This window comes from Plantibacter sp. CFBP 8775, from assembly GCF_014839505.1.
Taxonomy (GTDB): domain Bacteria; phylum Actinomycetota; class Actinomycetes; order Actinomycetales; family Microbacteriaceae; genus Plantibacter; species Plantibacter auratus.
Window position 1 is genome coordinate 113,134 of record NZ_JACYNV010000002.1, and the last position, 57,671, is coordinate 170,804.

The 57,671-nt window shown below is 70.4% G+C and carries 51 protein-coding genes and 1 pseudogene (2 of these 52 only partly in view); 12 read left to right on the forward strand and 40 right to left on the reverse strand.

The features are described from left to right. The 19 genes and pseudogenes from IFR14_RS13155 to IFR14_RS13245 all read right to left on the reverse strand — a co-directional run. Positions 1-428, reverse strand: partial view of a DEAD/DEAH box helicase gene (locus IFR14_RS13155; RefSeq protein WP_159879123.1) — the start only. The gene continues 1,756 nt to the left of window position 1, outside the view; the window shows 428 of its 2,184 coding nt (coding positions 1-428); its start codon is at positions 426-428; its stop codon lies off the left edge, out of view. 165 nt (positions 429-593) lie between these two features. Then, positions 594-986 carry a DUF779 domain-containing protein gene (locus tag IFR14_RS13160; protein WP_079707135.1) on the reverse strand — a complete coding sequence of 131 codons (393 nt, stop codon included), beginning with the start codon at positions 984-986 and terminating at the stop codon, positions 594-596. A 141-nt stretch (positions 987-1,127) separates the two neighbouring features. After that, positions 1,128-2,651, reverse strand: coding sequence for an acetaldehyde dehydrogenase ExaC (gene exaC, locus IFR14_RS13165; RefSeq protein ID WP_137243262.1), 1,524 nt, complete (start codon positions 2,649-2,651; stop codon positions 1,128-1,130). A 114-nt stretch (positions 2,652-2,765) separates the two neighbouring features. Beyond that, positions 2,766-3,956 carry a GAF domain-containing protein gene (locus tag IFR14_RS13170; RefSeq protein ID WP_161578599.1) on the reverse strand — a complete coding sequence of 397 codons (1,191 nt, stop codon included), beginning with the start codon at positions 3,954-3,956 and terminating at the stop codon, positions 2,766-2,768. A 165-nt stretch (positions 3,957-4,121) separates the two neighbouring features. After that, positions 4,122-6,416 carry a heavy metal translocating P-type ATPase gene (locus IFR14_RS13175; protein ID WP_191941372.1) on the reverse strand — a complete coding sequence of 765 codons (2,295 nt, stop codon included), beginning with the start codon at positions 6,414-6,416 and terminating at the stop codon, positions 4,122-4,124. Continuing rightward, positions 6,416-6,640, reverse strand: a complete 225-nt coding sequence (locus IFR14_RS13180; RefSeq protein ID WP_137243265.1) for a heavy-metal-associated domain-containing protein — start codon at positions 6,638-6,640, stop codon at positions 6,416-6,418. The genes IFR14_RS13175 and IFR14_RS13180 overlap by 1 nt, the downstream gene beginning before the upstream one ends. Positions 6,641-6,722: 82 nt before the next feature. Continuing rightward, on the reverse strand, positions 6,723-7,721 hold the full coding sequence (locus IFR14_RS13185) for a malate dehydrogenase (RefSeq protein WP_191941373.1): 999 nt from the start codon (positions 7,719-7,721) through the stop codon (positions 6,723-6,725). Positions 7,722-7,730: 9 nt separating this feature from the next. Next, positions 7,731-9,329: an SDR family oxidoreductase gene (locus IFR14_RS13190; protein WP_191941374.1), complete on the reverse strand. Its 1,599-nt coding sequence runs from the start codon at positions 9,327-9,329 to the stop codon at positions 7,731-7,733. A gap of 24 nt (positions 9,330-9,353) precedes the next feature. After that, a pseudogene (locus IFR14_RS13195) lies at positions 9,354-10,210 on the reverse strand (aldehyde dehydrogenase family protein); the annotation flags it as partial. Further along, entirely contained in the window at positions 10,207-11,703 is a 1,497-nt protein-coding gene (locus tag IFR14_RS13200) for an aldehyde dehydrogenase family protein (RefSeq protein WP_191941375.1), read from the reverse strand. The pseudogene IFR14_RS13195 and the gene IFR14_RS13200, both read right to left, overlap by 4 nt. 6 nt (positions 11,704-11,709) lie before the next feature. Beyond that, a complete protein-coding gene (gene deoC, locus IFR14_RS13205; protein ID WP_071262338.1) occupies positions 11,710-12,732 on the reverse strand; it encodes a deoxyribose-phosphate aldolase in 1,023 nt (340 codons plus the stop codon). Next, positions 12,729-13,730, reverse strand: a complete 1,002-nt coding sequence (locus IFR14_RS13210; protein ID WP_079707147.1) for a sugar-binding transcriptional regulator — start codon at positions 13,728-13,730, stop codon at positions 12,729-12,731. Before IFR14_RS13210 ends, deoC begins: the two co-directional genes overlap by 4 nt. A 146-nt stretch (positions 13,731-13,876) precedes the next feature. After that, positions 13,877-15,112, reverse strand: a complete 1,236-nt coding sequence (locus IFR14_RS13215; protein WP_191941376.1) for an MFS transporter — start codon at positions 15,110-15,112, stop codon at positions 13,877-13,879. After that, on the reverse strand, positions 15,109-15,816 hold the full coding sequence (locus IFR14_RS13220) for a hypothetical protein (protein ID WP_191941377.1): 708 nt from the start codon (positions 15,814-15,816) through the stop codon (positions 15,109-15,111). The genes IFR14_RS13215 and IFR14_RS13220 overlap by 4 nt, the downstream gene beginning before the upstream one ends. A gap of 101 nt (positions 15,817-15,917) precedes the next feature. Then, positions 15,918-16,850: a bifunctional riboflavin kinase/FAD synthetase gene (locus IFR14_RS13225; protein WP_079707151.1), complete on the reverse strand. Its 933-nt coding sequence runs from the start codon at positions 16,848-16,850 to the stop codon at positions 15,918-15,920. Then, positions 16,847-17,266, reverse strand: a complete 420-nt coding sequence (locus IFR14_RS13230) for a hypothetical protein (protein WP_191941378.1) — start codon at positions 17,264-17,266, stop codon at positions 16,847-16,849. Before IFR14_RS13230 ends, IFR14_RS13225 begins: the two co-directional genes overlap by 4 nt. A gap of 102 nt (positions 17,267-17,368) precedes the next feature. After that, positions 17,369-17,737, reverse strand: a complete 369-nt coding sequence (locus tag IFR14_RS13235; RefSeq protein WP_191941379.1) for a hypothetical protein — start codon at positions 17,735-17,737, stop codon at positions 17,369-17,371. Beyond that, a complete protein-coding gene (truB, locus tag IFR14_RS13240; protein ID WP_191941380.1) occupies positions 17,734-18,669 on the reverse strand; it encodes a tRNA pseudouridine(55) synthase TruB in 936 nt (311 codons plus the stop codon). Before truB ends, IFR14_RS13235 begins: the two co-directional genes overlap by 4 nt. A 64-nt stretch (positions 18,670-18,733) precedes the next feature. Next, entirely contained in the window at positions 18,734-19,408 is a 675-nt protein-coding gene (locus IFR14_RS13245) for a uridine kinase (RefSeq protein WP_071262341.1), read from the reverse strand. A 38-nt stretch (positions 19,409-19,446) separates the two neighbouring features. On the opposite strand from IFR14_RS13245, the gene IFR14_RS13250 reads away from it, so the two are divergent. Continuing rightward, complete coding sequence (locus IFR14_RS13250) at positions 19,447-20,331, forward strand: A/G-specific adenine glycosylase (protein WP_342365701.1); 885 nt, start codon at positions 19,447-19,449, stop codon at positions 20,329-20,331. 296 nt (positions 20,332-20,627) lie between these two features. On the opposite strand, the gene rbfA is transcribed toward IFR14_RS13250, so the two are convergent. The 4 genes from rbfA to nusA all read right to left on the reverse strand — a co-directional run bounded on the left by rbfA (position 20,628) and on the right by nusA (position 25,516). Beyond that, entirely contained in the window at positions 20,628-21,065 is a 438-nt protein-coding gene (gene rbfA / locus IFR14_RS13255; RefSeq protein WP_079707157.1) for a 30S ribosome-binding factor RbfA, read from the reverse strand. 118 nt (positions 21,066-21,183) lie between these two features. Beyond that, complete coding sequence (infB, locus tag IFR14_RS13260; RefSeq protein WP_191941381.1) at positions 21,184-23,952, reverse strand: translation initiation factor IF-2; 2,769 nt, start codon at positions 23,950-23,952, stop codon at positions 21,184-21,186. Positions 23,953-24,239: 287 nt separating this feature from the next. Beyond that, a complete protein-coding gene (locus IFR14_RS13265; protein ID WP_137243273.1) occupies positions 24,240-24,509 on the reverse strand; it encodes a YlxR family protein in 270 nt (89 codons plus the stop codon). A gap of 5 nt (positions 24,510-24,514) precedes the next feature. After that, on the reverse strand, positions 24,515-25,516 hold the full coding sequence (gene nusA, locus IFR14_RS13270) for a transcription termination factor NusA (protein WP_079707160.1): 1,002 nt from the start codon (positions 25,514-25,516) through the stop codon (positions 24,515-24,517). 207 nt (positions 25,517-25,723) lie between these two features. Between nusA and IFR14_RS13275 the strand changes: the two genes are divergently transcribed. Then, positions 25,724-27,433, forward strand: coding sequence for a sensor histidine kinase (locus tag IFR14_RS13275; protein WP_191941382.1), 1,710 nt, complete (start codon positions 25,724-25,726; stop codon positions 27,431-27,433). Then, a complete protein-coding gene (locus IFR14_RS13280) occupies positions 27,430-28,110 on the forward strand; it encodes a response regulator transcription factor (RefSeq protein WP_064295346.1) in 681 nt (226 codons plus the stop codon). The genes IFR14_RS13275 and IFR14_RS13280 overlap by 4 nt, the downstream gene beginning before the upstream one ends. A gap of 47 nt (positions 28,111-28,157) precedes the next feature. On the opposite strand, the gene IFR14_RS13285 is transcribed toward IFR14_RS13280, so the two are convergent. The 7 genes from IFR14_RS13285 to IFR14_RS13315 are packed head-to-tail and all read right to left on the reverse strand — an operon-like array spanning position 28,158 to position 35,433. Beyond that, a complete protein-coding gene (locus tag IFR14_RS13285; protein WP_191941383.1) occupies positions 28,158-29,915 on the reverse strand; it encodes a proline--tRNA ligase in 1,758 nt (585 codons plus the stop codon). Between the two features lie 41 nt (positions 29,916-29,956). Continuing rightward, positions 29,957-31,060 carry a hypothetical protein gene (locus IFR14_RS13290; protein ID WP_191941384.1) on the reverse strand — a complete coding sequence of 368 codons (1,104 nt, stop codon included), beginning with the start codon at positions 31,058-31,060 and terminating at the stop codon, positions 29,957-29,959. Continuing rightward, on the reverse strand, positions 31,057-32,097 hold the full coding sequence (locus IFR14_RS13295; RefSeq protein ID WP_191941385.1) for a VWA domain-containing protein: 1,041 nt from the start codon (positions 32,095-32,097) through the stop codon (positions 31,057-31,059). The genes IFR14_RS13290 and IFR14_RS13295 overlap by 4 nt, the downstream gene beginning before the upstream one ends. Further along, positions 32,094-33,092, reverse strand: a complete 999-nt coding sequence (locus tag IFR14_RS13300; protein ID WP_137243278.1) for a vWA domain-containing protein — start codon at positions 33,090-33,092, stop codon at positions 32,094-32,096. The genes IFR14_RS13295 and IFR14_RS13300 overlap by 4 nt, the downstream gene beginning before the upstream one ends. Next, complete coding sequence (locus tag IFR14_RS13305) at positions 33,083-33,550, reverse strand: hypothetical protein (protein ID WP_191941386.1); 468 nt, start codon at positions 33,548-33,550, stop codon at positions 33,083-33,085. The genes IFR14_RS13300 and IFR14_RS13305 overlap by 10 nt, the downstream gene beginning before the upstream one ends. Next, positions 33,537-34,427 carry a DUF58 domain-containing protein gene (locus IFR14_RS13310; protein WP_229939091.1) on the reverse strand — a complete coding sequence of 297 codons (891 nt, stop codon included), beginning with the start codon at positions 34,425-34,427 and terminating at the stop codon, positions 33,537-33,539. Before IFR14_RS13310 ends, IFR14_RS13305 begins: the two co-directional genes overlap by 14 nt. A 4-nt stretch (positions 34,428-34,431) precedes the next feature. Then, on the reverse strand, positions 34,432-35,433 hold the full coding sequence (locus tag IFR14_RS13315) for an AAA family ATPase (protein ID WP_191941387.1): 1,002 nt from the start codon (positions 35,431-35,433) through the stop codon (positions 34,432-34,434). Positions 35,434-35,631: 198 nt separating this feature from the next. On the opposite strand from IFR14_RS13315, the gene IFR14_RS13320 reads away from it, so the two are divergent. From IFR14_RS13320 to IFR14_RS13330, 3 genes are read left to right on the forward strand one after another with little or no spacing between them, the layout of a single operon-like run. After that, positions 35,632-36,900 carry an acylneuraminate cytidylyltransferase gene (locus IFR14_RS13320; RefSeq protein ID WP_191941388.1) on the forward strand — a complete coding sequence of 423 codons (1,269 nt, stop codon included), beginning with the start codon at positions 35,632-35,634 and terminating at the stop codon, positions 36,898-36,900. After that, on the forward strand, positions 36,897-37,826 hold the full coding sequence (locus IFR14_RS13325) for an N-acetylneuraminate synthase family protein (RefSeq protein ID WP_191941389.1): 930 nt from the start codon (positions 36,897-36,899) through the stop codon (positions 37,824-37,826). Before IFR14_RS13320 ends, IFR14_RS13325 begins: the two co-directional genes overlap by 4 nt. 28 nt (positions 37,827-37,854) lie before the next feature. After that, a complete protein-coding gene (locus IFR14_RS13330; RefSeq protein ID WP_191941390.1) occupies positions 37,855-39,165 on the forward strand; it encodes a DUF6716 putative glycosyltransferase in 1,311 nt (436 codons plus the stop codon). 44 nt (positions 39,166-39,209) lie between these two features. On the opposite strand, the gene ispG is transcribed toward IFR14_RS13330, so the two are convergent. The 7 genes from ispG to IFR14_RS21415 form a co-directional block, all read right to left on the reverse strand. Then, positions 39,210-40,370: a flavodoxin-dependent (E)-4-hydroxy-3-methylbut-2-enyl-diphosphate synthase gene (ispG, locus tag IFR14_RS13335; RefSeq protein WP_064295337.1), complete on the reverse strand. Its 1,161-nt coding sequence runs from the start codon at positions 40,368-40,370 to the stop codon at positions 39,210-39,212. A 76-nt stretch (positions 40,371-40,446) separates the two neighbouring features. Further along, complete coding sequence (locus tag IFR14_RS13340; RefSeq protein ID WP_191941391.1) at positions 40,447-40,785, reverse strand: SHOCT domain-containing protein; 339 nt, start codon at positions 40,783-40,785, stop codon at positions 40,447-40,449. A gap of 134 nt (positions 40,786-40,919) precedes the next feature. Then, complete coding sequence (locus IFR14_RS13345; protein WP_191941392.1) at positions 40,920-41,579, reverse strand: response regulator; 660 nt, start codon at positions 41,577-41,579, stop codon at positions 40,920-40,922. Further along, the gene (locus tag IFR14_RS13350) at positions 41,576-42,784 is read right to left on the reverse strand and encodes a sensor histidine kinase (RefSeq protein ID WP_191941393.1); all 1,209 of its coding nucleotides are present in this window, start codon (positions 42,782-42,784) and stop codon (positions 41,576-41,578) included. The genes IFR14_RS13345 and IFR14_RS13350 overlap by 4 nt, the downstream gene beginning before the upstream one ends. Before the next feature lie 120 nt (positions 42,785-42,904). Continuing rightward, positions 42,905-44,239, reverse strand: coding sequence for a M50 family metallopeptidase (locus tag IFR14_RS13355; RefSeq protein WP_191941394.1), 1,335 nt, complete (start codon positions 44,237-44,239; stop codon positions 42,905-42,907). 85 nt (positions 44,240-44,324) lie between these two features. Continuing rightward, a complete protein-coding gene (locus IFR14_RS13360) occupies positions 44,325-45,404 on the reverse strand; it encodes a 1-deoxy-D-xylulose-5-phosphate reductoisomerase (RefSeq protein WP_191941395.1) in 1,080 nt (359 codons plus the stop codon). A 35-nt stretch (positions 45,405-45,439) separates the two neighbouring features. Next, positions 45,440-46,291, reverse strand: a complete 852-nt coding sequence (locus tag IFR14_RS21415; RefSeq protein WP_191941396.1) for an FKBP-type peptidyl-prolyl cis-trans isomerase — start codon at positions 46,289-46,291, stop codon at positions 45,440-45,442. A 293-nt stretch (positions 46,292-46,584) separates the two neighbouring features. Here IFR14_RS21415 and IFR14_RS13370 point away from each other — a divergent pair, with 293 nt between their 5' ends. After that, positions 46,585-47,397, forward strand: coding sequence for a lysophospholipid acyltransferase family protein (locus tag IFR14_RS13370; protein ID WP_191941397.1), 813 nt, complete (start codon positions 46,585-46,587; stop codon positions 47,395-47,397). 21 nt (positions 47,398-47,418) lie between these two features. Here IFR14_RS13370 and IFR14_RS13375 read toward each other — a convergent pair whose 3' ends face one another. Then, complete coding sequence (locus IFR14_RS13375; RefSeq protein ID WP_086473942.1) at positions 47,419-47,901, reverse strand: OsmC family protein; 483 nt, start codon at positions 47,899-47,901, stop codon at positions 47,419-47,421. Positions 47,902-47,983: 82 nt separating this feature from the next. On the opposite strand from IFR14_RS13375, the gene gabT reads away from it, so the two are divergent. Both gabT and IFR14_RS13385 read left to right on the forward strand, forming a co-directional pair. Continuing rightward, entirely contained in the window at positions 47,984-49,357 is a 1,374-nt protein-coding gene (gene gabT / locus IFR14_RS13380; RefSeq protein ID WP_121291798.1) for a 4-aminobutyrate--2-oxoglutarate transaminase, read from the forward strand. After that, positions 49,354-50,358, forward strand: coding sequence for an asparaginase (locus tag IFR14_RS13385; protein ID WP_191941398.1), 1,005 nt, complete (start codon positions 49,354-49,356; stop codon positions 50,356-50,358). The genes gabT and IFR14_RS13385 overlap by 4 nt, the downstream gene beginning before the upstream one ends. 31 nt (positions 50,359-50,389) lie before the next feature. Here the strand turns inward: IFR14_RS13385 and IFR14_RS13390 are convergent, their stop codons facing one another. Then, a complete protein-coding gene (locus IFR14_RS13390; RefSeq protein WP_191941399.1) occupies positions 50,390-53,440 on the reverse strand; it encodes an FtsK/SpoIIIE domain-containing protein in 3,051 nt (1,016 codons plus the stop codon). A gap of 91 nt (positions 53,441-53,531) precedes the next feature. Then, positions 53,532-54,326: a PP2C family protein-serine/threonine phosphatase gene (locus tag IFR14_RS13395; protein ID WP_229939081.1), complete on the reverse strand. Its 795-nt coding sequence runs from the start codon at positions 54,324-54,326 to the stop codon at positions 53,532-53,534. 193 nt (positions 54,327-54,519) lie between these two features. Here IFR14_RS13395 and IFR14_RS13400 point away from each other — a divergent pair, with 193 nt between their 5' ends. From IFR14_RS13400 to IFR14_RS13410, 3 genes are all read left to right on the forward strand, one after another. Beyond that, positions 54,520-55,002, forward strand: a complete 483-nt coding sequence (locus IFR14_RS13400; protein ID WP_064295326.1) for an Lrp/AsnC family transcriptional regulator — start codon at positions 54,520-54,522, stop codon at positions 55,000-55,002. 74 nt (positions 55,003-55,076) lie between these two features. Continuing rightward, on the forward strand, positions 55,077-56,813 hold the full coding sequence (locus tag IFR14_RS13405) for a sensor histidine kinase (protein ID WP_159879183.1): 1,737 nt from the start codon (positions 55,077-55,079) through the stop codon (positions 56,811-56,813). Further along, positions 56,810-57,671: the 5' portion of a diguanylate cyclase domain-containing protein gene (locus tag IFR14_RS13410; RefSeq protein ID WP_079707181.1), read on the forward strand. Its footprint extends 311 nt past the window's final position; the window shows 862 of its 1,173 coding nt (coding positions 1-862); its start codon is at positions 56,810-56,812; its stop codon lies beyond the right edge, outside the window. Before IFR14_RS13405 ends, IFR14_RS13410 begins: the two co-directional genes overlap by 4 nt.

Below are 57,671 nucleotides of genomic sequence, written 5' to 3' on the forward strand. Positions count from 1 at the left end.
AGTTCGGCGCCCGACTCGAGGAGCCAGTCGCGCCGGAGCCGCTGCGCGACGGGGCTCGTCGCGGCGTCGGCCTCGAGGAGCTGGATGAGCGAGGTGTCGCGCGCCGCCGTCTTGGCGAGGATGGTCGCCACACCGTCGAGACGCTTCAGGAGCTCGGCCCGCGTGGCGTCGCTGTAGCTCGTGTCGGCCTTGACCCTGGCACGTTCCTCGCGGACGAGGAAGGCGATGACCTGGTACTTGGTCCGGTTGGTTGGCCCGACCTTGCCCTTCTGCGCCTTCGCCTCGACCTCGCGCACCTTGCGGGCGAGGATGGGGATGATCGGCGCGTCGTCGTCGTGACGCGACGAGGACCCTCTGGGGTTCGAGCGGCCAGATGAACGGGTGCTGGAACGCCCCTGGGAACGGCGTTGCTGGCCGGTGTGCGGCATGCTCCTCCTGAGCAGTCGAAGAGCCTCATCGGCCGAGGGGCCGGAAGAGACGGGCGCCGGGCCCGACTGGTCGTCGTGGAGCAACAGAGCGTTGCACGAGACCGACACGGGCGCCCGACGGGCGTGTGCCCAGTCTACGCCATCGGCCGCATCGGTCGCGAGCGCTCAGTCCGGCGCGCTGTCGACGAGTCCGAACCGCTCGAGTTCGGCGTCGTCGAGCATGCGCGAGCGGATGAGGAAGCGCTGCCCCGTCGGGGCCTCGACACTGAACCCGCTGCCGCGCCCTTGCACCACGTCGATCGTCAGGTGCGTGTACTTCCAGTACTCGAACTGGGAACGCGACATGTAGACCTCGACGGGCGCGTCGAGCCCGGGCACGTCGAGCGTGTCGAGCAGGACGTCGACCGCGCCCGTGCGGAACATCCCGACGGGGTAGCACATGGGCGAACTCCCGTCGCAGCAGCCGCCGGACTGATGGAACATGAGCGGTCCGTGCAGCGCGGTCATCTCACGCACCAGTGCGGCCGCAGCGTCGGTGACGTCGACCCGTCCGGTCATGGTGTCCTCCTTCGTCGTGTCGTGGATCCGGCCCTGCCCCTCCGCCGGTCCCTGAGCCTGTCGAAGGGCGCCCTTCGACAGGCTCAGGGACCGGATGGGGACTCAGGGACCGGATGGGGGCTCAGGGACCGGGGATGTCGATCAGAAGAAGCCCATCGGCCCCTCCGCGTAGCTCACGAGCAGGTTCTTCGTCTGCTGGTAGTGGTCGAGCATCATCTTGTGGTTCTCCCGGCCGATGCCCGACTGCTTGTACCCGCCGAACGCCGCGTGCGCCGGGTACTGGTGGTAGGTGTTCGACCAGACGCGTCCCGCCTCGATGGCCCGCCCGGCCCGGTACAGCGTCGTCGCCTCACGGCTCCACACACCGGCGCCGAGGCCGTAGAGGGTGTCGTTCGCGATGGAGATCGCCTCGTCGTAGTCGGCGAAGCTCGTGAGCGCGAGCACGGGCCCGAAGATCTCCTCCTGGAAGATCCGCATGTCGTTCGTCCCCTCGAAGACGGTCGGCTGGACGTAGAACCCGCCGCTCAACTCACCGCCGAGGTCGGCGCGCTCGCCGCCGATGAGCAGCTTCGCGCCGCCCTGCTTGCCGATGTCCATGTAGGAGAGGATCTTCTCGAGCTGGTCGTTCGACGCCTGGGCACCGATCATCGTGTCCGTGTCGAGCGGATTACCCTGCTTGATCTTGCCGATGCGGGCCAGCGCGTCGCCCACGAAGCCGTCGTAGATGGAACGCTGGACGAGCGCCCGACTCGGGCAGGTGCAGACCTCGCCCTGGTTCAGGGCGAACATCGTGAAGCCCTCCTGCGCCTTCTCGTAGTACTGGTCGTGCTCGCGCGCCACGTCCTCGAAGAACACGTTCGGGCTCTTGCCGCCGAGCTCCAGCGTCACCGGGATGAGGTTCTCGCTCGCGTACTGCATGATCAGGCGACCGGTCGTGGTCTCACCGGTGAACGCGATCTTCCGGATCCGCGGGTGGGAGGCCAGCGGGGCGCCGGCCTCGATGCCGAAGCCGTTGACGACGTTGAGCACCCCGGCCGGCAGCAGGTCCTTCACGAGGTCGACGATGAGGTGGATCGACGCCGGGGTCTGCTCGGCCGGCTTCAGCACGACGCAGTTGCCTGCTGCGAGCGCCGGTGCGAGCTTCCACACGGCCATGAGGATCGGGAAGTTCCAGGGGATGATCTGTCCGACGACGCCGAGCGGTTCGTGGAAGTGGTAGGCGACCGTGTCATGGTCGAGTTCCGAGATGCCGCCCTCCTGCGCACGGATCGCCCCGGCGAAGTACCGGAAGTGGTCGATCGCCAAGGGGATGTCGGCGGCCAGGGTCTCGCGGACCGGCTTGCCGTTCTCCCAACTCTCGGCGACGGCGATCTCCTCGAGGTGCTCCTCCATGCGGTCGGCGATGCGATTGAGGATCACCGCGCGCTCGGCGACGCTCGTCTTCGACCAGGCGGGGAACGCTTTCCATCCCGCCTCGACCGCTCGGTCCACGTCGGCCGCGGTGCCTCGGGCGATCTCGGTGAACACGGCTCCGGTGACCGGGGTCTGGTTCTCGAAGTACTGACCGTTCGCGGGCGGGACGTACTCGCCCCCGATGAAGTGGTCGTAGCGGGGGGCGTAGCTGAACACGGCACCTTCGGTACCCGGGTTGGCGTAGACGGTCATGTCACTCCTTGTCGACGACGTTGTCGGTGTCGCACCGCTCAGGTGCGTGCCGTCGACGCTAGTCGGCCGGAGGTTGCAGGAGGTTGCGTCGAGGACCGCGGACCGGATCGGCCGTCAGGACGCCGAGAGGTCGGCGTCGATCGCCTCGATGCGAGCGACGAGGCCAGCACGCTTCGGTGACCGCGGCGGCAGCAGTCGGAGGCAGGCGTGCAGGACCTCGACGTCGTCGGGCGCGGCCGCGGTCCGGATGTAGTCGTGCAGCAGGTCCGCCGAGGCGTCGGTCAGCATCGCCTCGCGGAGGCGCGTCGCGACCCGGTCGCGGAGGTCGATGACACCGGGGGCGGTGGAGTCCGGCAGGAGCGGACCCGGGTACGCGGCGAGCGCTGCGCGGTGGGCGCCGCGGTCGAGGAGGGACAGCACCTGGTGGGCGTCGAGCTGGAGCGGGGTGGTGAGCCGGTACGGCCGCGAGGCCGGCACGAGTGTCGGCGCGGTCCCGCCGAGCACCTTCCGCAGCCGGACGAGCTCCGCCCGGAGGGTGACCGACGCCTCGTCCGCGTCGTAGAGCAGCCCGGCGAGCGCGTCGGCGCTGAGGCCCTGGTGGTGCCAGGCCAGCAGGGTCAGGATCTCGGCGTGCCGTCGGCTGAGTTCGGTCGGGCGGCTCGCCCCGTGTCCGACCAGCAGGCCGGTGTCACGGCCGAGCACCTGCAGGCCGGGCCGCACCGTGGTCGTCCGGCGGGGTGTGTCCGTGCGTGGGCGACCGGCGAACCGACGGTCGGCGACCGCGCGCAGCCGCTGCACCATGATCTCGGACTCGACGGCGGCCGCGGTCGCCTCCATGAGCGGCAGTGCATGCGAGGCGACCGCCTGCGGGCCACCGGTGATGTCGATCACGCCGATGATCTGCCGGGTCTCGGGATCGTGCACCGGGACGGCCGTGCAACTCCACGGGTGCACGAGGCGGTTGAAGTGCTCGGCCGCGTGGATCTGGATGCCGTGGTCGAGTTCGAGCGCGGTGCCCGGTGCGCTCGTCCCCACCTCCCGCTCCGACCACCCGGCACCCTCGACGAAGAGCATGCCCTCCGCCCGTCGCCGCAGATGGCGGTCGCCGTCCACCCAGAGCAGTCTGCCCATGGCGTCGCCCACCGCGACGAGCATGCCGGAGTCGTCGTCCGCGTCGTTGACCAGCAGCTTGGTGATCACCGGGAGGACGCCGGCGAGCGGGTGTCCGAGCCGATGGTCGCGCAACTCGTCCTCGTCGAAGGCGAGCTCCGGCATGAGGTTGTCCGGGTCGAGATGACGGCCCATCGACCGTTCCCACGACTCGCGGACAAGCCGTCGGACGAGTCCGCGCTGCGCTTCGGCACGCGCCGGGGCCGCCAGCCACGGACTGGACACCTCACCACCACCCATCCACGTCGACCGGTTCTGCGGACAGTGTATCCGCCGCAGCCCGCCGGTCGACGGGTAACCTCAGGCGGCCGGACGGAACCGGCGGAGGCGCAGGCTGTTGAGCACGACGAACACGCTGGAGAACGCCATCGCCGCACCCGCGATCATCGGGTTGAGGAGGCCGAGGGCGGCGAGCGGGATCGCCGCCACGTTGTACGCGAACGCCCAGAACAGGTTGCCGCGGATGATCCCGAGCGTCCGTCGGGAGAGCCGCACGGCGTCGATCGCCGTGGCGAGGGAACCGGAGACGATGCTGAGGTCGGCTGCACCCTTGGCCGCATCCGTGCCCGTCCCCATGGCGATCCCGAGATCGGCCGTGGCGATCGCCGCGGCGTCGTTCACCCCGTCGCCGATCATCGCGACGCGGTGACCCGCCGACTGGAGCCGTTCGACGGCGGCGACCTTGTCGGAGGGGCTCGCGTCGGCGATCACCTCGGTGATCCCGACCTCGGCCGCGACCCGCGCTGCGACGGCCGCGTTGTCGCCGGTGAGGAGCACCGGTGTCATCCCCAGGGACACGGCACGTCCGATGGCGGCGCGGGCCTCCGGCTTCACGGTGTCGGCGACCTCGACGACGCCGCGGACCTCGCCGTCCCAGGCGACGACCACCACGGTGCTCGCACGCTCCGCGGCTGCAGCCAGGGCGCTCGCCGCGTCCGGCCCGATGCGGAAGCCCTGGTCCTCCGCGAAGGCGGGACGTCCGGCCAGCACGCTTCCGCCGTTGATCGTGCCGGTGACGCCGAGACCCTCGAGGCTCGCGAAGTCCGAGACCACCGGACGAGCTGCATCGCGGCGGGTCGCTTCCGCGACGATCGCCTCGGCGATGGGGTGCTCGGATGCCGCTTCGAGCGCCGCGCCGAGCGCGAGCACCTCGTCCGTCGCACCGGCCGCCCAGACCTCCCTGACGCTCATCCGCCCGGACGTGACGGTCCCCGTCTTGTCGAGCAGGATGCGGTCGATGCCGCTCGCCCGCTCGAGCGCCTCCGGTCCGGCGATGAGGATGCCGAGCTGCGCGCCACGCCCCGTCCCGACGAGGAGGGCCACCGGGGTCGCGAGTCCCAGCGCACACGGGCAGGCGATGATGAGGACGGCGACCGCGGCGGTGAACGCCGCCTCCATGGTCGAGCCGGTGAGCGCCCACACGATGGCGGTGCCGAGGGCGATCACCAGGACGACCGGGACGAACACGCTCGAGACGCGGTCGGCGAGCCGTTGGACCCGGCTCTTCCCGAGCTGCGCCGCCTCGACCGCCTGAGCCATGCGCGCCAGCTGCGTCTCGGCGCCGACGGCCGTCGCCCGCACGACGAGACTGCCGCCGCGTGCGATCGTGCCACCGATGACCCGCGAGCCTGCCGTGAGCTCGACCGGGACGGACTCCCCCGTCACGAGACTCTCGTCGACACTCGCCGCCCCCTCGACGACGATTCCGTCGGTGGCGACGGACTCGCCGGGGCGCACGAGGAAGTGGTCTCCGACGAGCAGCTGCTCGATCGGGATCCGTTCCTCGGTGCGGGTGGGCGCCATGAGGTCGGTGGGGTCCGGCGCACGGTGCCGGAGCACGGAGACCTCGGAGGCGCCCAGCGTCATGAGGTCGCGGAGTGCCTCGCCGGCGGCACGCTTCGACCGCTGCTCGATGAGGCGGCCGGCGAGCAGGAAGACGGTCACGCCGGCGGCCACCTCGAGGTACAGCGCGCTCGACGGGTCGGCGTCGGGTGCGAAGAAGGTGAACTCGTGCCGCATGCCCGTCATCCCGGCCATGCCGAAGAAGAGCGCCCAGACGGACCACAGGTACGCGGCCCCCGTCCCGAGCGTGATGAGGGTGTCCATCGTCACCGAGCCGTGCCGCAGCGTCACGAACGTCGCCCGGTGGAACGGGTACCCACCCCAGAAGACGACCGGCGTCGCGAGGGTCAGCGAGAGCCACTGCCAGTGGTCGAACTGCCAGGCGGGGATCATCGCGAGCAGCACGACGGGCAACGCCAGCACCGCACTGACGACGAGGCGGGTACGGAGCGTCGTCACGGTCGCCGAGGGGTCCGACGGCGGTCCCGACGTCGGAGTCTGCTCCCGGTTCGCCGCGGCGCGTTCGTCAGCGGGCGGACGCACCGTCGCCGTGTAGCCGGCCTTCGCGACGGCCGCGACCAGCTCGTCCGCGGTGACGGTGGAGGGCGCGGTCACCGTCGCCCGTTCGGTCGCGAGGTTGACCTGCGCCTCGACACCGTCGAGCGCGGTCAGCCGCTTCTCGACGCGTGCCACGCAACTCGCGCAGGTCATGCCCTCGATGTCGAGGTCGAGCTGGATGAGTGGAGCGCTCATCAGCGACGACCCACGAGGGTGTAGCCGGCTTCCTGGACACCGGCACCGATGGCCGCCTCGTCGGCCGATGAGGCACCCGAGACCGTGACCGTCCCCGCGTCGAGATCCACGGCGACCCCGTCGACGCCGGAGAGCGCGGAGAGCTCGGTCGTAACGGCGGACACGCAGTGCGCGCAGGTCATGCCGTCGACCCGGTAGGTGGTGGTTGCGGTGGTTTCGGACATGCGTCCTCCTCAGTGGATCGGAGCCTTCACTATACCCCCAGGGGGTACCCCTTGCAACCGTCCGCGGGACGCGATCGCCGGGTCAGCCGAGCAGGTCGAGCGCCCGCACCGCCGCCCGCTCCTCCTCGAGTTCCGCCACGGAGGCGTCGATGCGGCGCTGCCAGACGGGCGCGACGTCGAGCCCCTCGACCACCTCCCAGCGTCCGTCGACCGAGCGGGCCGGGAACGAACTCACGAGCCCCTCCGGCACGCCGTACCAGCCCTCCGACGGAAGCGCCACGGAGGTCCAGCGTTCCGGCCGGCCCGGGATCGCCGTGCCGTTCACCCAGTCATGCACGTGGTCGATGGCGGCGGCAGCGGCCGAGGCGGCGGACGACGAGCCGCGCACCGCGATGATCTCCGCACCGCGCTTCGCCACCCGTGGGATGAACTCGTCGGCGATCCACTCCTCGTCGACGAGTTCGAGGGCCGGACGACCTCCGACCGTCGCGTGGGAGAGGTCCGGCACCTGGGTCGCCGAGTGGTTGCCCCAGATCACGACGCCGTCGATCTCGGACACGGGTGCGCCGGTCTTGGCGGCCAACTGCGCGACGGCACGGTTGTGGTCGAGTCGGGTCAGGGCGGTGAACCGTTCGGCCGGCACCCCGCCTGCCGCCGACTGCGCGATGAGTGCGTTCGTGTTGGCCGGGTTGCCCACCACCAGGACGCGCACGTCGTCGGCCGCGCCGGCTCCGATCGCCGCGCCCTGCGGTGCGAAGATCCCGCCGTTGGCCGCGAGGAGGTCGGCTCGCTCCATGCCCGGACCACGTGGACGGGCACCGACGAGCAGGGCGACGTCCACCCCGTCGAAGGCGCGCGACATCTCGGTCGTCGCCTCGACCCCCGCCAGGAGCGGGAACGCGCAGTCCTGCAGTTCCAATGCCGTCCCCTCGGCCGCTCCGAGACCCTGCGGGATCTCGAGCAGGCGCAGGACGACGGGCCGATCCGGCCCCAGCAGCTGACCTGACGCGATGCGGAAGAGCAGGGAGTAGCCGATCTGGCCTCCGGCTCCGGTGACGGTGACGACGGTGGGTTCGCTCATACGCCCACGCTACTCCGCGGCCTCCGGCGTGGGTCGGGAGGCCTGCATGTCCGCCTCTGCGGAGTCCACTGCGTCGTGCTCCTCGGGAGACACCGGGCCCACCCGGCTCTTCCGCTGGGCCGAGGTCTCGGACGGCAGCGCGACCGCCGCCTCCGTGATGCGGTTCGCCATCCCGTTGAAGATGATCCCGTGGAAGGGCAGGATCGCGAACCAGTAGAGGCGTCCGCCGAGCCCCTTCGGGAAGAAGACGGCGCGCTGCCGGTAGACCGAGCCGTCGCCGACCGGGGTCGCGCTCATCTCGAGCCATGCCAGACCGGGCACGCGCATCTCGGCGCGCAGGCGCAACATCCGACCGCGTTCGAGGTACTCCACGCGCCAGAAGTCGAGGGCGTCCCCGACGCTCAGGTGCTGCGGATCGTCGCGACCACGTCGCAACCCGACACCACCGACGAGCTTGTCCATCCAGCCACGGATCGCCCACGCCAACGGGAAGGAGTACCAACCGTTCTCGCCGCCGATGGACTCGATCACCGAGAAGAGACGGTCGGCGCTCGCGGAGGTCTTCCGTTCCTTGAGATCGATGTAGACGGTGTGTCCGGCCCAGTCGGGGTCGCTCGGCAGCGGGTCGCTCGGCGCGCCGTCCACTGTCGCGTTCCGCCAGGAGGTCTCGACCTCACCGTCGCGCATGCGCTGCAGCGCGAGGCGCACCGCGCGTCGGTACCCCGTCAGACCGCCCTCCGGCGGCGGGATGACCGCGTCGATGTCGTGGTCGCCCATGACGCAGTCGACGAGCAGCGACTCGATGATCGGCGACGCGAGCCGGCGCGGGATCGGGGTCACGAGGTTCACCCACTGCGAGGCCAACCACGGGGTGAGGACCGGGAGCGGCGCGATCGGGCGCTGCGGGAGGCCGGCCTCGACCGCATAGCCGTTCATCATCTGTCCGTACCGGAGGACGTCGGGGCCGCCGATGTCGAAGGCCCGGTTCACGTCGCGGTCGACCTCGGCGCTCGCCAGCAGGTAGTGCAGGACGTCACGGACCGCGATCGGCTGGATGAAGTTCCGGACCCAGCGCGGTGCCGGCATGTACGGCAGGATGTCCGTCAGATGGCGGATCATCTCGAAGGAGGTCGATCCCGAACCGATGACCACACCGGCCTGCAGGACGATCGTCGGAACACCCGAAGCGAGCAGGATCCGCCCGACCTCGGTGCGGGACCGCAGGTGCTTCGACAACTCGACGCCCTCCGGGTGCAGGCCACCGAGGTAGACGATGCGCGACACCCCTGCCGCGGCAGCGCCGGCGGCGACGTGCTCGGCGGCGTCGAGCTCCGTCTGCTCGAAGTCGCCCTTGCCGCCCATGGAGTGCACGAGGTAGTAGACGACGTCGACGTCCGCGCAGGCCGATGCGACCTGAGCCGCGTCGCCGAGATCGCCCTCGACGACCTCCACCTGATCGCGCCAGGGCACGTCGGTGAGCCTCTGCGGCGAGCGCACGAGCACCCGGACCGTGTACCCGGCCTCCAGCAGCCGCGGCACGAGCCGCCCGCCGATGTAGCCGGTGGCACCCGTGACGAGCACGCGCTTCGGAGTCGATGATTCGGTCATGGGTGCAACGTTACGACCCGTCGNAGGAGCGCCTTCGTGTGCCAGACGGTCTTCACCTCGGTGAACGCGGTGATGCGGTCGAGGCTCGCCGGGACCGAGCCCCGGGAACCGTTCGGGCGGACCACACGCTTGAGCGTCTCGGCCGCGAGGACCTCGAGCTCGATCCAGTCGAGTGCTCCGGCGCCGGCGAGGTCGATCGCGTTGACGTCGGCGTGCGATGCGAGCCACGGAGCCATCTCAGCCGGCGATCCGGTCAGCACGTTGACGACGCCGCCGGGGACGTCACTCGTGGCGAGCACCTCGGCGAGGCTGATCGATGAGAGCGGCAGGCGCTCGCTCGCGATCACGACGACCGTGTTCCCCGCGGCCAGCGCCGGAGCGACGACGCTCACGAATCCGAGGAGCGACGAGTCCTGCGGCGCGATGAGCGCGACGACGCCCGTCGGCTCCGGAACCGAGAGGTTGAAGTACGGACCCGAGACGGGGTTCGCTCCCCCGACCACCTGGACGTACTTGTCCGCCCAGCCCGCGTACCAGACCCAGAGGTCGATGGCCTCGTCGACCTGTGCTGCGGCCTTCGCCTGCGAGACGCCTTCGGCCTGAACGATCTCCTCGATGAACTGCGCCCGCCGACCCTCGAGCAGCTCGGCGATGCGGTAGAGCACCTGCCCGCGGTTGTAGGCGGTGGCACCCGACCAACCGGCGAGTGCCGATCGTGCGGCGACGACCGCGTCGCGGGCGTCCTTCCGCGAGGCGAGCGATGCGTTCGCGAGGAACTCCCCCTTGGCGTTCGTCACCTCGTACGTCCTTCCGGATTCGCTGCGTGGGAACTTGCCGCCGATGGCGAGCTTGTAGGTCTTCGGGATGGTGAGCCGGCTCATCGCTGCTCCTCCTTCGTGGTGCTCGTGGACGACGCGACGGTGGCGGCGGCCGATGGTCCGGCCGGCGCGAGGTAGGCACCGAGCCCGTGGCGACCACCCTCGCGGCCGTACCCCGACTCCTGGTACCCGCCGAACGGGCTGGCGGGATCGAACCGGTTGAAGGTGTTCGCCCAGATGACGCCGGCGCGGAGCTTGTCCGCGACCGCGAGGATCCGGCTGCCCTTGTCGCTCCAGATACCCGCGGAGAGTCCGTACGGGGTGTTGTTCGCCTTCGCGATGGCCTCCGCGGGCGTCCGGAAGGACATGACCGAGAGGACCGGACCGAAGATCTCCTCGCGGGCGATCCGGTGACTGGTGGACACGTTCGTGAAGATCGTCGGCGCGAACCAGAACCCGTTCTCGGGCAGCTCGCAGTCCGGGCTCCACCGTTCGGCGCCTTCGAGCTCGCCGATGTCCGAAAGCTCGCGGATGCGGGCCAACTGCTCGGCCGAGTTGATCGCGCCGACATCCGTGTTCTTGTCGAGCGGGTCGCCGACGCGCAGCGTCTGCAGACGGCTCTTCAAGCGGTCGACGACCTCGTCGTGGATGCTCTCCTGGACGAGGAGCCGTGATCCGGCGCAGCAGACGTGACCCTGGTTGAAGAAGATGCCGTTGACGATGCCTTCGATGGCCTGGTCGATCGGTGCGTCGTCGAACACGATGTTCGCGGCCTTGCCACCGAGCTCGAGCGTCAGGCGCTTGTCGCTGCCGGCGATGGTCTTCGCGATCTCGCGCCCGACGGCGGTCGACCCGGTGAAGGCGACCTTGTTCACGTCGGGGTGGCGCACGATCGCCGCGCCGGTCGCTCCGGCACCCGTGACGATGTTCACGACACCGGCCGGCAGCTCGGCCTGCTGGAGGATCTCAGCGAAGATGAGTGCCGTGAGCGGCGTGGTCTCGGCCGGCTTGATGACGACCGTGTTGCCGGCGGCGAGCGCCGGTGCGACCTTCCACGCGAGCATGAGGAGCGGGAAGTTCCACGGGATGACCTGCCCGGCCACGCCGAGGGCACGGGGGTTCGCGCCGAGGCCCGCGTAGTCGAGCTTGTCGGCCCAACCGGCGTAGTAGAAGAACCAGGCGGCGACGAGCGGGACGTCGACGTCGCGGGACTCCTTGATCGGCTTGCCGTTGTCGAGGCTCTCCGCCACGGCGAGCTCGCGGGCGCGCTCCTGGACGAGGCGCGCGATCCGGAAGAGGTACTTGCCGCGGTCGGCGCCCGACAGCTTCGACCACACGCGGTCGTAGGCACGCCGCGCGGCGGTGACGGCGCGATCGACGTCGGCGTCACTCGCCGCGGAGATCGTCGCGATCGACTGCTCGGTGCTCGGTGAGATCGTCTGGAAGGTCCCGCCCGTGCCCTCGGTGAACTCGCCGTCGATGAAGAGGCCGTACTCGGAACGGAGGTGGAGGACGGAGGTGGACTCCGGGGCTGGTGCGTATTCGAGGAAGCTCATGATGTCCTAGTCGATGGTGACGTAGTCGGGGCCGGAGTAGTGGCCGGTGGTGAGTTTCTGACGCTGCAGGAGCACGTCGTTGAGGAGGCTCGAGGCACCGAAGCGGAACAGGTGCGGCTGGAGCCACTCCTCGCCGACCGTCTCGGCGACGGTCACGAGGTACTTGATCGCGTCCTTCGAGGAACGGATGCCGCCGGCGGGCTTCACACCGATCTGCTCACCGGTGAGGCGGTGCCAGTCGCGGACGACCTCGAGCATGAGGAGGGTCACCGGGAGGGTCGCGGCGGGCGCGACCTTGCCGGTGGACGTCTTGATGAAGTCGCCGCCCGCGAGGATGGCGAGCCAGGAGGCGCGCTTCACGTTGTCGTAGGTGTTCAGCTCGCCGGTCTCGAGGATGACCTTGAGGTGCGCCGAGGTGCCGTCGCTCCGACGGCAGGCCTCCTTGACCGCGACGATCTCGTCGAAGACCTGGCCGTACCGACCGGAGAGGAACGCACCCCGGTCGATGACCATGTCGATCTCGTCCGCTCCGGCGTCGACGGCGTCGGCCGTGTCCGCCAGCTTGACCGCGAGGGAAGCACGTCCGCTCGGGAAGGCCGTCGCGACCGCCGCGACGTTGATCCCGCCGGCGTCGTGTGCCGCACCAGGCTGCGTGTGCGCCGCGCCGAGCGCCTCGACGGCGTACGGCACCATGTCGCCGTAGACGCAGACCGCGGCGACGCGCGGTGTGGACGGATCGCCGGCGTCCGGGGTGATGGCCTTGGCCACGAGGGAGCGCACCTTCCCGGGGGTGTCGGCGCCCTCGAGGGTGGTGAGGTCGATGAGTTCGATGATGCGGTCGAGGGCCCAGGCCTTCGACGTCGTCTTGATCGAGCGAGTGCCGAGGTCCGCTGCGCGCTGTTCGAGCCCGACGGCGTCGACGCCCGCGAGGCCGTCGAGGTAGCGTCTGAGGCTGGCGTCGGTGACGGGGCCGTCGACGAGTTCGAGCGCCGTCGGCTTCGCCACGAGGTCGCCTGGTGGAGTGGTCATGGTGCGTTCCTTCCGAGCAGATCCTGCTCCGGGGTGTGCTGCTTGGCGGATGATGGTTCGTGGTCGGCGAGCAGTGCGGTCGCGGTCGCCTCGTCGGTGACGAGCACGGTGCAGAGGCCGCTGCTGACGACGGCTCTCGCGACGGCGTGCTTCTGCGCTCCGGCGATGACCGCGATGCTGCGACCGGCGCGTCGGAGCGCTTCGAGTCCGAGCCCGACCGTGCGCTCATCGAGTGTGGGGTCGACGATCATGCCCTCGGCGTCGATGTAGCGCCCGACGACGTCGCCGACGGCACCGCGTGCGACCAGGACGTCGACGTCCGCGGCCGTGAGGTATCCGCTGTGGACGAGGGCGGAGTCGGGCCCGGCCACGCCGGCACCGTACAGGTAGGTGTCGGCCGCTGCGGCCGTGCGGAGCACCTCCGCGACGGTGCGGTCCGACTCGATGCTCAGCTTCGTCTCCAGGCGCTCGAAGATCGCCGGGCTCGGGAGCAGGGTGACGTCGCCGCGGCCCTTCTCGGCGATCCGTGCAGCCGTGGCGGCCGCGGTGCCGACGCGCTGGTTGAGGCTCACGCCGCCGTTGATCTGCACGACGGAGAGCCCCGTCGCCCAGCCGTCGGACAGGTGGTCGGCGATGTCGCGGAGCGTCCTCCCCCAGCTCACGCCGAGCGTCCGCGGCACCGGTCGCATGGCGCCGAGGTAGTCGGCCGCCGCGCGTGCGACGCGTTCGTGGAGGTCGGCACTGTCGCTCGGGCTCGGCACGACGACCGCGTCCGCGAGTCCGAAGCGCTCGCGGAGCGCCCGTTCGAGTGGGAGGCGGCGCGCGCGCGGGTGCACGATCTCGATGCGGATGTAGCCGAGTTCCCGGGCCTGGGCGAGGAGCCGACCGACCTTCCACCGCGTGATGCCGAGCAGCGCGCCGATCTCGTCCTGGGTCTTCGTCTCGTCGTAGTAGAGCTCCGCGGCGCGCACCGCGAGCAGCTCGTCGCTTTCGATCACCTCGGGCCTCCTCCGGATCGTCTCCAGCCTAGGACGCCACCACCACCCGGACAACGTCCGTTGGTACTCATGCTCAGATGAGCAGAGGCCGGTGCGCGGATGCGCATCGTCGCCCAGGATCCGTCAGCAGGTCTGGAACAGACCGGTCACCGACCGCGCGCCGCGAGGTCCGCTTCGATCGTCGTCGGCCGGCCGGTGATCCGGCCGGCGATGGCGCACAGCGCGCCCGTGGCCAGCAGGAGCAGCAACGGGACGGTCCACGATCCGGTCACGGCGTGCAGCAGGCTCACGACCAGGGGGCCGAGTGCGCCGAGGGTGTAGCCGACGCTCTGCACGAAGCCGCTCAGGGCGACCGCGCCCTCGTGGGTCGCCGTCCGCAGGTTGATGAGCACGAGGGCGAGCGGGAACAGCAGCGGGCCGAGCCCGGCGAGCAGCACCCACAGCCACGTGAGCGTCGCCGGCCACAGGAGCAGCCCGAGGTAGCCGAGCACGAAGCACGCGCTCGCGACGTAGACGAGGACGGCGACGTTCCGCAGCCTCGCGACGAGCATCGGGACGATCAGGCTCGCCGGGACCCCCATCGCGGAGAAGAGCGAGAGCAGCAGGCCGCCCTGGGCCGGGGTGACGCCGGCGACGTCACCGACGATGGTGGGGAGCCAGGTGAACATCGCGTAGGCGTTCAGCGAGGAGGTGGCGAACACCGCCGCGATGGCCCACGCGATCGGCGAGCGGTGGACGAGGACGCGCCCGGCGCGGGGCACCTCCTCGATCTCGGGGTCCGTCGCGGCGGCGGCCCGGGCATCCCGACGCTCCCGGACGATGAGCGTGATCCAGGGCAGCACGGCGAGCATGGCGACGATGGACCACACACCGAGCGACACCTGCCACCCCGCCGCATCGGCGACCGGTACAGCGATCAGCGGCGGGATGAACGTGCTGACCGACAGGACCGTCGCGTAGAGGGAGGTGACGAGGCCGACGCGGTCGGGGAAGTACTTCTTGACCAGCGGTGGGAGCACGACGTTGCCGATGCCGATCCCGGCGAAGCAGAGCGCACTCCCGATCGCGAGGACGGCGAAGTCGGGGGCGAGCGAGCGCATCAGGTGCCCGGCCACGATCGACCCGAGTGCGATGAGCAGCACCGGCTCGAGGTGCAGCCGACGCACGAGTCGCGGGGTGAAGACACCGAACAGGGCGAAGCACAGTGGCGGCAGCATCCCGAGGAGCCCCAGCCCGACCGACCCCACGCCGATGTCGCCGTCGATCTCGGCGAAGATCGGCGACAGCGAGGTGACGGCTGTGCGGAGGTTCGCCGCGACCAGCACGATACCGACGAGCGCGAGGACCCTCCCCCGCCACAGGGGCGGGGTTTCGGGAGTCACGCGCCCCAGTTCGGCGACGGCGCCACGACACGCTTGATGGGTGCGGCGTCCGAACCGATCACGCCGACCGCCCAGGACCGGGATTCGACTCCCGGCTCGTCCCCCACCGGCGGGATGGGCGTGACGTCGGCCCGGATGAACACCTCTGGCGTACCGTCAGGCAGGGTGTAGCGCTGGACATCCTCCGGTGCGGCTCCCTCGGCACCCGAGACCTCCGCAGCCACGGCTTCGGTGTCGTCGCCCACAGCGTAGCCACCGACCACCTCGATCCGGACACCCGACTCCTCGGCGGACTCGACGAACACGACCGTCGCAGGAGTGTACGGCTCGCTCTGCTCGACGTCGCGCTCGACGACGGCCAGGCCACCCCAGGTGTAGCGGGTGCCGGGTGCCGTCTCGTTCCCGGCGGGATCGGCTGAGACGACGGGGTCTGCGCCGAACGCGGCCGTGAGGGCTGCAACGAGCGATGCGGCGGGGTCGAAGTAGCGCGCGGAGGCGATCAGCGTGTCGTCCTCCGCGACGACCTCCACGGTCTCCGCGCCGATCACGACGCGCGAGGCCACCGGCTCGGGCGTCGGGGTGGGTGTGGACGACGTTGCGGTCGTCGTCGGGCTGGCACTCGGCGCAGCCGCTTGCGGCGCACAGCCGACGAGGAGCAGGAGACCCGCGACGAGCGCAGGCAGGACACGAAGACGTGAGTGCATGGTTGGATTCCCCCGGGTGATGTGGCCCGAACGGGCGTTCACCAGCCTATCGATCGGCACGTTCATGCGCGTCGGAGACACCCCGAGACGCGGCGCGTCGGCTAGGACAGCATCCGGCGCGCGCGCTCGACGTCGTCGGTCATCTGCACGATGAGCGGCTCGATCCCGGTGAAGGCGACCATCCCGCGGATGCGCTCGACGAACTGCACCTCGACCTCGTCGTCGTAGAGGTCGAGATCGGTCTCGTCGAGGACGTAGGCCTCGACCTGCTTCTGCGGGACGCCGTCGAAGGTCGGGTTGTTCCCGACCGAGATCGCCGCCGGATACCGACGTCCTCGCCAGAACAGCCACCCTGCATACACGCCGTCCGCGGGGATGAGACCCTGCGAATCGGGAGACAGGTTGGCGGTCGGGAAGCCGAGTTCCCGGCCACGCTTGGCACCGTGGACGACGACGCCCCGCACGCCGGGCGGACGACCGAGGAGTCGCGACGCCTCGCGGACGTCACCCTCCTCGAGGAGTTCGCGGATCCAGGTGGACGACACCCGACGCCCGCCGCCGGGACGGACGTCGTCCACCACGCGCACGGAGAAGCCGTAGACCTCACCGAACGACTCCAGCGTGGCGACCGTTCCGAGGCCGCGATGGCCGAAACGGAAGTCCTCGCCGACGAGCACCGTCCTGGCGTGCAATGCTCCGACGAGGATCGAGGTGACGAACTCCTCGGGCGTGAGCTGGGCCAGTGTCTGGTCGAAGCGCAGCAGCAGGGCCGCGTCGACCCCGGCGTCCGCCAGGAGACCGAGCTTCTGCTCGTTGCTCACGAGCGACGCCGGGCAGCGGTCGGGGTTGATGAGGCTCAGCGGGTTGCGGTCGAAGGTGACGGCGACGGAGCTGAGACCGGCTGCCGCGGCCTCCTCGAGGAGCGCGGCGACGACCGCGCGGTGACCCGTGTGGACGCCGTCGAACTTGCCGATGGTGACGGCCGACGGTCCGAAGGCGTCTGGGACCTGGTCGAGCTCGGTGAACGTGATCATTCGCCGGTACGCCGATGTCCGGCCAACCACCACAGTCCGAGGACCGGGAGGACGAGCGGGATGTAGACATAGCCGCGGCCGAAGCCGGACCAGACCGTGTCGTGGGGGAACAGCTCGGGATCGAGCAGGCTCAGCAAGCCGACGATCAGGACCCCGGCGAGTTCGAAGGAGATCGTGGCCCATGCGATCCGCCGCCAGACGGCGCCTGGAGCGACGAGCGAGACGGTCGCCAGGATGTACACCACCGCGGCGACGGCCGAGAGCACGTAAGCCAGGGGCGCCTGGTCGAACTTGGTCGTGATCTGCACCACGGACCGGCCGGTGGCGGCGAGCGCCAGGATGCCGTAGACGGCGACGAGCACGACCCCGACACCACGGACGCGTGGACGGGCTGGAGCGGTGGTGGGGAGAGGCATGACCCGACGATTCTATGCGACGCAGGCCCTCGCCCAGGCACTTCGCGACGGTCACGCGGGCTGCGGCACCCTCGCCCTCCACCGTCGTCGGTGCGCCGACGGTCAGCCGAGCTGGACGGTCCAGATCTGCTCCATGCGGTAGAGCATCACCGCGATCGCGAGACAGACGACGCCGAGGACGACCGTCGACCATCGGGTGCGCTCGACGAGCGCCCAGAACCCGCCGGCGATCGGCAGGATCATCGCGGAGACGAGGTAGGTGTAGAACTCGGGCACACTCCCCGTGGCGGTGTTCCCGAACGCGGGTGCGGCGATCGCCACCACCAGCTGCACGATGAGGAGGACCTCGACGAGTGCCGTCGCCCCCATCGTCAGGTCGTTCGGCGCGCGCCCGGCGAACCCGAGCACGATGCAGAGGAGCCCGACCGCGACCGCGACCGCGATCTGGGCGAGGGTGAACCACTCGATCATGCCGGTTCCTCCGCCGGGAAGTTCACGACCGACTTGAGCGAGCCGCCACGGCGCTCCACGAGCCCCACCAGTCGGCCGTCCGGCGCGACGGCTGCGATCGGACCGGTGTGGCCGGCCGGCAGGTCGCGGTCGAGCCGCTTCCCGTGGCCGAGGTCGACCGCCTCCTGCTCCGTGAGCTCGAGGGCACCGAACAGGCGCTTCGCGACGTCAGCCGGGTGCAACAGTGCCGTCTCCACGTCGAGGTCGTCGATCGTCGACGCGTCCGCGACGTCGAAGGGTCCGATGCGGGTCCGGCGAAGCGCGGTGAGATGGCCGCCGACGCCGAGGGATGCCCCCAGGTCGCGGGCGAGGGCGCGGATGTAGGTGCCGGACGAGCAGACGACCCGGACGTCGACGTCGACGGCCGCGCCATCCCGACGGATGGCCAGCACGTCGAACGCACTGACGGTGACCGCTCGGGACTTCAGCTCCACCTCGATCCCCTCGCGGGCCAGGGCGTAGGCGCGCTTCCCGCCCACCTTGATGGCGCTCACCGTGCTCGGCACCTGCTCGATGTCGCCCGTCAGCGGACGGATCGCGGCGATGATCGCGTCGTCGTCCACGGCTGCCACCACGGCCTGGTCGGCGCGCTCGGTGACCTCACCTTCGGCGTCGTCGGTGGAGGTCGCCTCGCCGAGGCGGATGGTCGCCGTGTACTCCTTGTCGAGACCGACGATGAACGTCAGCAGTCGGGTCGACGAGCGCGTGCCCAACACGAGCAGCCCGGTGGCCATGGGGTCGAGCGTTCCCGCATGCCCCACCTTGCGTGTGCCGGCGAGCCGTCGCACCCGGGCGACCGCGTCGTGGGAGGTGTGCCCCTGCGGTTTGTCGATGAGGAGGATACCGGGACGGGCGGACGCCGACCCGGGTGCTGCTGCGCTGTTCTCGACCACCTTGCAACGGTACCAGCGGCGGTCGGCACCGCCGGGCGGCCGGAGCACCCCTGGGCGGCGGCGCTCAGCAGAAGTCGGCGAAGATCCGCCGTGGGTGCCGCTCGTCCGTGTTGTCCACGAGGGCGGTCGCCCGCGCGGTCGGGTCGTCGTCCTTGCGGTAGAGCGCCTGCCCGCCCACGTAGCGCGCGTTGGACGGCGCCGTCGGGTCGGCGTCGACGCCGAGGCGCTCGTGCAGCCGCTCGTAGGCCGTCGCCATCGGGACGTCGAGCCAGACCGACGCATGCCAGAGGCCGCGGAGCTCGGGACGGTTCAGGAAGACGCCGTCGACGATGAGGACGGCGTCCTGCGGGCCGGTCGTCCAACGCAAGGGAGCGCCGACGTCGCGCTGCTCGTCGAACCCGACGAGTTGGAAGCCGGCGCTGCCCGCCAGGCGGAAGGGCTCGACGAGCACCCGGCGGAACAGCGAATAGTCGAACGAGTCGAGCCAGTAGCCCTCGGCCGAGTCCCGCCCCCGCGCGTACCGTTCCTCGCGAGGACGGTGGAAGTCGTCGATCGAGGCACGGAACACCGCGCGTCCGGCCTCGTCGAACACCTCGGCCAGTCCGTCGGCGAACGCCGCCGTGCCGGAGCCGCTGACGCCGTCCACCGCGATGAGGGTGCGGCCTCGTGGGTAGTCCCGCTGGAACTGGTCTCGCAGCTGCCGGAGCAACTCGATCCGTGGTGTCGTGACGAGCTTCATGGCGCCGAGCCTACCCGCGCGGATCGTAGGCTGGTGCGGTGCCGCCCGAACCCTCCGACCTCGCCCCGCTCGTGACGGGTTGGTTCCGCACCGACGCGCGCGACCTCCCGTGGCGACGCCCGGGGTTCCCCGCCTGGGGCACGCTCGTGTCGGAGTTCATGCTCCAGCAGACGCAGGTCAGCCGGGTGATCCCGCGGCTCGAGGAGTGGCTCGAGCGCTGGCCGACGCCCGCCGACCTGGCGGCCGAACCACCGGCAGAAGCCGTCCGTGCCTGGGGCAGGCTCGGCTATCCGCGCCGAGCGCTCTGGCTCCATGCGGCGGCCACCCAGATCGCCGAACGGCACGACGGCATCGTACCATCGGACGTGGATCAGCTCTTGGCGCTCACCGGCATCGGCGACTACACCGCCCGCGCCGTCGCCGTCTTCGCCTACGGGGACCGGCACCCGGTGGTGGACACGAACACCCGACGGGTCATCGCCCGAGCCGTCCGCGGCCAAGGCGAGCCCGGCCCGCCGAACGCCAAGGCGGACCTCCCCGCCATGGAGGCGCTCCTGCCGGAGTCCCGCTCGGAGGCGGCCGTCTTCAACGCCGGGCTGATGGAGATCGGCGCGGTGGTCTGCACGGCTCGAGCACCGCGGTGCGAGGCGTGTCCGCTCCGCGAGGTGTGCGCTTGGCGCGCGGCGGGATACCCGGCCTACGACGGACCGGTCAAGACGAAGCAGAAGCAGTTCGCGGGCAGCGACCGACAGGTCCGGGGCATCATCATGGCCGAGCTCCGCTCGACCCACCGCTCACTGACGGACGAGGAGCTCCGGGCGCTCTGGCCCGACCGCGAGCAGTTCGACCGCGCACTCGCCGGACTGGTCGCCGACCGCCTCGCGGTGCGCGTCGACGGCGGGTACGCCCTCCCCCACGACTGACCGGTCCCTGAGCCCTACCCGGTCTCTGAGCCTTATGCGGTCCCTCAGCCCGAACCGCCCCTGAGCCCGAACCGCCCCTGAGCCCAAACGGCCCCTCAACCCCAAACGGCCCCTCAGCCTCAAACGGCCCCTGAGCCTGTCGAAGGGCGCACTTCGACAAGCTCAGTGACCGAACGAAGGAATCCGCACTTCGACAAGCTCAGTGACCGAACGAAGGAATCCCCACGTCGACAGGCTCAGTGACCGGATGAAGGAATCCCGGTCCCTGAGCCTGTCGAAGGGCTGGTGCGAGGTGGCTAGTCCTCGGCGTCCACGTCGCGCGGCTTGACGTAGGGGTCCTCGTCGCCGGCGTAGGCGGCACCGGCGGCAAGCCCGGCCACCTCGGTGTCGCGGTTCTTCGCCTCGCGCAGCAGGTCTTCGATGTGCTGCGCGTTCTCCGGGATCGCGTCCAGGAAGAAGTCGAGGCTCGGGGTCAGCCGGGTGTTGATGTTGCGGCCGATCTCGGCACGCAGCAGGCCCTTCGCGGACTCGAGCGCGGCCGAGGTGTCGGCGCGTTCCTCGTCGGAGCCGTACACCGTGTAGAACACGTTCGCGTGCTGGAGGTCGCCGGTCACCTGTACGTCGGTGATCGTCACGAAGCCGAGCCGCGGGTCGCGGATGCCCTTGTCGAGCCGTTTGGCGATGACTTCCTTGATGCGGTCCGCCAACTTGCGGGCCCTGGGGTTCTCTGCCATCTCGTCCTCCTCTGATGACCGTCGGGCGGAGGGCCGCCCGACGGATGCTGCACACACAATACAAGCAGGAATCCCCGCCGCCCTCCCGGAGGAGGACGACGGGGACCGGCCGAGCGGACTAGCCGCGCGGCTTCTCCTTCATTTCGATCGTCTCGATCTCGTCACCGATCTGGATGTCGTTGAACTTGCCGAGACCGATACCGGCCTCGAAGTCCGTACGCACCTCGGTGACGTCGTCCTTGAACCGACGCAGCGATTCGATCGCCAGGCTGTCGCCGACCACGACGCCGTCGCGGATGACCCGCGCCTTGGCGTTCCTCGTGATCGTGCCCGAGCGGACGATGACACCCGCGATGTTGCCGAACTTGGAGGAACGGAACACCTCGCGGATCTCGGCGACACCGGACTGGACCTCTTCGTACTCGGGCTTGAGCATGCCGGTGAGGCTCTGCTCGACGTCCTCGAGTGCGTTGTAGATGACCGAGTAGAACCGGACGTCCACACCCTCACGGGCCGCACGCTCGCGGGCCTTCGGGTCGGGGCGCACGTTGAACCCGATGATGATCGCGTTGTCGATCGTGGCGAGGTTGACGTCGGACTCGGTGACCGCACCGACACCGCGGTGGATGATCCGCAGCTGGACGCTGTCGTCGACGTCGATCTTGAGCAGCGACTCCTCGAGTGCCTCGACGGCACCGGAGACGTCACCCTTGATGATGAGGTTGAGCGACTCGACCTTGCCCTCTTCGAGTGCACGGGTGAAGTCCTCGAGCGAGATGCGCTTGCGAGCCTTGGCCAGAGCGGCGTTGCGCTCCGCGGCTTCACGCTTCTCGGCGATCTGACGCGCGGTGCGGTCCTCCTCGGTGACGAGGAAGGTGTCGCCGGCCCGAGGAACACTCGAGAGGCCCTGCACCTGGACGGGCCGCGAGGGACCCGCCTCGGCGACGGTGTCGCCGTTCTCGTCGACCATCGCACGGACGCGGCCGTAGGCCGTACCGGCGACGATCGCGTCACCGACGCGGAGCGTACCCGACTGGATGAGGACGGTCGCGACGGAACCGCGGCCCTTGTCGAGCTTGGCCTCGATGGCCACACCGCGTGCATCCTTGTTCGGGTTGGCGCGCAGGTCGAGACCGGCGTCCGCGGTGAGCAGCACGGCGTCGAGGAGGTCCTTGATGCCGGTGCCGGCACGAGCCGAGACGTCGACGAACATGACGTCTCCGCCGTACTCCTCGGCGACGAGGCCGTATTCGGTCAGCTGCTGGCGCACCTTGGCCGGGTTGGCGTCGGGCTTGTCCACCTTGTTGACCGCGACGACGATCGGCACGTTGGCCGCCTGCGCGTGGTTCAAGGCCTCCACCGTCTGCGGCATGATGCCGTCGTCGGCCGCGACCACGAGGATCGCGATGTCGGTGACCTGCGCACCACGAGCACGCATGGCGGTGAACGCCTCGTGACCCGGGGTGTCGATGAAGGTGATCGGACGCTCGATGCCCTCGTGCTCCGCGACGACCTGGTACGCACCGATGTGCTGCGTGATGCCACCGGCCTCGCCGGCGACGACGTTCGCGTTGCGGATGGCGTCGAGGAGGCGCGTCTTACCGTGGTCGACGTGACCCATGACGGTGACCACGGGAGGACGGATGGCGAGGTCCTCGTCGGACTCGTCCTCCAGCTCCTGGTCGAGGTCGATGTCGAAGCCCTCGAGGAGCTCCCGGTCCTCGTCCTCGGGCGAGACCATCTGGATCTTGTAGCCGAGCTCGGAACCGAGCACGTCGAAGGTCGCCTCGTCGAGCGACTCCGTCGCCGTCGCCATCTCACCGAGGTGGAACAGCACGGTGACGAGGTTGCCGGGGCTGGCGTCGATCTTGTCGGCGAAGTCCGAGATGGACGCGCCACGACGCAGACGGATGATGGTGTTGCCGTCGCCGCGGGGGACGCTCACGCCGCCGAGCGACGGGGCTTCCCGCAGCTCGAATTCGGCCCTCTTCGTCCGCTTCGACTTCCGTGCCTTGCTCTTGCCGCCACCGCGACCGAAGGCACCTGCGGTACCACCGCCGGGTCCGCGACCACGACCGCCGCCGCCACCAGGGCGACCGGCGAATCCACCGGCGGGTGCACCACCGGGGGCACCACCGGGACGGAAACCGCCACCGGCACCACCGGGACGGAAGCCGCCGCCACCGGCTGGACGACCTGCGCCACCCGGACGACCGGGGCCACCGGGACGCTGACCCTGACCGACGCCCGGACGGGGCGAGCCGGGGCGCGGAGCCTGCGGACGCGGGATGTTGCTGGGGTTCGGACGCTGACCCATGCCCTGAGCCGCTGCGAACGGGTTGTTCCCCGGACGCGGCGTGCCGGTCGGGCGCTGGCCCATGCCCTGCGAGGACGCGAACGGGTTGTTCCCCGGACGCGGAGCACCGGGACGGGGGCCGCCCGGCTTCGCGGCGTCGCCGGAGGGCGAGTCGCCGGCGGCCGGAGCCGCGGGTGCCGACGGTGCCGCCGGGGCAGCGGCCGCGGGTGCCTCCGCCGCAGGGGTGGGGGCGGCCGGAGCCTTCGGGCCTGGGGCGGCCTGCTTCGGCGCAGGCGCAGCGGGCGCCTCGGCCTTGGGGGCGGGGGCCGCGGGGGCCGGAGCCTTGGGTGCGGCGGGACCAGGGGTCGGAGCGCCGGGCGTGGCCGGACGCTTCGCCGGGGCGGCGGGGGCGGCTGACGCCTTCGCGCCCTCGGCCTCGAGGGCGGCGCGCAGCTTGCGGGCCACCGGTGGTTCGATACTGGAAGACGGTCCCTTGACGAACTCGCCCAATTCCTTGAGCTTCGCCATGGCGATCTTGCTGTCTACTCCGAGTTCGGATGCGATCTCGTGTACGCGTGGTTTTGCAGCCACAATTCTCCTGTCTGAGCTTGCACCCAGGCAGGGGCAAGCGTTAGTGGTGGACGGTGCTCATTTCGAGCCGCTCATGAGTTGTCCATTAGCCGTTCAGCCTGTTCTCTCGGAATGCCGCACCCGGGTGGGGCGGCAGCAGGATGGAGGCCCGGGATCCGGGCCTGATACCTGCGGTGGGAAGCACGGTGTGCGCCGGAGCGCTCTCGCGTGCACTCACCATCGTACACCCCGACCCTGGGTGCGGGCTCACCACCGGATCGTGAGCCGGTCGTTCGAGCCCGACGACGTCATTCAGCCGTCGGCGCGGCCGGTTCCGTCGACACGAAGGCCCGGACCGCCGACGCGTCGGGTCCCGTGGTCAGTCTGAGCGCCCTCGTGAACGCCCGACGCTGCACCGCCTGGTCGACGCACGCCGACGTCGGGTGCACCCAGGATCCGCGGCCTGGCAGGCGCGTCGCGGCGTCGGGGACGAGCGCCCCCTCGACCGCGACGACGCGCAGCAGTGCCGAGCGCGGCTCGCGACGGCGACAGCCGACGCAGGTCCGCACCGGTTCCATCCGGCTCAGTCCGACTCGAGGATCGAATCCGGCTGGATGTCGATCTTGGCGCCGGTGAGCTTGGCGGCGAGACGGGCGTTCTGCCCCTCCTTGCCGATCGCGAGCGACAGCTGGTAGTCCGGCACGAGCGCCCGGACGGCCTTGAGCGACTGGTCGATGACGTACGAGCTCGTGACCTTGGCCGGCGAGAGCGCGTTCGCGACGAACGTCGGCAGGTCGGGCGAGTAGTCGACGATGTCGATCTTCTCGGCACCCAGCTCGTCGGTGACCGCGCGGACACGACGCCCGAGCTCACCGATGCAGGCGCCCTTGGCGTTGATGCTCGGGTCGTTCGCCTTCACCGCGATCTTGGTCCGGTGTCCGGCCTCGCGAGCGAGTGAGACGATCTCGACGATGCCGGATGCGATCTCCGGGACCTCCAAGGCGAACAGCTTCCGTACGAGTCCGGGGTGGGTGCGCGAGACGGTGATCTGCGGACCCTTGAGGCCCTTCGTCACGCTCGTCACGTACACGCGGATGCGTGCACCGTGCGGGTACTCCTCACCGGCCACCTGCTCCTCGGGCGGAAGGATCGCCTCGATGGTGCCGAGGTCGACGTGGATCATGCGCGGATTCGGGCCCTGCTGGATGACGCCCGCGATGATGTCGCCCTCGCGGCCCTTGAACTCGCCGAGGACGGCGTCGTCCTGGATGTCGCGGAGCCGCTGGAAGATGACCTGCTTCGCGGCGAAGGCGGCGATGCGGCCGAAGTCGTCCGGCGTGCTCTCGGCCTCCCCGATCAGGACACCCTCGTCGTCGAACTCGGGCACGAACACCCCGACGTGGCCGGTCTTGCGGTCGAGCTGGACCCGCGCTGCCGGGACGTCGCCGCGCGCGGTGGTGTCGGTACCCTCGGTGCTCTTCAGGTACGCACTCAGGATGGCCTGCTCGATGATCACGACGAGCTCCTCGAACGGGATCTCCTTCTCGCGTTCGATCGACTTCAACAAACCGAGATCGATGTCCATCGATGGCCTCCTCTATTCAACTGGTGGTGCCGCGGCAAGACGTGCAGCGGCACGACGGGCATGCTGCTGCCGTGCTGCCGAACCCGTCTGTCTACGGTACCGGATGCCGAGGGGTACGTCATCCACCCAGCTGGGAAGCCCCCGCGCGTCCTCGAGGGTCCCGCTCCCGGCTCGACCACGTCTCGGGGCGGGTGACATGATTGGCCAATGGTCTTGGGCGAGCTGCGGAACGTCATGCGGAGCACGAGGGTGAGGATCCTCGTCGCGATCCTGCTCGCGACGACGCTCGCGATGACGCTCGTGGGCGTCTCCACCTACACGCTCGGCCGGCAGCAGACCCTCGCGACCATCGACGCCCGCCTGGAGCACAGCGCCGAGCTCATCGCCTTCATGGTGGTCGGTTCAGGCGACTCCGCCGACGCCCCGGCGACGAGCGACGCGGCCGTCGACGCGGTGATGCGACGCTGGATCTTCGCCGAGGACGAGACCGCCATCGGTGTGCGCGCCGACGGCTCGACGGTCGCGCCCAGCGCCCCGTCCGCCTTCCGACTGGACGACGACCCGCAGCTGCTCGACACCATCACGGCCCGGTCGTCCCGCGGCGTCGTCACGGGCGAGGCCACCGGTGACCGCACCGTGCGGTACGCGATCATCCCGGTGCAGGTCGTCGGCGACCCGAGTGTGGCCCACGTCGTCATCGCCACCGACGTGCACGCGGCACTCGCGGAGTCCCGAGGCATCCTCGCCGTCGAGATCGTGGTCGCCGTGGTGTGCCTGCTCCTGCTCGGCCTCGTCGGCTGGCAGCTCGCGGGTGGACTGCTCCACCCCATCCGACTGCTGCGGGACGCCGCCGCCCGCATCACCGAGTCGGACCTCGACGAGCGGATCCCGGTCGTCGGTCGCGACGACGTCTCGGAGCTCACCACGACCGTGAACGGCATGCTGGACCGGCTCGACGAGGCCTTCACCAGTCAACGCCAGCTGCTCGACGACGTCGGCCACGAGCTGAAGACGCCGCTGACGATCGTGCGCGGACACCTCGAGCTCCTCGATCCGTCCGACCCCGCGGAGGTGGCCGCCACCCGGGACCTCGCCCTCGACGAACTCGACCGGATGAGCTCCCTCGTCGCCGACATCACGGAGCTCTCGACGGCCGGACTCGCGTCGACCCTCGACCGGGAGCCGGTCGACATCGAGGCGTTCACGGCCTCGGTCCACGAGAAGGCCACGGCGATCTCGCCCGAACACGAGTGGACCCTGGGCGAGCAGGCCGCACTCACCGCGGACGTCGACGCCGGGCGACTGGCCCAGGCCTGGCTGCAGCTCGCGGACAACGCCGCGAAGTACTCCCCGGCCGGGTCGACGATCGTGATCTCGAGCCGGTTCGACGAGTCGGACGACCCGGCGCTCGTGCTCTCCGTCGCCGACGACGGGCCCGGGGTGCCGGAGGCGCTCCGCGAACGCATCTTCGACCGGTTCACCCGGGTGAGCGGTGGACGGGGTGTCGCAGGCTCCGGCCTCGGCCTGTCGATCGTGCAGGCGATCGCCGCGGCACACGGCGGGTGGGCCGAGGTCGAGGACACGCAGCAGGCTGGCTCCCTCTTCAGCATCCGACTGCCGCTCGCGGTGGCGGACGACGACGAAGGGTCCGACGCGGACCTCGACCTCGACCCGGACGAGACCGCGGCGATCCCACGCAGCGCGATGGCCCAGGCGATCGCGCTGCGAGAGGCGCAGGCGGCTCAGGAAGCCGCCGAGGCGCAGACGACCGCGGCGATGCAGGCCGGACCGACACCCGGCGATGCACGCCCCGCGATCGACGCACCACCACGCTCGCGAGCACCGTCCCCTGAGGACGACTTCCCGGACCTCGTCGACACCTCGGCTCGGCGGAGTGCGCCGGAGGACCACGCATGAGCCGGATCCTGGTCGCCGAGGACGAGACGCGGATCTCCGCGTTCGTGAGCAAGGGCCTGCGTGCCGCCGGACACACGGCGGACGTGACGGTCGACGGCTCGCAGGTCGTCGAGCTGGCGGAGAGCGGCGACTTCGACCTGCTCGTCCTCGACATCGGACTCCCCGGCGTCGACGGCTTCGAGGTGCTCAGACGGCTCCGCGACGACGGCAGCGAGCTCCCCGTCATCATCCTGACCGCCCGCGATTCCGCGCGAGACCTCGTGGCGGGCCTCGACGGCGGGGCGAACGACTACATGTCGAAGCCCTTCCGGTTCGAGGAGCTCCTGGCCAGGATCCGCCGACGCCTGGCCGAGCGGGCTCCGGCGTCGACCACCGCCGTCCAGGAACGGCTGTCGGTCGGTCATCTGGAGCTCGAGCTGCGCGAACGGCGCGTCCTCGTCGACGGTGTGCCGGTCGAGCTGTCCACCCGCGAGTTCGCCCTGGCCGAGGAGTTCTTCCGCCACCCGGACCAGATCCTCAGCCGGGAGGAACTCCTCAGCCGGGTCTGGGGCTACGACTTCGATCCCGGTTCGAACGTCGTCGACGTCTACGTGCGGTATCTCCGGAACAAGATCGGCAAGGACGCCATCGCGACGGTCCGCGGAGCCGGCTACCGCCTCAGCACGAGAGCGCAGTAGCGGTCGTCATCCCGACGGGAGGACGACCGTTCCTGCGCTCTCGCGGCTCAGAGGGCGAGGTCGGCGATCGCGACCCGGTCCTTCGTGCCGGCGGCCCGGTCCCAGAGCTCGACGAAGCCCTCGGTGGCCTCGCGACCGACGACCACCACGACGGGCACGCCGATCAGCTCGGCGTCGCCGAACTTGACGCCCGGGGACACCTTGCCGGTGCGATCGTCGTAGAGGACGTCCTTCCCGCCCGCCTCGAGCGAGGCCACGAGTTCCTCGGCCACCTCGAAGATCGCCGCGTCGCGTCCTGCTGCGACGACGTGCACGTCGAACGGGGCGACGGCCTTCGGCCAGATGAGACCGCGCTCGTCGTTGTTGCCCTCGGCGATGATCGCGAGGATGCGCGTGATCCCGATGCCGTAGGAGCCCATGGTCACCGTGACGAGCTTGCCGTTCTCGTCGAGCACCTTCAGTCCGAGCGCCTCGGCGTACTTGCGCCCGAGCTGGAAGACGTGTCCGATCTCCATGCCTCGAGCGAGCTCGACCGGTCCGGAGCCGTCGGGCGCGGGGTCGCCCGCGCGGACCTCGGCCGCCTCGACGAAGCCGTCGGCGGTGAAGTCGCGCCCGGCGACGAGGCCGAAGACGTGCTGCTGATCGACGTTCGCGCCGGTGATCCACTCGGTGCCGTCGACGACCCGAGGGTCGAGGAAGTACCGGATCTCCGTTGCCGACTCCTCACCGAGGACGGGCCCCTGCGGGGACCACGGTCCGATGTAGCCCTTGACGAGCCCGGCGTTCGCGGCGAAGTCCGCTTCGGTCGCGGCCTCCACCTCCGCGGGGCTGAAGGCCACCTCGACGCGCTTGAGGTCGACGTCGCGGTCGCCCGGCAGGCCGATGACGACCAGCTCGCGTGTGCCGTCGAGGTGCCGCAGTGCCAGCACGACGTTCTTGAGGGTGTCGGCGGCCGTCCAGGCCCGTCCGTCGTCGCGCGGGTGCCGCTCGTTGGCGAGGTCGACGAGCGTCGAGATCGTCGGGGTGTTCGGCGAATCGAAGATCGTCGCGGGTGCCAGACCCTCGATGGGGCGGGCCTCCGGGACCTCGGTGGTGTAGGCCTCGACGTTGGCGGCGTACCCGCCGGCCGAACGCACGAAGGTGTCCTCACCGACCGCGGTGGGGTGCAGGAACTCCTCGCTCCGTGAACCGCCCATCGCGCCGGCGTCGGCCTGCACGATCTCGTACTCCAGGCCGAGCCGCGTGAAGATGCGCTCGTAGGCGTCGCGCTGCGCCTGGTAGCTCGCGTCGAGCCCGGCATCGGACACGTCGAACGAGTAGGCGTCCTTCATGGTGAACTCACGACCGCGCAGGAGGCCTGCCCGGGGACGGGCCTCGTCGCGGTACTTGTCCTGGATCTGATAGATCGACAGGGGCAGGTCCTTGTAGGAGGAGTACAGGTCTTTCACGAGCAGGGTGAAGACCTCCTCATGCGTCGGCGCCAGCAGGTAGTCGGCACCCTTGCGGTCGTGCAGGCGGAAGAGGGCGTCGCCGTACTCCTCCCACCGGCCGGTGACCTCGTAGGGCTCGCGCGGCAGGAGCGCGGGGAAGTGCACCTCGAACGCGCCGGCGTTCGCCATCTCCTCGCGGACGATGGCCTCGATCTTGTTCTTCACCCGCAACCCGAGCGGCAACCAGGCGAAGACACCCGGCGCCTGGCGTCGGATGTACCCCGCCCGCACCAGCAGGCGGTGACTCGTCACCTCCGCGTCGGAAGGGTCTTCACGGAGCGTACGGAGGAAGTAATTCGAAAGGCGCGTAACCACCTGTCCATGCTAGTCCGTCACACGTGGGCAGCCCGGAACCGCTACCAGGGGCGATCGGCGAAGTTCCCGTTGTCGTTGTTCCGACCGCGGTTCTTGGCGTCCTCGGTCGACTTGTCCTGCTGGGCGTCCTGGCCGGCGTCCTTCAACTTGTCGACCTTCCCGTCGACCTCGCTGTCACCGGTACCGCTCGAGCCGCTCGAGTCGCCGTCGCCCTGTCCCCCGTTCGAAGGATCCTGCTGGCCCTGCCCGCCGGACCGGTCGCGCTGGTCGGTCGCATCCTGACGTTTGCGGTCGATGCGATCGCCGGTGTCCTGCAGGTTCTCACCGGGCGTACCCTTCGGATCGATCACGTCGGGCTGCTGCCCGGTTCCGCCCTGGTCGCCCTGGTCACCCTGGTCGCCCTGATCGCCCTGATCGCCCTGATCGCCCTGGTCACCTTGACCGCCTTGGTCGTCCTGACCTCCTTGACCACCTTGATCACCCTGGTCCTGCGGGTCCTGCGGGTCCTGCGGGTCCTGCGGGTCCTGCGGGTCCTGCGGGTCCTGGGGGTCCTGGGGGTCCTGGGGGTCCTCGTTCTGATCCTGGGACTCCCCCTCGAAGCAGCCCTCGCCCTCGTCGACGATCCGCTTCGCCGTGTCGTAGAGGTTGATGGCGCCCTGGAAGAACTGGCCCTTCACGTACTCGTCGGCCTGGGTCTCGTACGCGCGCGCCAGGTTGACCCGGACGATGCAGGCGGTCTCCTCCGTCGGCGCGAGCTCGAGCGCCTTCCCGAGGTCGTCGGTCCCCTGCACCCAGTCCTGCCCGGCCGCGGCTGCGGTGCCCCGGTCGAACCAGGCGATCCACGGCTCGACGACGTTCGCCGTGAAGAGGTGCCCCGCGCTCAGCTGCGCCCCGGAGTAGTCCTCGGCGCGGTACTCGGCGATCGCCGACTGCGCGACGACCGGCAGACTCACGAACTTGACCCCGACGACGAGGGCGACGAGCACCAGCGGAAGGGACCACCAGAACAGCCGACGGCGCAACCGGGCGACCTCGGCCGGGGCCAGCGGCGGACGCCGCGGTTCCTCGAGTCGTGGCCGTGGCTCCGGGCTGCGCGGCGCATCGTCGGGCCGGTCGGTGCGGGTCCGATCGTCGAAGAGGGTCATGCCTGCCCACCCTTCGTCCGTCGGAGCTCGCCCAGCGCGCCGACCAGGCCGGGGAGCTCGGTGAGGAGCAGCACACCGAACCCGAGCGCGAACACCCAGTACAGCTCATCGGTGCGCCGGATGTCCACCTCGTCCTCGACGGTGACGCCGCCGACGGCGAGGCCGTCGAGTGCGTCGTCGAGCGACGCGCCGGGTGTCCTGATCTCCGACTCGACGCCGAGCTGCGACGCGATCGTCTCGAGTGCGCCCGGATCCAGCCGGGACACGGCGGGCTCACCGGTCGAGTAGTCCTGGATGTAGCGGACGCTGCCGTCCTGGTACCCGGAGAACTCGCGCATGGTCCCACCGGCCTCGGTCCCGTAGCCGAGCACGCCACCGCCGCCGATGAGCGGTGCGATGCTCTCGAACGATCCGGGCGCCGCGCCACTCGTCTGCTCGCCGTCACCGAGGTAGAACATGATCCGGTTCCGACCCGGCTCCTGCTCCTCGGCCTGGGTCAGCAGCGTGGTCATGAACTCCACCGGCGCGTCGATGCTGCTGCCGCGGGAGTAGGTGGTGATCTCCTGCGTCATCGCCTCTGCAGCCGACCGGAGCGCCGTCGCGTCCGTCGTGAGGGGCATGCGCTGGACGGCCACGGCGTCGAACGTCACGAGGGCGTAGCGGGCACCGGCCAGCCGGTCGGCGATACCGGTGATGTCGGCCTTCGCACCGTCGAGTCGGGTCGGCGGCTTCGGGGCGCCGTTCTCGTCCGTCCCCGACGCGGTCTCGTCCGGCCAGTCCTCGGCGGCCATCGAGCTCGTCGTGTCCACGACGAAGTAGACGTCGAGGTCGCCCATCGCGGACGGCGGGCGATGGTTGCCGGGGATGGTCGGTCGGAGGGCGATGATCACGAGCACGACGACCATGGCCAGTCGGGCGATCCAGTGCCAGGCTCCTGGCCGCCGCACCCCGGCGAGGAACTGCCAGACGGCGAAGACCGCGAGGACGGCGCCGAGCACGGCGACGGCCCAGATCGGCAGAACGGGGTTGATGGTCATCGGCGCAACCTCCAGGCGAGCAGCATGAGCGCCGCGAGGCCGCCGAACGCCGCCAGCACGAACACGAACGGCTCGTCGACCTGCACGAGCTGTTTGGCGCCCTTCAGCGTCTTCGTCTGCTCCGCCGTGATCTGCTGGACGATGCCGCCGACCGCGCCGGGGTCGGCGAGCGCATAGTAGTCCCCGCCGGTGGACGTCACGACCTCGTCCATCTCCGCGGCGAGGTCGTCGAGGTAGTCCTTGCTGGAGACGTCGCCGGGGTTGATCCCGTACACCGTCACGTCCTGCGCCTTCGCGTACGCGCCGGCCTCCTTGAGCGTGAGGATCGGCTCGCCGGCGACGTAGTTGTCGGTCGCGAGCACGATCGAGCGCGACCGTTCCTCGCCGACCTGGTCGAACCGCATGACGCAGGACCCGAGACCGTCGCCGATGAGGGACGACCCGTTCCCGAGATCGGTGCCGTTCCAGTACTCGTAGTCACTCTCCGGCGAGGTGAGGTCTTCGACGAGGTGGTCGAGCTGCGCTGCCACGTAGTCGTAGTCGCTCGTCAGCGGGAAGTACGTGGTCGCGGACGCGTTGAACAGGACGAGCGCGATCCGCTCACCGTCGAACCGCTGCACGAGCTTCTCGAACACCCCGACCAGCGCGGCGTCGTACTCCGTCATCGACCCGGACACGTCGAGGCAGAGCACGATGTCGCGGTTGCGCAGTTCGGGCTGGAACACCGTCGTGCTCACCACGCGGGACCCGAGGGCCGTGCCGGCGAGCAGCAGCACCCCGAGCGCGGCGATCGTCGCGATGATGAGGCGCCGGTACCGCGACAGCGCGCGACGGTATCCGGGGAGCGCGGTGAGCCGTTCGGAGTGCGCGACCCACAGGGGCTCGGCGTTCGCCTTCCGGCGACGCCCGGTGCGGGCCACGAGGACGACGACGGCGACCACCGCGGCCACGGCGAGGAGCCAGACGAGCGGCATCCACCAGTAGATCAGCTCCACGTCGTCACCACCTGGCGGGCGAGCGTGGCGGCCTCGGCGACGCTGCCCGTCTCGGCCTCGCGGAACTCGACCGGGTAGTAGGCCGACACGGCACGACTGAGTGGCGCGAGTCCGGCGCGATCGAGGTCTGCGAGGGTCATGACCTGGGCGCGGACGCCGCTGGACTCGTGCGCGTACATCCGGAGGATCGCGCCGAGCCGTTGGTGGGCGCGCCGCGTACTCAGGGCGCCGTCCACGTGCTCGCGCTCGATCTCGCCGATGAGTGCGAGGTAGCGGTCGCGCAGGACGGTCGGCGACGGCTGCGGCGCCGGGCGCGGAGCGCTCCCGCGCGCGCGACGGCGCACGTGGGCGAGCATCCAGACGTACCACCCGATCACGAGCGCGATGAGCACGAGTCCGAGCACCGGCCAGAGCAGCGTGTACTGGACCGGTGCGTAGTAGCCGTTATCGCCGGGCATGTCGGTGGGCCTCGAGGAGGTGGAAGAGGACGGGGACGACGTCGTCGGCCCCGGTCACGCGCTGACCGCTGATGCCGAGTTCCTCGAGCTGGTCGAGGTGTCGGGCGGTCGCGCTGGTGACGGCCTCGGTGAACTCGCGACGGAGCGCGTCGTCCGACCGGATGAAGGCCGGCAGGGACCGCTCGTCGGCGACGTCGACCATCGCCCGACCGGTGTACTCCGCGCGCATGAGGTCGGCGTCCCCGACCGAGATCCAGAGCACCTCGTGCTGGACGTGCAGGCGACGGAGGATCTCCGACCGCTTCGGCGTGATCTCCTCGTCGTCCGAGACAATCACGAGCAGACAGCGCTGCTTGACCGACCGTGCCGCGTAGCCGAGCAACTCGTCGAGATCGCTCTGGGGCGCCGCGAGCGATGCACGCCGGTCGATGTGCTGCAGCAGGCGTTCGAGTGCCGATTCGGTGCCGGCGGGTCGGACGAGTTCCGGTGCGGCGGCGTCGCCGGCGACGAGACCGACGAGGTCGCCGTGCCGGATCGCGAGGTACCCCAGGATGCCGACCGCGAGGATGGCGACCTCGCGTTTGGTGCTCCCACCCTCGGCGAGCGCCGCGAGATCACGACCCGTGTCGACGACGAACAGCACCTGGTGTTTCCGCGTGGCGATGAAGCGCTTCACGAGTGGAGCACCGTGTCTGGCCGTCGCCTTCCAGTCGATGTCCTTGATCTCGTCGCCCGGGGTGTACTCGCGGAGGTCATCGAAGTCGAGGCTCCTCCCCTGGAACACCGAACGGTACTCGCCGTCGAGCATCCCCCGCACGCGGCGGTGGGCGTGGATGAAGAGCTTGGACTTCACCCGGTGGAGCAGCGGGGCTGACACGGGCCTACGGCGCCTGGACCGCTCCGAAGACGGCGTCGATGATCGTCTCGGGCGAGACGTCGTCGGCCGCGGCTTCGAAGTTCAGGATGATGCGGTGCCGCAGCACCTGGTGGCGGTAGCCCTTGACGTCCTCGGGGATGACGTGGTCACGCCCGGCGAGGATCGCGAGCGCCCGCGCGACCGTGCTGAACGCGATGCTGGCACGCGGGCTCGCCCCGTACTCGATGTAGCTCGCGAGCTTCGGCGGCAGGTAGTCGCCCGCATGGCGGGTCACGTAGACCGTCTGGACGATGTAGTTGAGGATCGATGCGTCGAGGTAGACCCGCTTGGCGAGGGACTGCAGGAACAGGACGTCCTCGAGGCTCACCCCCGGGCGGTCCTGGTCGGTCTCGTAGAGCCCGGAGTTCACCCGACGGACGATCTCGGCCTCCTCGCCGATCGTCGGGTAGTCGAGCACCTCCTTGAGGAGGAAGCGGTCGAGCTGCGCCTCGGGCAGGTGGTACGTGCCCTCCTGCTCGATGGGGTTCTGCGTGGCGAGCACGAAGAACGGCTTCGGCAACGGATAGTGCGTGCCGCCGATGGAGGTCTGGCGTTCCTGCATCGCCTCGAGCATCGCGCTCTGGGTCTTCGCGCTCGACCGGTTGACCTCGTCGAGGAGCACGAAGTTCGCGTGCACGGGACCGAGCTGGGTCTGGAACGCGCCGGTGCGGGCGTCGTAGATCTGGGTGCCGATGATGTCGCTCGGCAACAGGTCGGGGGTGCACTGGATGCGTTTGAACGAGGCGTTCACCGCTTGGGCGATCGATTCCGCCGCGGTCGTCTTCGCGAGTCCTGGGACGCTCTCGAGCAGGACGTGCCCGCCCGAGACGAGTGCCGCGAGCAGGGTGGTGCGCAGGCCCTGCTGGCCGACCACCTTCGCGTCGTAGGCACCGACGATCTCGGAGAGGATGCTGCGGGCCCGCTGCAGCTCGGCTGGCGCGATGGGGGTGCTCGGCGTCACGGTCACTGGTCTCCCTGGCGAGGCTGGCGGTCCGGACGGATGACCGTCGAACGCGGATCCGCCTGGTGGAACCCGGCGGTCCGAACAGTCTACGTGTGAAGATCCGGAGCTCGGACGCCTCGGCCACCGGATGGCCACCAGGGCGTCGGCCGCCGTTCGCCCACCGTCCCCCTCGCGTCCACCGCCGCTTCCTACCGTGGATCGATGACATCTGCAGCGCACGGGAGGCACCCGGAGACCGACGGCGCGACGGCGATCGTCCCGGTCAGGGGCGGTTCGAAGGGGATCCACCGCAAGAACCTCAGGACGGTCCGCGGGAGCACCCTCATCGCACGATCGGTCGAAGGACTGCTGCGGTCGGGTGGCGTCTCGCGCGTGGTCGTCACGACCGATCACCCGGACCTCGCCGCCGCCGCCGTCGCCGCCGGTGCCGAGGTCATCGACCGGCCGGCCGAACTCGCCGAGGACAGCACCTCCTCCGAGGCCGCGCTCCTCCACGCGCTCGGTGTCCTCGCGGAGCGCGGCGAGCTGACCCCCGTGACGGTGTTCGCGCAGGCGACGTCGCCCTTCCTCGACGTGGAAGCACTCGACGACGCCGTCGCCCTGGTCTCCTCCGGGCGGGCGGACTCCGTCTTCGCCGCGGTACTCGACCACGGATTCCTCTGGACGGAGAAGACGAAGGGTGTCCGAGGGATCGGTCACGACCACCGTGAGCGTCCCCGACGGCAGGACCGCGCGCCGCAGTACCGCGAGACCGGCTCGTTCTACGTCTTCGACACGGACGGCTTCCTCGAGGCCGGGCACCGCTTCTTCGGCCGGATCGCGCCGGCCGTCACCAGGTCCTTCGCCGCACTCGACATCGACGAGCCGGAGGATCTGCTCGTCGCCGAGGCGATCGCCGGACTCGCGGAGCGTCAATTGGGCATCCCGTCGGGCACGGAGCGTTCGGAGCACCACCTCCACGTCGACGCCGTCGTTACCGACTTCGACGGGGTCCACACCGACGACCGCGCCAGCATCGACGCCGACGGGGTCGAACGGGTGAGCGTCCATCGCGGTGACGGCCTCGGCGTCCGTCAGCTGCGCGAGGCCGGGCTGCCGTTCCTGATCCTGTCGACCGAGCGGGTCCCGATCGTCGCCGCACGCGCGGCCAAACTCGGCGTCGACGTCGTGTACGGCTCCGCCGACAAGGCGACCGCGCTCCGCGACTGGGCACGGGCGAAGGGCGTCCCACTCGACCGCATCGCGTACCTCGGCAACGACGTCAACGACATCCCGGCCCTCGAGATCGTCGGCTGGCCGGTCGTCGTCGCCGATGCGCACCCGGAGGCGCGTGCCGTCTCCCGGCTCGTCCTGGAACGCCGAGGCGGCGACGGCGCCGTCCGCGAACTCGCCGACCTCGTCCTCGCCGCACGCGCGGTCCTCGACCCCCTGAAGCTGTCCACGCTGCAATCGAACGGAGCACGACCATGAGCATCCACCAGGACGCGAACGACACCACCGACCTCGACGGCCGGACGCAGCCGTCTCCCGTGCGCATCGACGGCATCCCCGTCGGCGGCGGCGCCCCCGCGTACGTCATCGGGGAGATCGGTCTCAACCACAACGGCGACGTGGAGCTCGCGAAGCGGCTCATCGACGTGGCGGCGGACGCCGGCGCACAGGCCGTCAAGTTCCAGAAGCGCACGCCGGAGATCTCGACGCCGGCGCACATGCGCGACGTCCCGCGGCAGACGCCGTGGGGTGAGATGAGCTACCTCGAGTACCGCTACCGGGTCGAGTTCGACCGTGAGCAGTACATCGAGATCGGCGACCACGCCACCCTGCGCGGCCTCAGCTGGTTCGCCTCTCCGTGGGACGAACCGTCCGTCGACTTCCTCGAGGACCTGGGCGTCAGCGCACACAAGGTCGCGTCCGCCTCGGTGACCGACTCGGGCCTCCTGACCCGTCTCGCCGCGACCGGGAAGCCGATCATCCTCTCGACCGGCATGTCGACGCTCGAGCAGATCGACCGCGCCGTCGAGATCCTCCGGGACTCGCCGCTGGTCATCCTGCACGCGACCTCCACCTACCCCTTGCCCGCCGAAGAGGCGAACCTGCGGATGATCGACAGCCTCGCCGCCCGCTACCCCGGTGTGCCCATCGGGTACTCCGGCCACGAGACCGGTCTGCAGATCTCCCTCGCCGCGGTCGCCCTCGGGGCCACGATGGTGGAACGCCACATCACGCTCGACCGTGCCATGTGGGGCTCGGACCACGCCGCGTCGCTCGAACCGCACGGCTTCTCGAACCTCGTCCGCGACATCCGGGTCATCGAGACCGCCATGGGTGACGGCGTCAAGCGCATCTTCCCCGGCGAACTCGCCCCACTCGCGAAGCTGCGCAGGGTCGATGCCTGATCATGGGCCCCGCCGTCGGGTGATCGGGGTGGTGGACTCCGACTCCTTCGTGAAGTGGGGCGCCGCCACCCTCTCCCGCGCGACCGGCTGGGACGTCGACCTCGTCCTCATCGAGAGCGACGTGTCCGCCACCGACCGGCAGGTGGACATCGCCCTGCTCCACACGGCGTTCGAGGGGCGGACCGTCCGTCGCCTGTCGCTCCGACGACTCGTCGACCTCATCCGGACCGAGCAGCCGGACGGCGTGTTCGTCTCCACGCGTGGGCCGGTCGCCGAGGTCGTCATCTCGGAACTCCTCGCGCTCGGGCGCGCCACCCGCCCGGTCCTCCTCACCGGTCTCCCGGGCATCTCCATCCCGGCGAAGTGGAAGGGGATCTTCCTCCGCGCGCAGGCAGACGTCTTCGTCCTGCACAGCCATCGCGAGGTCGCCGCCTACCGTGAACTCGCGCTGACGCACGGGGTCGAGCCGGCGTTCGCACTCGCGACCCTGCCGTTCCTGACGGACCCGGCGACCGAGTCACCGGCCGAGCCCGCCCCGCGTACCCGGGTCGTCTTCGCCGCCCAGGCCACCGTCCCGGCCGACCGCGGCGACCGGCTCCGGATCCTCTCCTGGCTGCGGACCCTCGCGATCCGGCACCGCGACCTCGACGTCGTGATCAAGGTGCGCGGCCTCGCCGGCGACCCGCAGACCCATCACGAGCACTACCCCTTCGACACCCTCCTCACCGGGCCGACACCCGACAACCTCCGGGTCGCCACCGGTTCGATGGCGGTCCACCTCGGCCACGCGGCCGGGCTCGTCACCGTGAGTTCCACCGCCGCGATCGAGGCCATCGCCGCCGGGGTGCCGGTCATCCTGCTCGACGACTTCGGTGTGGACCCGGCGCTCATCAACACCGTCTTCGAGGGCAGCGGGCTGCTGGCCTCCAAGGACGACCTCATGGCCGCCCGGTTCCGGCACCCGAACCCGGACTGGCTGCAGCAGAACTACTTCCACCCTGCCCCGGAGGACGACTGGATCCAGCGGTCGGAGGAGGCGTTCGCGGCGCGCGACCTCGGGACCCTGCCGATCCGTCCTCGCGCACGACAGAGTCGCGGCGGCATGCTCCGCACCGGTTGGGAGCGTCGTCGGGCGTTCGGGCGGGCCGACACGAGCGCGCTGGGCACGGTCGCCTTCGTCATCGGGCGGCCACTGCAGATCGCTCGCCGTCTGGTCCGCCGCGCTCGGGGCGTCCAGCCGGCCGAGCGGCAACCGATCGCCTCCCGTCGGCTCGCACCGATCGAGACGGAGACGCCGGTGCGCGCTCCGCACGGGGCTCGTCACCGCACAGCCCGCTGACGGGATCACCGCTCGACCTGAGACCGGTCGGGCGGTGATCCGGCTCAGTTGGAGCCGACCGTCACCACCGGTGCGCCCGTGGAGGTGTCGTCCGCGGGCATCTCAGCGGCCAGACGGTTGGCCTCCTGGATGAGCGTCGCGACGATCTCCGACTCCGGCACCGTCTTGATCACCTCGCCCTTGACGAAGATCTGGCCCTTCCCGTTGCCGCTCGCGACGCCGAGGTCGGCCTCGCGAGCCTCCCCGGGGCCGTTCACGACGCAGCCCATGACGGCGACGCGCAGGGGGACGCTCATCCCCTCGAGGCCGTCGGTCACGTCGTTCGCGAGCTTGTAGACATCGACCTGCGCGCGCCCGCAGCTCGGGCAGGAGACGATCTCGAGCTTGCGCTCGCGGAGGTTCAGCGACTGCAGGATCTGCAGGCCGACCTTGATCTCCTCAGCCGGCGGCGCGGAGAGCGAGACACGGATGGTGTCACCGATGCCCTCGGAGAGCAGGATGCCGAAGGCGGTCGCGCTCTTGATGGTCCCCTGGAAGGAGGGACCTGCCTCCGTCACGCCGAGGTGCAGGGGCCAGTCACCGCGCTCGGCGAGCAGCCGGTAGGCCTTCACCATGACGACCGGGTCGTTGTGCTTGACGGAGATCTTGAAGTCGTGGAAGTCGTGCTCCTCGAAGAGGCTCGCCTCCCAGACGGCGCTCTCGACGAGCGCTTCGGGAGTCGCCTTGCCGTACTTCTGCAGCAACCGCGGGTCGAGGGACCCGGCGTTGACGCCGATGCGGAGGGAGACGCCGGCGGCCTTCGCGCGCCGGGCGATCTCGCCGACCTGGTCGTCGAACTTCCGGATGTTGCCGGGATTGACCCGGACGGCCGCGCACCCCGCGTCGATCGCGGCGTAGACGTAGGCGGGCTGGAAGTGGATGTCGGCGATCACCGGGATCTGACTCTTCTTCGCGATGATCGGCAGCACCTCGGCGTCGTCGCGGGTCGGGACGGCCACGCGGACGATGTCGCAGCCGGAGGCCGTGAGCTCGGCGATCTGCTGGAGGGTCGCGTTGATGTTGGTCGTCTGGGTCGTCGTCATCGACTGGACGCTCACCGGGGCGTCGCCGCCGACGAGCACCTTGCCGACCTTGATCTGTCGCGACTTGCGCCGCGGGCTGAGCGTCTCGGGAACCGACGGAAGACCCAGATTGATAGCTACCACGAGCCTCAGCTTACGCGCGCGACGCCCCGCAGGCTCCCCGTGAGCTGAATGCCTGCTGGGACGTCGCGATCCGCGGTCAACGCGCGGGCGGCGCCTCGCGATTCCCACGCAGGACGCCGAGCCGTTCCCGGTACTCGACCTCGTCGATGTCGCCCTGGGCGAAGCGCTCGGCGAGCGTCTGCTCGGCGCTCCGGGACCCGTCCTGACGCCAGGCCCACGGCGGGCCCTGGTGGCCGTCCGGGGACGCCCCGGACCAGGCTCGGCGACGCCACCGGCGACCGACGAGCGCGACGATGAGGACGATCACGGCGATCCAGAACGCGGGGATGAGCAGCAGCCAGAGGAGGTGGAAGCCCGGCCCGGGACCACCGGGATGCATGGCGGTCGCGGCGAGCACGATCAGGGAGGTGGACATGGAGGACTCCGTTCGTCGGGCGGACGACGACCGTCGTCCGCATCACGACCCCGAGCCTCCTCCGGATGGTGACCGAGGGCATCCGACGACGGGACGGATCACCGCACTCCCCCGGGAGTACGACCACCCGGCGCTCAGACGCCGGGACTGACGAGCCCGGTCTCGTAGGCGATGACGACGAGTCGGACCCGGTCGCGCGCCGCGAGCTTCGACATGATGCGCGACACGTGGGTCTTCGCGGTGAGCGGGCTGAGGAACAGCGCCGCTCCGATCTCCTCGTTGGTGAGTCCGCGTCCGACGAGACCCAGCACCTCGCGTTCGCGCTCGGTGAGCCCGGCGATCACGGCATCGTCGAGCGGCGCGGCGATCGCTCCGGCGACCTGGGTGAGCAGCCGCCTCGTGACCCCGGGCGACAGCAGGGCGTCACCAGACGCGACCACGCGGACGGCTCGGATGAGCTCGGCCGGCTCGGTGTCCTTGACGAGGAAGCCGCTCGCGCCCGCCCGGATCGCCTGCGCGACGTACTCGTCGAGTTCGAAGGTGGTGACGACGATGATGCGGGTGGCCTCGAGCGTCGGATCCGCGACGATGGCTTCGGTGGCGGCCAGGCCGTCGCCTCCGGGCATCCTGATGTCCATGAGGACCACGTCCGGCCGCTCCCGACGGACGACCACGAGCGCCTCGTCCCCACCGGCCGCCTCACCCACGACCGCGACGTCGGGCTCCGCGTCGAGGAGGGCGCGGAACCCGCCGCGGATGAGTGCCTGGTCGTCGGCGACGACCACGCGGATCATGCGACGCCTCGGACCGGCACCCGGGCCGTGACACGGAAGCCGCCGAGCGGACTCCGCCCGGTCTCGAGGGTGCCGCCGAGGAGCTCGGCGCGCTCGGTCATGCCGAGGAGGCCGTTGCCGTGCTCCGCGGGTCCGGGTGGGGCACCGACTCCGTCGTCCTCCACGAGTAGGCGGTAGGTGCCGTCGACCTCGACGAGCTCGACGGAGACCCGTCCGGCCTGCGCGTGCCGGAGGACGTTCGTGACGCTCTCCTGCGCGATCCGGTACAGCGCCTGCTGCACGGCCGCGCCGGGCGTGGAGACGAGGCGCAGCTCGAGGACCGCGTCGACACCCTGGTCCCGGAGGGACTGGACGAGGAGCGGCAGTGCCTCGAGATCCGGCCCCGGTCGCCTCGGCGCGCCTGTCGTGGGGTCCTGGGCCGCATCGGCACCACGGAGGACGTCGAGGAGGCCACGGACCTCGTCGAGCGACGCTTTACTCGACCCTTTGATGTTCGTCAGCGCCTCCCTGGCACGTTCGGGCTGGGTGTCCATGAGGTGCAGCCCCATACCGGCCTGGACGGTGATCTGCGCGAGTGAGTGGGCGACCACGTCGTGCAGCTCACGGGCAATGCGCACGCGCTCCTCCTGGGCGGCGGACGCCCGACGTTCGCCTTGACGCCGGCGATCCGCGTCGAGCTGTTCGCGCCGGGTGCGGAGTCCCTCGGCGAGGAGGACGGCGACGATGACGAGGGCGGTCGTCGCCCCGACGCGGAAGCCCGACACCTTCCAACCGACGGCGAGCGCGACGGTCAGGGCGAGCGCCCACCCGAGTCCCAGCGACGGATAGGTCCAGCCGCGCGCCCCACGGACGATGCCGGAACCCGCGGCGAACGCCAGCGCCACGGCGGGAGGGCCCCAGGTGGGACCCGTCAGCATCGAGGCGCTCGACAGCACGGCGACCGCCGCGACCGTCGGCCCGGGCGACCGCCTGGCAGCGAGCAGGCAGAGCACGCCGGCGAGTGCCAGGAGGACGGCCGAGGAACGGGACCACCCCGAGGCACCGGCACCCGGGCCGAAGGAACCGTGGAGGGCGAGCACCGCTGTCGCGGGCACCTGGACGAGGAAGGACACCACCACCGGCGCCCAGAGGCGCCAGACGGGGCGTCCGGGTCGGCGATCGCCCGGCGTCATCCAGGGTGCCGAACCCGTCTCGACCGATGCCATCCCTGCATGCTACTCGCGGGTCGGAGCCGCCGCGTCGCCCGCACGGAGCCTGCGCCGTACTCCCCGGGGAGTACGGCCGTACCGGGATGGGACGGTCCCGCGGGCTCCGGTCGCGTCGTCCTAGCCGAAGAGGTTGACCGGCTTGACGATGTCGGCGTACACGAGGAGCGCGCTCATGCCGCCGAGGACGATCACCACGCCGAACGTGAGCGGGATGAGCTTCGCCGCGTCCACCGGTCCCGGGTCGCGACGTCGGAAGACCTTCGCGAAGCGGCGACGGATCGCCTCCCAGAGCGCTGCTGCGACGTGCCCGCCGTCGAGGGGCAGCAAGGGGATGAGGTTGAAGACGAAGAGCGCGACGTTGAGCGACCCGAGGATGCCGAACACGGTCGCCGCCTTCGACGCGACGGGGATCTCGTCGAGGCTGACCACCTCGCCGACGACCCGTCCGACGCCCACGACGCTCATCGGCCCGTTGGGATCGCGCTCACCGGATCCGAACGCGGCCTGCCCGACGTCGATGAGTCGCTGGGGCAGGTTCAGGATGATGTTGGCGGTCCGGGCGATCGTGTCGCCGACGGTCGGCAGGATCGTGGTGACGGGCTGCGCCACCATCTGCTGCTGCGGCGTGATGCCGACGAAGCCGACCTCGTGGGTCTTCGCCGACCCGTCGGCGTTCGTGACGATCTTTCCGGTCTGGGCGTCGACGACGTCCCGCTCGAGCAGCAACGGCGTCAGGGTGAGATCGAGTCGCTGCTCGCCGCGGGCGACCTCGAGGGCCAACGGCTTGCCCGGCGAATCCTGCACGGCCGCGGAGATCTCGGCGAAGGTGGAGATCGGGGTGCCGTCGATCGAGAGGATCGTGTCGCCCGGCTTCAAGCCTGCGGCGGCGGCCGGACCCTGCGGATCCCCCGCTGCACAGCTCTGGCGGTCGCTTGTCGACGGCAGCACGCACTCGTACACCGAGGTCAGCGTGCTGCTCTGCTGCGGGACGCCGAACCCCGACACGGCGATACCGATGAAGAGGACGGCGAGGACGAGGTTCATGAACGGCCCGCCGAGCATGACGACGATCCGCTTCCAGACGGGCAACCGGTAGAAGGTGCGCTCCTCGTCGCCGGCGCCGATCGTGTCGGCACTCGCCTCCCGCGCGTCCTGGACCAGCGTGTCGAAGAAGCCGGTGCTGGCGTTCCGGGCGGCACCGCCGGGCTGCTTGGGCGGGAACATGCCGATCATCGAGATGTAGCCGCCGAGCGGGATCATCTTGACGCCGTACTCGGTCTCGCCCTTGCGGCGCGACCAGATGGTGCGACCGAAGCCGATCATGTACTGGGTGACCCGCACGCCGAACAGCTTCGCGGGCACGAGGTGACCGACCTCGTGCAGCCCGATGGACACGATGAGGCCCACGAGCACGATCACGATGCCGAGGAGGTAGAGGAGGACGGATTCCACGGCGTAACCCTACTCGCGCGGTCGGGTCACCGGCTGCACGCCGGCTGTACGGCCGCTCGGAAGCTTCCGACGATGAACGGGCAGGTCAGCCGATGCGCTGCTGCGCGCGAGCCCTCGCCCAGCGCTCCGCCTCCGCGAGCGCCTCCCGGGTGAGCTCGCCCTCGGGCGCCTCGTGGTCGTCGACGACCGCGCGGACGGTGTCGAGGATGCCGAGGTAGTCCAGTCGACCCGCATGGAAGGCCGCAACGGCCTCCTCGTTCGCGGCGTTGAACACGGCCGGATAGGTGCGGCCCTGCCCGCCCACGAGCTTGGCCAGTCGCACCGCCGGGAAGGCCTCGTTATCGAGGGGCTCGAACGTCCACTGCTGGGGCGAGGTCCAATCGAGCGGGACGCCCACGCCTGGGACCCGGTTGGGCCAGTCGAGCCCGAGGGAGATGGGGAGCCGCATGTCGGGAGGCGAGGCCTGCGCGATGGTGGAACCGTCGATGAACTCGACCATCGAGTGGACGATCGACTGCGGGTGGACCGTCACCTCGATGCGGTCGTACGGGACGTCGAACAGCAGGTGCGCCTCGATCACCTCGAGACCCTTGTTGACGAGGGTCGCCGAGTTCGTCGTGACGACGAGACCCATGTCCCAGGTGGGGTGGGCGAGCGCCTCGGCCGGCGTGACGCCCACGAGCGATGCGCGGTCCCGTCCGCGGAACGGTCCTCCCGAGGCGGTCAGGACGAGCCGCCGCACCTCGGTGGCGGTGCCGGAACGGAGGGCCTGGGCGATCGCGGAATGCTCGGAGTCCACGGGCACGATCTGGCCGGGTGTCGCGATCCGTCGCACGAGGTCGCCACCGACGATGAGTGACTCCTTGTTCGCGAGCGCGAGCGTCCGACCCGTCTCGAGCGCCGCGAGGGTCGGGCCGAGCCCGATGGAACCCGTGATGCCGTTCAGCACCACGTCGGCGTCGACACTGCGGATGAGCTGCTCGGCGTCGACCGCGCCAAGGGCCGTGTCGTCGACGTGGAAGGCGGCGGCCTGCTCGGCGAGGAGCTCGGCGTTCGAGCCGGCCGTCAGGCCGACGACCTCGAAGCGGTCGCGGTCACCCCGGATGACGTCGAGTGCCTGCGTGCCGATCGAGCCGGTTGATCCGAGGATGATGACGCGTCTCACGGCGGTCAGTCTACGTCGGCGGCGGTGCGGGCCGCTCAGCCCGCGGCGGGAGCCGTGGTGCTGCTCGCGTCGAGGATGTCGATGACGAACACGATGGTGTCGTCGGCCTCGATGCCCGCCTGGCTGTTGCCGCCGCTCGGCCCGTACCCGAGGTCGGGTGGGATGACGGCGATGACCTGGGATCCGATGTGCTGGCCGGCGATGGCGCTCGAGAAGCCCTTCACCACGGCGGACAGCTGGAAGTTGGTCGGCCCGTTGCCCCAGCTCTCGTCGAAGACCTCGCCGGTCCGCCAGTTCACACCCTGATAGTTGATGATGACCTCGGCGTCGGGCTGCACCACCGCTCCGTCGCCCTGCTTGAGGACCGCGACCTGGAGATCGGCCGGAGCGGGCTCCTCGGGGATGGTCACCGTGGGTCGTCCGGCGGTGTCGAGCTCGACCGCGGGCATCCCGGCGACGGGCTCCTGCGGGACGCCGTCCGCCTTGGCATCGCTGTGCACCGTGCTGAGGACGTCGGCCACGACGACCAGCGGCTGGTCGGCCTGGACCGTGCCGTCGCTCGACCCCGCGGAACCGAAACCGTCGCCCGCCGTGACGAACGCCGCGACGCGGGATCCGACGTTCGTGCACTCGACGGCGCGGACGAGGCCCTTCAGGTACTTCTGGTCGTTGACCACGATCGCCGTCGCCGGGCTCGCACCGTAGGCGGTCTGCGCGACGATCGACCCGGTCACGGCGTTGTAGATGGACATCTCGACGAACGTCGTGTCGCCGGGATCGACCCGCTCTCCGTCGCCCTTGGCCACGATCGTGCGTTCGGTCGTGTCTGCGGCGAGGGTGCCCTTGGCGAAGGTGACCTCGGGGATCGAGCCGAAGTCACCGCTCACGCTGATCGCCTTAGACGCCTTGCCTGCGCTCGTGTCGGCGCACTCCCCCGGACTGGGAAGCGCTTGCGACTGCGACGTCGCCGAACTGCACGCGGTCAGCGACACGAGGGACGCGATGACGGCCAGAAGGCAGAGGCTCTTGCGCACAGGGGAACTTTCGGTCGTTGCTGAGGGGTCGGTCCAGTCTCACCCACCAGGCTCCATGCTGGCTGACAGCGCGCCGAACATCGTCGGTGCACCAGCCCCCGTCAGTATGCCGAGTCGCGCATGCGTCGGCGGGTACAGTCGTGCGCATGGCCGATGAGGAACAGACGCAGCGACGCGCCCAGGAACCTTCCGACCAGGCCACGGTCGAGCCGTCGACGGACGACACGGTGGCCACGCCCTCGAAACCCGGTGTCGTCTACTACTTCGGACGAGCCGTCCTGAACACGACGGCCAAGCTGCTCTACCGTCCCAAGATCATCGGCCGGAAGAACGTCCCGAAGCGTGGGCCGGTCATCCTGGCGAGCAACCACCTCTCGTTCATCGACAGCATCGCGATCCCCATCAGCGCGCCACGACGGGTGCAGTTCCTGGCGAAGTCCGACTACTTCACCGGACGGGGCCTGAAGGGCTGGGTCTCGCGCACGTTCTTCACCTCGATCGGCGCGGTCGGGGTCGAACGTGGTGTCGGGCAGGCAGCGCAGGAAGCCCTCGACCAGGGGCGCCGGATCCTCGAGAGCGGCGAGGCCTTCGCCATCTACCCCGAGGGCACCCGGTCGCTCGACGGACGGTTGTACCGCGGCAGGACCGGCGTCGCCTGGCTGGCACTCACCACGGGCGCGACGGTCGTCCCGGTCGGCCTCATCGGCACCGACGACCTCATGCCGGTGGGCACGACGATCCCGAAGTTCAAACCGGTCACGGTGATCTTCGGAGAACCCATCGACGTGAGCCACCATGGACCGGCGACCTCAGGACGCGCCAGACGCAAGGCGACGGACGAGATCATGGCGGCGATCCACGCCCTCACTGGCCAGGAGCTCGCGAACGCCTACAACGAGTCACCGCCCGCCGACACCGTCGAGCGCATCAAGCGCGCCTTCCGCCCCGAGCGGCTCTGAGCCGCGGCGTCGGTCCACTCCTCAGGTGGTCGTCGCGACCACGATCGTCGGCTCATGACGGACCGGGAAGTTCACCGAGTTGGCGATGAAGCACAGCTCGTTCGCGCGGGCGTGCCCTGCTCGCGCCGCCTCGACCATCGATGCATCGGCGACCGTGACCTGCGGACGCAGGACCACCTCCGTGAACGCACCGCTCCCCGCGCCGTCCTCGACCATGGTCCCGACGGCGTCGTCCGTGTAGGCCGTCACCACGACACCAAGGGTCACGGCGACGTGCAGGTAGGACAGGAGATGGCACTGCGCGAGGGCCGCCAGGAGCAGCTCCTCAGGGTTCCATCGACCCGGGTCGCCGCGGAACGGCTTGTCGGCCGAGCCCTCGAGGTCGTGCTTCCCGGCGGCCGTCACCGTGAGCTCCCGGGAGTAATCCCGGTACCCGCTCGTGCCCGTCCCGAGGTCTCCGTCCCAGCGGACGCCGATGGTGTAGTCGTGGTGGCCCGTGATCATGCCACCAGTATCCCACTGGCCTCTCCACCGCGGCCCGCGTTCGCGGCCCCGCTGTCGGGAGGTCGCGCTACGCTGGAGGACTATGACTGACACGCTCGACACCACGGACCAGACGACCGCCTCCGCCCCCAGCGTGACGCAGGAGCGTCGCATCGTGACGGCCGTCCCGGGCCCGCGCTCACAGGCGCTGCACGCCCGCCGGACCGCCGTCGTGTCCGATGGCGTGTCGAGTGTCCTCCCGGTGTACATCGAGCGCGCGCACGGCGCGATCGTGGTCGACGTCGACGGCAACCAGTTCATCGACCTCGGTGCCGGTATCGGCGTCACCACCATCGGCCACACGGAGTCCTCCGTGGTCGGCGCCGTCCAGGACCAGGCGGCCGACGTCCTGCACACCCTGTTCACGATCACCCCCTACGAGGAGTACGTGCGCGTCGCGGAGCTGCTCGCCGAGCACACCCCGGGCGACTTCGCGAAGAAGTCGGTGCTCGTAAACTCGGGCGCCGAGGCGGTCGAGAACGGCGTGAAGATCGCTCGCAAGTACACCGGTCGGCGGGCTGTCGCGGTGCTCGACCACGGCTACCACGGTCGCACCAACCTCACGATGGCGATGAACTACAAGGCCGCCCCCTACGCGACCGGCTACGGTCCGTTCGCCGGCGACGTCTACCACGCCCCCAACTCCTACCCCTACCACGACGGCCTGTCCGGAGCTGCGGCTGCGGCCCGCACCATCGCCTACCTCGAGAAGCGCATCGGCGCCACCGACCTCGCGTGCCTCGTCGTCGAGCCGATCCAGGGCGAGGGCGGCTTCGTCGTCCCCGCGGAGGGCTACCTCCCCGCGCTCCAGGAGTGGTGCACGGCCAACGGCGTCGTGTTCATCGCCGACGAGATCCAGAGCGGCATGGCGCGCACCGGCGAGTACTTCGCGAGCTCGCACTTCGGCCTCGTCCCCGACCTCGTGCTGAGCGCGAAGGGCATCGCCGGCGGTCTGCCGCTCGCGGCGGTCACGGGGCGCGCCGAGATCATGGACGCCAGCCAGCCCGGCGGGCTCGGTGGCACCTTCGGCGGTAACCCCGTCGCGTGTGCCGCGTCGGTCGCGGTCTTCGAGTCGATCGAGTCGCGCGGTCTGCTGGCCGAAGCGGATCGCATCGGTGCCACCCTGACGGCAGCGCTGCTCGAGCTCCAGGGCAAGTACGACATCATCGGCGACGTCCGCGGCATCGGCGCGATGATCGCGATGGAACTCGTCCAGCCGGGTACCGCCTCGACGACGAAGGAGCCCAACCCGGCCGCCGTCAGCGCCATCGCCGCAGCCGCCGCGCAGCAGGGCGTGCTCGTCCTCACCGCCGGCACCTACGGCAACGTCCTCCGCTTCCTCCCGAGCCTCGCCGTCTCCGACGAGCTCATCGCGGACGCGATGACGGTCATCGATCAGGCGCTCGCAGCACTGTGAACACGGCGGTCCCCCAGACCTTCGGCGTCGCGGACGCGGAGGAGTTGGCCGTCGTCGAGCGCAGCGGCTTCATCGAGTCACGTCACGCCGGATCGGCGATCGTCCTCGGGCCGGAGGGCGAGGTCCTCGCGAGCCTCGGAGCACCGGACGCACCGGTCTTCCCCCGCTCGTGCCTCAAGCCCTTCCAGGCGATCACGATCATGAACGCCGGGGTGTCCCTCGAGGGCGCTCAGGCCGTGCTCGCGACCGCGAGCCATGCGGGGACCCGGAAGCACGTCCAGGTCGTGCGCAGCATGCTCGGCCGAGCTCGGATCGAGGACTCGGCGTTGCAGTGCCCGGCCGATTGGCCCGGCGATCGAGCATCCCGCGACGAGCTGGTCCGGGACGGCCTCGGCACGAGCCCCCTGTACATGAACTGTTCCGGCAAGCACGCGGCCATGCTGCTCGCCTGCGCGCAGAACGGGTGGGACCAGGCGACGTATCTCGAGCCCGACCATCCGTTGCAGCTCGCCGTCCGCGACACCGTCGAGCGCTTCACCGGCGAGAAGCCCGCCGCCAGCGGGGTCGACGGCTGCGGGGCGCCGGTGTACGCCGTCTCCTTGACCGGACTCGCACGTGGCATCGGACGCGTCGTCAACTCCTCCCCCACCTCGCCGTTCGCCCTGTACCGGAACGCCGGGCTGCTCACGGCTGCGGTGCTCGCCAACGGCTGGGCGCTCGACGGACCAGGCCGGGCGAACACGCTCGTCATCGAACGCCTCGGCCTGTTCGCGAAGCTCGGGGCGGAAGGCGTGATGGTCATGTCAGCACCCGGCGGCGCGACCGTCGCGCTCAAGGTCCTCGACGGCTCGCTCCGGGCCTCGACGATCGTCGCGCTCCGGCTGCTCGTCTCGGTCGGAGCACTCGATGCGGCCGCCGTCGACGCCCTCGAGCCGGAACTCGACCTGGCCATCCACGGTGGAGCAACCGTCGTCGGGCGGATCGCCGTCACCGCGGTCTGATCGCCCGGCCGACAGCCTCAGTGCCTTCGGGTCAGGAGCCGAGCAGGTCCACACGCATCGCCTCCTGTCCGGCCCGCCACCACCAGGCACGGCCGCTCGCATAGCCGAGGAGCGGCGGGAGTTCACGGCTCCTGGTCACCTGCCGGAAGTCGGCGGCGGAGCAGCCGTGGACCACCAGGTCGGCACCGGCGGTGCTCGGCGGAAGGTCTCGCCCGACTACCAACCGGCCCGACAGCCACGTCTCGGGGTCGACGAGGACGACGATCGCGGCGTCGTCCTCCAGGACGTCGCTCTCGACGCCCGCGACGCCCGCGAGCGGTGCGGACGGGAACAGCTGCGCTGCCGGTTCGATGAGCCGCACGCGTCGCTCCGTCCCGGTCGAGCGCTGCAGCATCGCCCGGACCGCTCCGGTCGCGCGCGTGACGATGACGGTCGCGCGTGCCGGGCTCGGCCGCCAGCGGTGGACCCCGGGCGCAGAGGACGGTGACGTCGGCGACGGTGGAGCGAGCGCGATCTGCACCTCCGAGTCCTGCCAGTGCGCGCGGCCGGCGGGTCGGCGTGGATCGAAGCAGGAGGCGGGTGCGCCGGCGACGAGATGATCCTGCCGATCGGCGAGGCGGAGGACCAGGGTGCTGCCCAGCTGAGCCGAGAACCGGTGGACCACACCGCCGAGCCGGGAGGCGACGAGGACGACGCTGATGCCGCGGCGTCCCCCGTCTCGAAGCAGGCCGAGCAGTGCATCGCGGAGTGCGGCGCCGTGCTCGTCCCCGGCGGTGGCGAGGAGCGACTCCACGTCGTCGACGAGCAGGAGGGTGCGCTCGGTCGGGCGGAGCGGATCCGACAGCGCCATGACGGTGTCCCAGGCCTGCTCGGCATCCTGGCCGACGCGCTCCACGCGGAAGCGATCGCGCGCGCCGACCTCGAGCGTGTCCAGCAGGGTCGTTCGACCGGAACGTCCGGTGCCGAGCACCAGCAGCGAGCCGTCGTGCTCCGGACACCACACCGCGGGGCGTTGTGCCTGCTCCTCGGGGAGGTCCGCGAGGCCGAACACGATGCCCTCCCCGGGAGGACAGTCGACACCGGTGCGCTCCGGGCCTCCGGCACGTCCCGCCTCGATCGCCGAGACGGCGCTCAAGGCCAGGCGTGCCGGCAGGGGGTCGAGCCATGGTCGCCGAGGTGCAGGCGCGTCGCGCCAGCGCTCACGGACCGCGAGGATGTCGTCGGACGTGGTGACCGCGGACTGGAACACGAGTCGTCGGTCGCCGTTCCAGACGATGCAGCGGCCGGGTGTGCCGGCCGGGATCGCGGCCGCATCGGGCACACCGAGGATCGCGGCGCTGTCGGGGCGCGAGGTGACCCGGAGCGAGAGGCGGAGCGTGCAGTTCGCGAGGATGGCGTCGGCGGCGACCGCCGCAGGACGCTGACTGCAGAGGATCAGATGCAGGCCGAGTGATCGCCCGCGGGCCGCGAGGTCGGCGAACACCTGATGGAGGTGCGGGCTCGCGTCGAGCAGTGCCTGGAACTCGTCGACGACGACGACGAGCCGTGCCGGGCGATGCTCCAGCAGGAGCACGGGGTCGAGCAGGTGCCGCGCCCCGTGTCCGGCGAGCACACGCTCGCGGTGGCGCAGCTCGGCACGCAGACTCGACACGACGCGGTCCGCCGCTCCCGGTTCGAGGTCGGTCACCATCCCGACCACGTGCGGCAGGGTCTCCACGGCTTGGAAGGAGGCGCCGCCCTTGCAGTCGACGAGGAGCAGGGAGAGCTCCTGCGGCGAGCACTGCGCGGCGAGAGCCGTGATCCAGGTGATGAGCAGCTCGCTCTTGCCGCTCCCGGTCGTGCCGCCGACCAGTGCATGGGGTCCGTCCGCTCCGAGGTCCAGCAGCTGCACGCCCTCGACGCCGGTGCCGACGGCGACCCGGAGCGCATCGGGCCGCCAGCCGGATCCCGCCGACGGCCGACGGCCCCGCACCGGATGCACCTGCGCGAAGGCGACGTCGGTCGGCAGACTCGAGAGGGTCGGGGACTCCCCCGTCGTGAGTGCGGCGGCGGTGAGCGCCCCGACGACGTGTTCCGCCTCGGCTTCCGCGAGCAGGGTCGGCGACACCGGCACGGACGTGGAGGCGCCGGTACCGTCGGCGAGGACGGTCTGGCCGTCGGTATCGAGGACGAGCAGGTGTCGGCAGCGGGTGGGGATGAGCTCGACGGTGTCGGACAGGGCGACGAGTACACCGCCGGTCGGCGGGCGTCCTCCCGATCGCCCCGCGGCGGACCCGACCGCTTCCCAGCGTTCGACGACCGAGACGAGGGTCGGCTCCGCCGGTCGCCCACCGGGCATCGGGTCGGCGGGGTCCGAGACCGCACGGTGCGGGAGGTCCTCGAGGAACGCCCAGGTGCGGTCGTCGGGAGCCGCGGGCTCACCGGAGAACTGCGCTGCCTGCGGCGGGAGCTGTCGGGCGAGCTGCAGGAGGATGCTGCGGGCCACCGCGCGCGCGAACACCTTCCCACCGACGATGCCGATCCCCTCGACCGCCTCGACCACGACCGGCGCCTCGGACAGCCGTGCCGCCCACTCCCATCGGTCGTCGTCCGCCCCCGCGTCCACTCGGACGGCACTCCTCGTCTCCCCTCGCCCGACGCAGACGAGCGTGCGGCGGGCCTCCGGTACCCGCCACCTGGCACGATCGGGTCCGTCGATGACCCCGAGGAGCCGACCGGCAGGGTGGAGTGCTCGCAGTTCCTCGCGTTCCTCGACGTGTGCTCGCGCGATGTCCTGCTCCAGCTCCTGCGCCGCAGCGTCATACGCCGCGCGCGCCCGCCGTCCGCGCCGACGTCTGGTCCAGCGTGCGTCGATGTAGCCGGCGACGGCGATCAGGGGCCCGAGCGCGGCGAAGACGAGGGTCACGGGTGAGCCGGTGATCGCGAACAGGGCGACCGACCCGACGACCGGGGCGAGACTTGCGAGGATCGGGAGCGACCCGGTGGGCGGCTCTGCCGGCGGGCTGGGGGCACGGAGGCGGGCCGGCGTCGTCGCGGGCCGGTGCGAGGTGGTCGCGGAGGGCGTCACGTCCGAAGGGCTCATGGCTCCAGTGGAGCACCCTGCGGCCCTGACCGGCTGACGGGACGGTCCGACCGGGCGCGAAGCCCGCGCGAGCAGCGGCTGTGGAGCGGGCTCAGGAGGCGGGCTGCTCCACGCTCTCGTCGACCGCCGCGATGTCGAGCACGATGACCGAGACGTTGTCGCGTCCGCCGTTGTCGAGGGCGGCACGCAGGAGGAGTTCGGCCGCGTCGACCGGCGTGGCCCCCTCGGTCAGGAAGTACCAGATCCCGTGGTCGGTGAGTTCCTTCGTGAGCCCGTCCGAGCAGACGAGCCATCGGGCACCGGTCTCGATCGGGAAGAGCTCGACGTCAGGTACGGGGTCGTCCGACGGTCCGACGGCCCGGGTGATCATGTTGCTGTTCGGGTGGAACTCCGCCTCCTCAGGGCTGATCGCTCCCGCGCGGATCAGCTCCTGGACGATCGAGTGGTCTTCGGTGACCTGAACCAGCTCGCCGTCCTGCAGCCGGTACACCCTGGAGTCGCCGATGTTGAAGACCGCGACGCGCCCCTCGCCCTCGTCGGCCGTCAGCACGACACCGGTGACGGTGGTGCCCATGCCGAGTTCGCCCTCCTCCGCGGTGTCGATCATGTCCGCGACGGCCATGCGCAGCGCGTCGACGAGGCCGTCGACGGTGAGGATCTCGGCTCCCTCGGTGGCCTTGGTCAGGCGGTGCGCGACCGCGGCACTCGCGACCTCGCCGGCGGAGTGCCCACCCATGCCGTCGGCCACGGCGAACACGGGAGGGAGCGCCACGAAGGCGTCCTCGTTCAACTCGCGTCGCTTGCCGACATCGGTCATGCCGGCCCACGCGAGTGAGACTCGACGCCCGCCGGGCAGCGTGACGATCCGTTGCCCGTGCTCGGTCACGTCTGCTCCTCTAATACGGCTGGCGGTGGCTGATGCACCCTCGACGATAGTACGGTACCGGCCGACCGCAGGACCGCCCCACCCGGCTCGGCGGATTCCGTCCGGGGATCGGCGACGACGGATCCGGACGCCGGGGTCGGTCGGTCCTGCGGATCCGCTTGCCGCGACCCGTCCACGCTGTCATGATCGACGCATGACACGAGCGAGCTCCGATGCACCGGCGAAGGCGGCGCCGCCCGACGACACCTCGAAGGCGATCATCGAGCAGCTCCAGACCGACGGACGCCGCTCCTACGCCGAGATCGGGAAGGCCGTCGGACTCAGCGAGGCCGCGGTGCGGCAACGGGTGCAGAAGCTCACGGAGTCCGGCGTCATCCAGATCGTCGCGGTGACCGACCCGATGCAGCTCGGTTTCACCCGACAGGCCATGATCGGCGTCCGGGTGACCGGTGACACCCGCGTGGTCGCGGACCGCCTGTCCGCGTTGTCGGCCGTCGACTACGTCGTCCTGACCGCCGGATCCTTCGACCTGCTGGTCGAAGTGGTCTGCGAGGACGACGAGGAACTGATCGCGCTGCTGAACGACGAGATCCGCACCGTCGACGGTGTCTCCGGAACGGAGACCTTCGTCTACCTGCGCCTGCACAAGCAGCTCTACGACTGGGGCACCCGCTAGAGGGGATCCCCGCACCGGCGCAAGCCGTCCCCAGTATCACGTTCCGCCACCCCCGACAGAGGTACGCTCAACCCATGCCCGCGAAGCCGATCGGAGAACGGACTCCCCCGTCCGGCCCGTCGGCGTCGGGTGACACCGCCTCGGCACCCGGTCTCGCGGACACCGGGCCCACGAGAACGGGCCCGCACGCGGTCGAGGTCCCACGACGCGTCGGCCGGATGACCGGCTACAGCGCCTTCCCACAGCTGCTCTTCGGCCTGGCGGTGGTCGCCATCCTCTTCGCCACGCTCCTGTTCCAGGGCGTCGACGACAACTCCGTCCTCTTCTACATCGGGGTGATCCTGGCGTTCATCGCGACGGCGCTCGCGCCGATCGTGCCGTGGCACCAGGTGCCGCGGCTCCTCATCGCGCTCCCGATCCTCGACATCATCGCCATCGCGCTCATCCGGCAAGGCGAACCCCTGATCGGCGCGGGACTCCTCTGGGTCTTCCCGACCATCTGGATGGCGACGGCCTTCGGCCTCGCAGGTGCCGTGACCGCCATCGTGCTCGTCTGCACGTCGAGCTGGTCATCCCTCGCGATGACCCCGGGGGACATCACCATCGCCAACCTGCCGGCGCTCGTCATCCTGCCCACGGTCCTCGCGTTCGTCGCCGTCTCCACCGCGATGACCGCGAAGCGGACGGAGGCGCAGCGCGTGCTGCTGAACAAGCAGGCCGGACAGCTCGAGACCGCCCTGGGGCGTGCACAGGACCAGGAGAGCCGCCTCGCGGAGATCCTGAACGCCGTGAACTTCGGCGTCGTCCGCTTCGACCGCATCGGAGCCCGGGCGATGGTCAACCGGTTCCAGACGCGGCTGCAGGACGAGGTCGGCGAGCTGTCCGACGTCAATCCCGCACTCCCGGTGTGGGCCGAGGACGGACTGACCCTCCTCCAGCCGCAGGACAAGCCGTACATCCGTGCACGCCGTGGTGAGGAGTTCGAGAACCTCACGGTGTGGCTCGGCGCCCCCGGTACCGAGCGGATCGCCCTCGCCCTCACCTCCCGCCGCCTCTACGACCACGAGGGCGGCTACGACGGCACGGTCCTCGTCTCACGCAACGTCACGAGCGAGATCAACGCGATCCGCGCCAGGGACGACCTCGTGGCCTCCGTGTCGCACGAGCTCCGGACGCCGCTGACGTCGATCCTCGGGTACCTCGACCTCGCGCTCGACGACCCGGGGCTCCCACCGCGGGTCGCGAAGCAGCTCACGATCGCCCAGACGAACGGCGATCGACTCCTCGAACTCATCGCGGACATCCTCGCAGCCTCCCGCGACGTGAACCGGACCATGGTGCTCGAACGCTCCGAGTGCGAGCTCCGGGAGATCGTCGACCGCTCGGTCGAGTCGTTGGCGCACGTGGCCGCCGAACGGAGCATCACCATCGTGCGCCACGACGAGGAGGCCGTGCCGTTGTTCGCCGACCCGTTCCGCCTCCGGCAGGTCGTCGACAACCTGCTCTCGAACGGCATCAAGTACAACCGGGACGGCGGCGAGCTGAGCGTCGGCGTCACCGCGGAGGGCGACACCGCCTGGGTCATCGTGCGGGACACCGGCATCGGCATCTCCGAGGAGGACCAACCGAAGCTCTTCGAGCGGTTCTTCCGCTCCGACCTCGTCCGCAACTCGACGGTGCACGGCAGCGGTCTCGGCCTCGCGATCAGTCGGGACATCGTCCGTCTGCACGGCGGCGACCTCACCGTCCACAGCGTGCTCGGTGAGGGCACGACCGCGGTCGTCCGTATTCCGAGAGGCGGCACCGAATGACCTTCGACAGCCAGACCGTCGCGGTGATCAACGCGCTCGTCATCTTCGTCTGCGGCGCGACGTTCATCGTCAACACCTTCATGCGGAAGGACGACGCGAGCGGGAGGGTGTGGTCCGTGTCCTACATGGCCGGGATGTTCACCAGCTTCTCCTACGTCGTCAGCGCCCTGAGCCAGGAGGCCTGGTGGGCGATCGCCGCCGGGAACGGTGGATACGTGCTGAGCATCGCCGCCCTGTGGTCCGGCGCGCGGCTCTTCAACGGCAAATCGAGTCTGCTCTGGGTCTCACTCATCGGGACGGCGGTCACGATCGTCGCCGCGCTCGCCGCCGGCCCCTCGGGAGGCCCCTGGGCGGGCGCGCCTGCGACGTTCCTCTGCATCGCCCTCTTCGCGGGCCTCGGCGCGGCTGAGACGCTCGTCGGCGCGATGCGGGACAACCCGACCACCCGTGGTTTCACCATCGTGCTCGGCATCGCGTCGGCGTTCTTCGCGGCTCGGCTGGTCGCACTCCTCGTGGAGGGGCCGGACGGTTCGTTGTTCACGACGCTCTTCGGGACCGTGGCCGCCTCGCTGCTGCTCATCGCGCTCCTCATCGTCGCGACCGTGGTGCTCTCGGTCCTGCGGGCCGAGCGCGCCGCACCCGCCAGCCGACGGCACGGGAGCATCGTCGCGTACACGGGCGACGACGTCCTCCTCCAGGAGTCCTTCGTCCGGATCGTCGACGACTGGCTGGAACGGGCGAACTTCCATGACGAGCAGCTCGCGATCCTCCACGTCCGGCTCGACGACCTCGATGAGATGAAGACGGCGTTCGGAGCAGCGTTCAGCAGTGAGGTCGCCGAGGGGTTCATCTCCTCGG

Coding starts and splice junctions, on each gene's coding strand:
- IFR14_RS13295 (WP_191941385.1), bottom strand. CDS start 32,097: ATGACCATCAACCCCGTTCTGCCGATCTGGGCCGTCGCCGTGCTCGGC.
- IFR14_RS13290 (WP_191941384.1), bottom strand. CDS start 31,060: ATGACCCTCTTCGACGATCGGACCCGCACCGACCGGCCCGACGATGCG.
- IFR14_RS13200 (WP_191941375.1), bottom strand. CDS start 11,703: ATGAGCTTCCTCGAATACGCACCAGCCCCGGAGTCCACCTCCGTCCTC.
- IFR14_RS13275 (WP_191941382.1), top strand. CDS start 25,724: ATGGTCTTGGGCGAGCTGCGGAACGTCATGCGGAGCACGAGGGTGAGG.
- IFR14_RS13325 (WP_191941389.1), top strand. CDS start 36,897: ATGAGCATCCACCAGGACGCGAACGACACCACCGACCTCGACGGCCGG.
- IFR14_RS13230 (WP_191941378.1), bottom strand. CDS start 17,266: ATGCCTCTCCCCACCACCGCTCCAGCCCGTCCACGCGTCCGTGGTGTC.
- IFR14_RS13345 (WP_191941392.1), bottom strand. CDS start 41,579: ATGATCCGCGTGGTCGTCGCCGACGACCAGGCACTCATCCGCGGCGGG.
- deoC (WP_071262338.1), bottom strand. CDS start 12,732: ATGACCACTCCACCAGGCGACCTCGTGGCGAAGCCGACGGCGCTCGAA.
- IFR14_RS13190 (WP_191941374.1), bottom strand. CDS start 9,329: ATGACCGAATCATCGACTCCGAAGCGCGTGCTCGTCACGGGTGCCACC.
- nusA (WP_079707160.1), bottom strand. CDS start 25,516: ATGGACATCGATCTCGGTTTGTTGAAGTCGATCGAACGCGAGAAGGAG.
- IFR14_RS13225 (WP_079707151.1), bottom strand. CDS start 16,850: ATGATCACGTTCACCGAGCTCGACCAGGTCCCAGACGCCTTCGGACCG.
- IFR14_RS13265 (WP_137243273.1), bottom strand. CDS start 24,509: ATGGAACCGGTGCGGACCTGCGTCGGCTGTCGCCGTCGCGAGCCGCGC.
- rbfA (WP_079707157.1), bottom strand. CDS start 21,065: ATGGCAGAGAACCCCAGGGCCCGCAAGTTGGCGGACCGCATCAAGGAA.
- IFR14_RS13405 (WP_159879183.1), top strand. CDS start 55,077: ATGCCCGCGAAGCCGATCGGAGAACGGACTCCCCCGTCCGGCCCGTCG.
- IFR14_RS13180 (WP_137243265.1), bottom strand. CDS start 6,640: ATGTCCGAAACCACCGCAACCACCACCTACCGGGTCGACGGCATGACC.
- IFR14_RS13220 (WP_191941377.1), bottom strand. CDS start 15,816: ATGCACTCACGTCTTCGTGTCCTGCCTGCGCTCGTCGCGGGTCTCCTG.
- exaC (WP_137243262.1), bottom strand. CDS start 2,651: ATGACCGTCTACGCCAACCCGGGTACCGAAGGTGCCGTGTTCAGCTAC.
- IFR14_RS13305 (WP_191941386.1), bottom strand. CDS start 33,550: ATGCCCGGCGATAACGGCTACTACGCACCGGTCCAGTACACGCTGCTC.
- IFR14_RS13390 (WP_191941399.1), bottom strand. CDS start 53,440: ATGAGCCCTTCGGACGTGACGCCCTCCGCGACCACCTCGCACCGGCCC.
- IFR14_RS13320 (WP_191941388.1), top strand. CDS start 35,632: ATGACATCTGCAGCGCACGGGAGGCACCCGGAGACCGACGGCGCGACG.
- IFR14_RS13375 (WP_086473942.1), bottom strand. CDS start 47,901: ATGATCACGGGCCACCACGACTACACCATCGGCGTCCGCTGGGACGGA.
- IFR14_RS13170 (WP_161578599.1), bottom strand. CDS start 3,956: ATGGGCCGTCATCTCGACCCGGACAACCTCATGCCGGAGCTCGCCTTC.
- IFR14_RS13160 (WP_079707135.1), bottom strand. CDS start 986: ATGACCGGACGGGTCGACGTCACCGACGCTGCGGCCGCACTGGTGCGT.
- IFR14_RS13245 (WP_071262341.1), bottom strand. CDS start 19,408: ATGAAGCTCGTCACGACACCACGGATCGAGTTGCTCCGGCAGCTGCGA.
- IFR14_RS13185 (WP_191941373.1), bottom strand. CDS start 7,721: ATGAGCGAACCCACCGTCGTCACCGTCACCGGAGCCGGAGGCCAGATC.
- IFR14_RS13175 (WP_191941372.1), bottom strand. CDS start 6,416: ATGAGCGCTCCACTCATCCAGCTCGACCTCGACATCGAGGGCATGACC.
- IFR14_RS13370 (WP_191941397.1), top strand. CDS start 46,585: ATGGCCGATGAGGAACAGACGCAGCGACGCGCCCAGGAACCTTCCGAC.
- IFR14_RS13350 (WP_191941393.1), bottom strand. CDS start 42,784: ATGGCATCGGTCGAGACGGGTTCGGCACCCTGGATGACGCCGGGCGAT.
- IFR14_RS13400 (WP_064295326.1), top strand. CDS start 54,520: ATGACACGAGCGAGCTCCGATGCACCGGCGAAGGCGGCGCCGCCCGAC.
- IFR14_RS13340 (WP_191941391.1), bottom strand. CDS start 40,785: ATGTCCACCTCCCTGATCGTGCTCGCCGCGACCGCCATGCATCCCGGT.
- IFR14_RS13235 (WP_191941379.1), bottom strand. CDS start 17,737: ATGATCGAGTGGTTCACCCTCGCCCAGATCGCGGTCGCGGTCGCGGTC.
- gabT (WP_121291798.1), top strand. CDS start 47,984: ATGACTGACACGCTCGACACCACGGACCAGACGACCGCCTCCGCCCCC.
- IFR14_RS13280 (WP_064295346.1), top strand. CDS start 27,430: ATGAGCCGGATCCTGGTCGCCGAGGACGAGACGCGGATCTCCGCGTTC.